Origin of the sequence: Pseudomonas putida (assembly GCF_026625125.1) — a bacterium.
Lineage (GTDB): Bacteria > Pseudomonadota > Gammaproteobacteria > Pseudomonadales > Pseudomonadaceae > Aquipseudomonas > Aquipseudomonas putida_X.
On record NZ_CP113097.1, the window covers coordinates 2,284,493 to 2,339,268 of the forward strand.

At 62.9% G+C, this 54,776-nt stretch carries 53 protein-coding genes and 2 pseudogenes (2 of these 55 running past the window's edge); 19 read left to right on the top strand and 36 right to left on the bottom strand.

Annotated features, from left to right (window positions below):
- From OSW16_RS10500 to OSW16_RS10520, 5 genes are all read left to right on the top strand, one after another.
- A protein-coding gene (locus tag OSW16_RS10500; protein WP_267822846.1) for an alpha/beta fold hydrolase crosses the window boundary here: on the top strand, positions 1 to 93 show its end. Its footprint begins 747 nt before the window's first position; only the last 93 of its 840 coding nucleotides appear in the window; its start codon lies beyond the left edge, outside the window; its stop codon occupies positions 91 to 93.
- Positions 94 to 156: 63 nt separating this feature from the next.
- Positions 157 to 1,158 (top strand): NADP-dependent oxidoreductase, encoded by a 1,002-nt coding sequence (locus OSW16_RS10505; protein ID WP_267822849.1) that lies wholly within the window; start codon positions 157 to 159, stop codon positions 1,156 to 1,158.
- Positions 1,159 to 1,295: 137 nt separating this feature from the next.
- The gene (locus OSW16_RS10510) at positions 1,296 to 1,709 is read left to right on the top strand and encodes a thiol-disulfide oxidoreductase DCC family protein (RefSeq protein WP_267823935.1); all 414 of its coding nucleotides are present in this window, start codon (positions 1,296 to 1,298) and stop codon (positions 1,707 to 1,709) included.
- A complete protein-coding gene (gene folE, locus OSW16_RS10515; RefSeq protein WP_267822851.1) occupies positions 1,694 to 2,254 on the top strand; it encodes a GTP cyclohydrolase I FolE in 561 nt (186 codons plus the stop codon). The genes OSW16_RS10510 and folE overlap by 16 nt, the downstream gene beginning before the upstream one ends.
- Before the next feature lie 35 nt (positions 2,255 to 2,289).
- Positions 2,290 to 2,748: a DUF3429 domain-containing protein gene (locus tag OSW16_RS10520; RefSeq protein WP_267822852.1), complete on the top strand. Its 459-nt coding sequence runs from the start codon at positions 2,290 to 2,292 to the stop codon at positions 2,746 to 2,748.
- 36 nt (positions 2,749 to 2,784) lie between these two features.
- Here OSW16_RS10520 and OSW16_RS10525 read toward each other — a convergent pair whose 3' ends face one another.
- From OSW16_RS10525 to galB, 5 genes are all read right to left on the bottom strand, one after another.
- Positions 2,785 to 3,171: a cupin domain-containing protein gene (locus OSW16_RS10525; RefSeq protein WP_267822853.1), complete on the bottom strand. Its 387-nt coding sequence runs from the start codon at positions 3,169 to 3,171 to the stop codon at positions 2,785 to 2,787.
- 71 nt (positions 3,172 to 3,242) lie between these two features.
- Positions 3,243 to 4,067, bottom strand: a complete 825-nt coding sequence (locus OSW16_RS10530; protein ID WP_267822855.1) for an AraC family transcriptional regulator — start codon at positions 4,065 to 4,067, stop codon at positions 3,243 to 3,245.
- 413 nt (positions 4,068 to 4,480) lie between these two features.
- Positions 4,481 to 5,563: a 4-oxalomesaconate tautomerase gene (locus tag OSW16_RS10535; RefSeq protein WP_267822857.1), complete on the bottom strand. Its 1,083-nt coding sequence runs from the start codon at positions 5,561 to 5,563 to the stop codon at positions 4,481 to 4,483.
- A gap of 2 nt (positions 5,564 to 5,565) precedes the next feature.
- Entirely contained in the window at positions 5,566 to 6,282 is a 717-nt protein-coding gene (locus tag OSW16_RS10540; RefSeq protein ID WP_267822859.1) for a 4-carboxy-4-hydroxy-2-oxoadipate aldolase/oxaloacetate decarboxylase, read from the bottom strand.
- Positions 6,279 to 7,055 carry a 4-oxalmesaconate hydratase gene (gene galB, locus OSW16_RS10545; protein WP_267822861.1) on the bottom strand — a complete coding sequence of 259 codons (777 nt, stop codon included), beginning with the start codon at positions 7,053 to 7,055 and terminating at the stop codon, positions 6,279 to 6,281. Before galB ends, OSW16_RS10540 begins: the two co-directional genes overlap by 4 nt.
- Positions 7,056 to 7,173: 118 nt before the next feature.
- Here galB and OSW16_RS10550 point away from each other — a divergent pair, with 118 nt between their 5' ends.
- Positions 7,174 to 8,367 carry a LysR family transcriptional regulator gene (locus OSW16_RS10550; protein ID WP_267822863.1) on the top strand — a complete coding sequence of 398 codons (1,194 nt, stop codon included), beginning with the start codon at positions 7,174 to 7,176 and terminating at the stop codon, positions 8,365 to 8,367.
- 15 nt (positions 8,368 to 8,382) lie between these two features.
- Here OSW16_RS10550 and OSW16_RS10555 read toward each other — a convergent pair whose 3' ends face one another.
- The 5 genes and pseudogenes from OSW16_RS10555 to OSW16_RS10575 all read right to left on the bottom strand — a co-directional run.
- Positions 8,383 to 9,630, bottom strand: a complete 1,248-nt coding sequence (locus OSW16_RS10555; RefSeq protein WP_267822864.1) for an OprD family porin — start codon at positions 9,628 to 9,630, stop codon at positions 8,383 to 8,385.
- A gap of 127 nt (positions 9,631 to 9,757) precedes the next feature.
- Positions 9,758 to 11,020 (bottom strand): gallate dioxygenase, encoded by a 1,263-nt coding sequence (locus OSW16_RS10560; protein WP_267822866.1) that lies wholly within the window; start codon positions 11,018 to 11,020, stop codon positions 9,758 to 9,760.
- A 21-nt stretch (positions 11,021 to 11,041) separates the two neighbouring features.
- A complete protein-coding gene (locus OSW16_RS10565) occupies positions 11,042 to 12,391 on the bottom strand; it encodes an MFS transporter (RefSeq protein ID WP_267822868.1) in 1,350 nt (449 codons plus the stop codon).
- Positions 12,392 to 12,618: 227 nt separating this feature from the next.
- Positions 12,619 to 12,774, bottom strand: a pseudogene (locus OSW16_RS10570) (ankyrin repeat domain-containing protein); the annotation flags it as partial.
- Positions 12,770 to 12,880: pseudogene (locus OSW16_RS10575) on the bottom strand (catalase); the annotation flags it as partial. The pseudogenes OSW16_RS10575 and OSW16_RS10570, both read right to left, overlap by 5 nt.
- Positions 12,881 to 13,361: 481 nt before the next feature.
- Between OSW16_RS10575 and OSW16_RS10580 the strand changes: the two are divergent.
- Positions 13,362 to 14,435 carry an aldo/keto reductase gene (locus OSW16_RS10580; protein ID WP_267822870.1) on the top strand — a complete coding sequence of 358 codons (1,074 nt, stop codon included), beginning with the start codon at positions 13,362 to 13,364 and terminating at the stop codon, positions 14,433 to 14,435.
- Positions 14,436 to 14,442: 7 nt separating this feature from the next.
- Here the strand turns inward: OSW16_RS10580 and OSW16_RS10585 are convergent, their stop codons facing one another.
- The 8 genes from OSW16_RS10585 to OSW16_RS10620 all read right to left on the bottom strand — a co-directional run bounded on the left by OSW16_RS10585 (position 14,443) and on the right by OSW16_RS10620 (position 23,822).
- The gene (locus OSW16_RS10585) at positions 14,443 to 15,408 is read right to left on the bottom strand and encodes a carbohydrate kinase family protein (protein ID WP_267822872.1); all 966 of its coding nucleotides are present in this window, start codon (positions 15,406 to 15,408) and stop codon (positions 14,443 to 14,445) included.
- A gap of 41 nt (positions 15,409 to 15,449) precedes the next feature.
- On the bottom strand, positions 15,450 to 16,940 hold the full coding sequence (gene xylB, locus OSW16_RS10590) for a xylulokinase (RefSeq protein ID WP_267822874.1): 1,491 nt from the start codon (positions 16,938 to 16,940) through the stop codon (positions 15,450 to 15,452).
- Between the two features lie 13 nt (positions 16,941 to 16,953).
- Positions 16,954 to 18,429: a mannitol dehydrogenase family protein gene (locus tag OSW16_RS10595; RefSeq protein ID WP_241806460.1), complete on the bottom strand. Its 1,476-nt coding sequence runs from the start codon at positions 18,427 to 18,429 to the stop codon at positions 16,954 to 16,956.
- Positions 18,430 to 18,440: 11 nt separating this feature from the next.
- Positions 18,441 to 19,553, bottom strand: a complete 1,113-nt coding sequence (locus OSW16_RS10600) for an ABC transporter ATP-binding protein (RefSeq protein WP_267822876.1) — start codon at positions 19,551 to 19,553, stop codon at positions 18,441 to 18,443.
- 63 nt (positions 19,554 to 19,616) lie between these two features.
- Entirely contained in the window at positions 19,617 to 20,450 is an 834-nt protein-coding gene (locus OSW16_RS10605; RefSeq protein ID WP_267822878.1) for a carbohydrate ABC transporter permease, read from the bottom strand.
- 10 nt (positions 20,451 to 20,460) lie between these two features.
- Positions 20,461 to 21,384 (bottom strand): carbohydrate ABC transporter permease, encoded by a 924-nt coding sequence (locus OSW16_RS10610; protein WP_267822880.1) that lies wholly within the window; start codon positions 21,382 to 21,384, stop codon positions 20,461 to 20,463.
- An 80-nt stretch (positions 21,385 to 21,464) separates the two neighbouring features.
- Positions 21,465 to 22,775, bottom strand: coding sequence for an ABC transporter substrate-binding protein (locus tag OSW16_RS10615; protein ID WP_267822882.1), 1,311 nt, complete (start codon positions 22,773 to 22,775; stop codon positions 21,465 to 21,467).
- 141 nt (positions 22,776 to 22,916) lie between these two features.
- Complete coding sequence (locus tag OSW16_RS10620) at positions 22,917 to 23,822, bottom strand: AraC family transcriptional regulator (protein ID WP_267822884.1); 906 nt, start codon at positions 23,820 to 23,822, stop codon at positions 22,917 to 22,919.
- Positions 23,823 to 23,944: 122 nt separating this feature from the next.
- On the opposite strand from OSW16_RS10620, the gene OSW16_RS10625 reads away from it, so the two are divergent.
- Positions 23,945 to 24,658, top strand: a complete 714-nt coding sequence (locus tag OSW16_RS10625) for a GntR family transcriptional regulator (RefSeq protein ID WP_267822886.1) — start codon at positions 23,945 to 23,947, stop codon at positions 24,656 to 24,658.
- A 5-nt stretch (positions 24,659 to 24,663) separates the two neighbouring features.
- On the opposite strand, the gene OSW16_RS10630 is transcribed toward OSW16_RS10625, so the two are convergent.
- The 3 genes from OSW16_RS10630 to OSW16_RS10640 all read right to left on the bottom strand — a co-directional run bounded on the left by OSW16_RS10630 (position 24,664) and on the right by OSW16_RS10640 (position 27,301).
- The gene (locus OSW16_RS10630; protein ID WP_267822888.1) at positions 24,664 to 25,614 is read right to left on the bottom strand and encodes a PDR/VanB family oxidoreductase; all 951 of its coding nucleotides are present in this window, start codon (positions 25,612 to 25,614) and stop codon (positions 24,664 to 24,666) included.
- A 12-nt stretch (positions 25,615 to 25,626) separates the two neighbouring features.
- Positions 25,627 to 26,685, bottom strand: a complete 1,059-nt coding sequence (locus OSW16_RS10635; protein WP_267822890.1) for an aromatic ring-hydroxylating oxygenase subunit alpha — start codon at positions 26,683 to 26,685, stop codon at positions 25,627 to 25,629.
- A 145-nt stretch (positions 26,686 to 26,830) separates the two neighbouring features.
- Complete coding sequence (locus tag OSW16_RS10640; protein ID WP_241806451.1) at positions 26,831 to 27,301, bottom strand: MarR family winged helix-turn-helix transcriptional regulator; 471 nt, start codon at positions 27,299 to 27,301, stop codon at positions 26,831 to 26,833.
- A gap of 199 nt (positions 27,302 to 27,500) precedes the next feature.
- Here OSW16_RS10640 and OSW16_RS10645 point away from each other — a divergent pair, with 199 nt between their 5' ends.
- The 5 genes from OSW16_RS10645 (at position 27,501) to OSW16_RS10665 (ending at position 34,807) form a co-directional block, all read left to right on the top strand.
- Positions 27,501 to 28,331 (top strand): p-hydroxycinnamoyl CoA hydratase/lyase, encoded by an 831-nt coding sequence (locus OSW16_RS10645; RefSeq protein WP_241806450.1) that lies wholly within the window; start codon positions 27,501 to 27,503, stop codon positions 28,329 to 28,331.
- Positions 28,332 to 28,406: 75 nt separating this feature from the next.
- Positions 28,407 to 29,855 carry an aldehyde dehydrogenase gene (locus OSW16_RS10650; protein ID WP_267822894.1) on the top strand — a complete coding sequence of 483 codons (1,449 nt, stop codon included), beginning with the start codon at positions 28,407 to 28,409 and terminating at the stop codon, positions 29,853 to 29,855.
- A 76-nt stretch (positions 29,856 to 29,931) separates the two neighbouring features.
- The gene (locus OSW16_RS10655) at positions 29,932 to 31,815 is read left to right on the top strand and encodes a feruloyl-CoA synthase (RefSeq protein WP_267822896.1); all 1,884 of its coding nucleotides are present in this window, start codon (positions 29,932 to 29,934) and stop codon (positions 31,813 to 31,815) included.
- Positions 31,812 to 33,053, top strand: coding sequence for a thiolase family protein (locus OSW16_RS10660; protein WP_267822898.1), 1,242 nt, complete (start codon positions 31,812 to 31,814; stop codon positions 33,051 to 33,053). The genes OSW16_RS10655 and OSW16_RS10660 overlap by 4 nt, the downstream gene beginning before the upstream one ends.
- A 14-nt stretch (positions 33,054 to 33,067) precedes the next feature.
- A complete protein-coding gene (locus OSW16_RS10665; RefSeq protein ID WP_267822900.1) occupies positions 33,068 to 34,807 on the top strand; it encodes an acyl-CoA dehydrogenase family protein in 1,740 nt (579 codons plus the stop codon).
- Here OSW16_RS10665 and OSW16_RS10670 read toward each other — a convergent pair.
- Entirely contained in the window at positions 34,788 to 35,798 is a 1,011-nt protein-coding gene (locus OSW16_RS10670; protein WP_267822902.1) for a formylglycine-generating enzyme family protein, read from the bottom strand. The genes OSW16_RS10665 and OSW16_RS10670 overlap by 20 nt on opposite strands.
- The gene (locus tag OSW16_RS10675; RefSeq protein ID WP_267822904.1) at positions 35,795 to 37,465 is read right to left on the bottom strand and encodes an arylsulfatase; all 1,671 of its coding nucleotides are present in this window, start codon (positions 37,463 to 37,465) and stop codon (positions 35,795 to 35,797) included. The genes OSW16_RS10670 and OSW16_RS10675 overlap by 4 nt, the downstream gene beginning before the upstream one ends.
- Before the next feature lie 251 nt (positions 37,466 to 37,716).
- On the opposite strand from OSW16_RS10675, the gene OSW16_RS10680 reads away from it, so the two are divergent.
- Both OSW16_RS10680 and mhpT read left to right on the top strand, forming a co-directional pair.
- Positions 37,717 to 39,108, top strand: coding sequence for an alginate export family protein (locus OSW16_RS10680; protein ID WP_267822907.1), 1,392 nt, complete (start codon positions 37,717 to 37,719; stop codon positions 39,106 to 39,108).
- 36 nt (positions 39,109 to 39,144) lie between these two features.
- Entirely contained in the window at positions 39,145 to 40,350 is a 1,206-nt protein-coding gene (gene mhpT, locus OSW16_RS10685; protein ID WP_267822908.1) for a 3-(3-hydroxy-phenyl)propionate transporter MhpT, read from the top strand.
- Between the two features lie 80 nt (positions 40,351 to 40,430).
- Here the strand turns inward: mhpT and OSW16_RS10690 are convergent, their stop codons facing one another.
- Both OSW16_RS10690 and OSW16_RS10695 read right to left on the bottom strand, forming a co-directional pair.
- A complete protein-coding gene (locus tag OSW16_RS10690; RefSeq protein WP_241806441.1) occupies positions 40,431 to 40,940 on the bottom strand; it encodes a nucleoside deaminase in 510 nt (169 codons plus the stop codon).
- Between the two features lie 33 nt (positions 40,941 to 40,973).
- Complete coding sequence (locus tag OSW16_RS10695; RefSeq protein WP_241806440.1) at positions 40,974 to 42,308, bottom strand: nucleobase:cation symporter-2 family protein; 1,335 nt, start codon at positions 42,306 to 42,308, stop codon at positions 40,974 to 40,976.
- A gap of 185 nt (positions 42,309 to 42,493) precedes the next feature.
- Here OSW16_RS10695 and OSW16_RS10700 point away from each other — a divergent pair, with 185 nt between their 5' ends.
- Together OSW16_RS10700 and OSW16_RS10705 are read left to right on the top strand one after the other, a co-directional pair.
- On the top strand, positions 42,494 to 43,408 hold the full coding sequence (locus OSW16_RS10700; protein ID WP_267822911.1) for a LysR family transcriptional regulator: 915 nt from the start codon (positions 42,494 to 42,496) through the stop codon (positions 43,406 to 43,408).
- Between the two features lie 98 nt (positions 43,409 to 43,506).
- The gene (locus OSW16_RS10705; protein WP_267822912.1) at positions 43,507 to 43,662 is read left to right on the top strand and encodes a hypothetical protein; all 156 of its coding nucleotides are present in this window, start codon (positions 43,507 to 43,509) and stop codon (positions 43,660 to 43,662) included.
- A gap of 46 nt (positions 43,663 to 43,708) precedes the next feature.
- Here OSW16_RS10705 and OSW16_RS10710 read toward each other — a convergent pair whose 3' ends face one another.
- The 4 genes from OSW16_RS10710 to OSW16_RS10725 form a co-directional block, all read right to left on the bottom strand.
- A complete protein-coding gene (locus OSW16_RS10710; protein WP_267822914.1) occupies positions 43,709 to 44,713 on the bottom strand; it encodes a hypothetical protein in 1,005 nt (334 codons plus the stop codon).
- Positions 44,714 to 44,715: 2 nt separating this feature from the next.
- Positions 44,716 to 44,982, bottom strand: coding sequence for a YkgJ family cysteine cluster protein (locus tag OSW16_RS10715; protein ID WP_267822916.1), 267 nt, complete (start codon positions 44,980 to 44,982; stop codon positions 44,716 to 44,718).
- Between the two features lie 6 nt (positions 44,983 to 44,988).
- A complete protein-coding gene (locus OSW16_RS10720; RefSeq protein ID WP_267822918.1) occupies positions 44,989 to 46,653 on the bottom strand; it encodes a hypothetical protein in 1,665 nt (554 codons plus the stop codon).
- A 211-nt stretch (positions 46,654 to 46,864) separates the two neighbouring features.
- A complete protein-coding gene (locus OSW16_RS10725) occupies positions 46,865 to 47,737 on the bottom strand; it encodes a helix-turn-helix transcriptional regulator (RefSeq protein WP_267822920.1) in 873 nt (290 codons plus the stop codon).
- A gap of 119 nt (positions 47,738 to 47,856) precedes the next feature.
- Here OSW16_RS10725 and OSW16_RS10730 point away from each other — a divergent pair, with 119 nt between their 5' ends.
- Positions 47,857 to 48,114 carry a hypothetical protein gene (locus OSW16_RS10730; protein ID WP_267822922.1) on the top strand — a complete coding sequence of 86 codons (258 nt, stop codon included), beginning with the start codon at positions 47,857 to 47,859 and terminating at the stop codon, positions 48,112 to 48,114.
- A gap of 9 nt (positions 48,115 to 48,123) precedes the next feature.
- On the opposite strand, the gene OSW16_RS10735 is transcribed toward OSW16_RS10730, so the two are convergent.
- The 4 genes from OSW16_RS10735 to OSW16_RS10750 form a co-directional block, all read right to left on the bottom strand.
- Positions 48,124 to 49,113: a 5'-nucleotidase gene (locus OSW16_RS10735; RefSeq protein ID WP_267822925.1), complete on the bottom strand. Its 990-nt coding sequence runs from the start codon at positions 49,111 to 49,113 to the stop codon at positions 48,124 to 48,126.
- A gap of 77 nt (positions 49,114 to 49,190) precedes the next feature.
- The gene (locus OSW16_RS10740; RefSeq protein ID WP_267822927.1) at positions 49,191 to 49,844 is read right to left on the bottom strand and encodes a hypothetical protein; all 654 of its coding nucleotides are present in this window, start codon (positions 49,842 to 49,844) and stop codon (positions 49,191 to 49,193) included.
- A complete protein-coding gene (locus OSW16_RS10745) occupies positions 49,841 to 50,542 on the bottom strand; it encodes a hypothetical protein (protein WP_267822929.1) in 702 nt (233 codons plus the stop codon). Before OSW16_RS10745 ends, OSW16_RS10740 begins: the two co-directional genes overlap by 4 nt.
- 117 nt (positions 50,543 to 50,659) lie before the next feature.
- Positions 50,660 to 51,820 carry a GIY-YIG nuclease family protein gene (locus OSW16_RS10750; protein WP_267822930.1) on the bottom strand — a complete coding sequence of 387 codons (1,161 nt, stop codon included), beginning with the start codon at positions 51,818 to 51,820 and terminating at the stop codon, positions 50,660 to 50,662.
- 129 nt (positions 51,821 to 51,949) lie between these two features.
- On the opposite strand from OSW16_RS10750, the gene adhP reads away from it, so the two are divergent.
- Positions 51,950 to 52,960 carry an alcohol dehydrogenase AdhP gene (adhP, locus tag OSW16_RS10755; protein WP_241806437.1) on the top strand — a complete coding sequence of 337 codons (1,011 nt, stop codon included), beginning with the start codon at positions 51,950 to 51,952 and terminating at the stop codon, positions 52,958 to 52,960.
- Positions 52,961 to 53,056: 96 nt separating this feature from the next.
- On the opposite strand, the gene OSW16_RS10760 is transcribed toward adhP, so the two are convergent.
- The 3 genes from OSW16_RS10760 to OSW16_RS10770 all read right to left on the bottom strand — a co-directional run.
- A complete protein-coding gene (locus OSW16_RS10760; protein WP_267822934.1) occupies positions 53,057 to 53,803 on the bottom strand; it encodes an SDR family NAD(P)-dependent oxidoreductase in 747 nt (248 codons plus the stop codon).
- Between the two features lie 12 nt (positions 53,804 to 53,815).
- On the bottom strand, positions 53,816 to 54,502 hold the full coding sequence (locus OSW16_RS10765) for a type 1 glutamine amidotransferase domain-containing protein (RefSeq protein ID WP_267822935.1): 687 nt from the start codon (positions 54,500 to 54,502) through the stop codon (positions 53,816 to 53,818).
- A gap of 107 nt (positions 54,503 to 54,609) precedes the next feature.
- On the bottom strand, positions 54,610 to 54,776 hold the 3' portion of the coding sequence (locus OSW16_RS10770; protein WP_267822937.1) for a DUF1737 domain-containing protein. Its footprint extends 46 nt past the window's final position; 167 of the gene's 213 nt are visible here — the last part of the coding sequence; its start codon lies off the right edge, out of view — the gene reads right to left on this strand; the stop codon is at positions 54,610 to 54,612.

Below are 54,776 nucleotides of genomic sequence, written 5' to 3' on the forward strand. Positions count from 1 at the left end.
CAGTTGCTGATCTACCCCGACTCCGGTCACGCAGCTCACTTCCAGTTCCCTGAGCGCTTCCTGAAACACGCCCTCCAATTTTTGCAAGAGTAAGGCCGCGCCTTGCCCGATCACCCAGCCCACCGTGCACGTCTACATTTTGGACAATTCAAGAATATGAAAGCCTTTCTGATCGATCGCTACGGCAAAGACGTCGTTGGCGATATCACTGAAGTTCCAGAGCCCCAGGTGGATGATTTCGATGTTCTGATCGAGGTTCATGCTGCAAGCGTGAACGTCCTGGATATCAAGATCAGGAAGGGCGAGTTCAAGCAGGTCTTACCGTTCAGGATGCCGCTGATCCTGGGTAACGATGTTGCGGGTACTGTGAAGCGTGTCGGTGGGAACGTCAGTCGTTTCCGGGTCGGCGATGAAGTCTATGCACGGCTGGACCAGCCGCGTATGGGCGGCTTCGCTGAGTTCGTGGCAGTCAGCGAATCTGCTGTTTCCCTCAAGCCAGCCAACCTGAACATGGAGGAGGCGGCCTCGCTGCCGTTGGTGGCCCTCACGGCCTGGCAGGCTTTGGCGGAAATGGCCAAGGTTCAACCGGGCCAGAAGGTTCTGATCCATGCCGGCTCCGGTGGCGTCGGTAGTATCGCCATTCAGGTCGCCAAGCACCTGGGGGCGTTCGTCGCCACAACCACGAGTAGCGGCAACGTGGCGTGGGTCAATGCACTGGGCGCTGACCTGGTGATCGATTACAAGACGCAGCAATTCGAGTCGCAACTGAGTGATTACGATGTCGTGCTCAGCGGGCAGGGCAGTGACGTTCTCGAAAAGTCGCTTCAGGTGTTGAAGCCGGGCGGTCAGTTGATTTCCATATCAGGCCCACCCACTCCGGAGGTCGCCGAGCAGCTTCGCCTTTCCTGGCTGTTGCGGCAGGTCGTTCGATTGATCAGCCGAGGGATCAGGAAAAAGGCGCAGCACATGGGCGTGAACTACAAATTTCTGTTCATGAGGGAGAGTGGTGCGCAACTGGCTGAGCTGGCCGGGCTGGTTGAAACCGGGATCATCAAGCCCGTGGTGGATCGCGTCTTCGCGCTGGGCTCGACGGGTGATGCCCTGGCATACGTGGCCCAAGGGAGAGCCAAAGGTAAGGTCATTGTGAAGCTGAAGTGATCAGCTGAGTAAAAAGCTCGATCTCAGGGCCGCCTGCCTAAGCCGGCTGGTCGGTAACCGGCGCTCACATGCCCATTGCGAATTTCCTGGTTTCCGCTAACTTATACAAAAACCTGTACAAATATTTGAGGTTGTACATGTATTGTCAGTGGCCCCTAACGCTGTACTTCGATGGCGCCTGCCCCCTGTGCGCTAGAGAAATAGCCTTTCTGCGCCGGAAATCGACCCAGGCGAAGCTCATTCTGGTTGATATCAGTGATGATGATTTCGATGCAGAGGCATTGAGCGTGACGGTTGAGCAACTGAGGTCATGCCTGCATGGACGGTTCGCGAACGGGCAATGGCTCAAGGGCTTGGACGCTACCTTGTGGGCCTGGCGTGCTGCCGATGCGGGTATGTGGGTCGCGCCACTGTCCTGGCGCCCGCTACGCCCCCTGTTTTCGGTCTTTTACCGGTTGTTCTGTCGTTTACGGCCACACTTGGCCTGGCTACCACATCCCGATGTCGGGCACCGCTGTAGCGGTGAGGAGTCCAAATGTCACATTCGTTAGCCGAGCACTACCATCAGATCCTTGTTGGCGTTGGTGAAAACCCGCAGCGCGAAGGGCTGGTGGACACGCCCCAGCGTGCGGCCAAAGCGATGCAGTACTTGTGCAACGGATATGCTCAGAGTCTTGACGAGGTCGTGAACGGTGCTCTGTTCGAAAGTCAGAACGACGAGATGATTGTCGTGCGTGACATTGAGCTCTACTCATTGTGCGAACACCACATGTTGCCGTTCATTGGCAAGGCGCATGTCGCGTACTTGCCAACAGGGCGGGTATTGGGGCTTTCCAAGGTCGCGCGCGTGGTGGACATGTATGCCCGTCGCTTACAGATACAGGAAAACCTGACGCGGCAGATTGCGCATGCAATTGGGCAAGTCACGGATGCCGCAGGGGTTGCGGTCGTGATTGAAGCGAAGCATATGTGCATGATGATGCGCGGAGTCGAGAAGCAGAACTCCGTGATGATTTCCTCCGTGATGTTAGGGGAGTTTCGCGACTCCGCTTCGACTCGGCACGAATTCCTTAACCTCATTGGGCGGCACAATTGACAGGCGATGCTGAACCGTCGCGAAGGGGCGTCCAAATGAGTGCAGTCACTGCTGCTTTACCTGCAAGCCGCTACACGATGCTGGGTTACGGTGGCTTGCTGCCCTTCGTTGGTTTGACCCTGCTCATCGTCTTTTTCGCTGAGTATCGAGCTTTCACCTCGTTCATGTTGGTCAGCTACGGCGCTGTGATACTGAGCTTCGTCGGCGCCCTGCACTGGGGCTTCGCCATGACGTTACAGGGTTTGCTCGCGGAGCAGCGTCGCGAGCGGCTCGTGTGGAGCGTTATCCCGGCCCTGATCGGTTGGGTTGGCACGTTGCTACCTGTACCAGTGGGTTGTCTGGTGCTGACCTGTGGTTTTATCGGCCACCTTTGGCAGGATCGCAAACTGGTGCAAGCTGTGCCGGGGTGGTATCTGCCGATGCGGGTCCATTTAACAGCTGTGGCAAGCCTCTGTTTGCTGCTCAGTGCACTTGCGGTAGCAATGGATTTTTGAAACCACAACCCATCCGCTATGAGTGATGTTTACCCCTCATATCCACACGTCGTTCATGGCAGTGCGCGCTCCACCTTCATGGCCGGTATTCAACACGCCTCTGGGCTCGATCATCATCAGTTTCGCTTCGCCCTGCGCCGCTGTCCTGTGCTCCACCCCACGTGGTACCACATACAACTCGCCTGGGTTCACATGAACGCAGCCCTGCGGTAAATCGATGCGCAAGGTGCCTTCGAGCACAAGAAACGCTTCGTCGGTTTCCGGGTGCGAATGCCAGATGAATTCACCTTCTATTCGCACAACCTTGAACTGGTAGTCGTTCATCTCGGCGACCACTCTCGGGCTCCACTGCTGTTCGATCAGTGCAGCTTTCTGGGCCAGGTTTACGGGTGATGCCGGGCATTGCGGACTGGGGTTGGACATGACGGATCCTCATGGGTTGAAGTCGCCAGCCTATCGAACCGCCACAAGGCGTTCTTGTACGATCCTGCACGTCAGCGCGCAGGTCGCAAGCGCTCCAGCCAGCGCAGCGGTGGCACCCCATAGCTGCGTGTGAAGTGCCGTGTCATGTGGCTTTGATCGTGAAAGCCTGCCGCCAGGGCCGCATCGACCAAGGTGAAACCATCGAGCATCAGCCTGCGCACAGTATCCAGGCGGCGCAGGGTCACGAAGCGGTAGGGGCTGGTGCCGTAGAGGGCGCGAAAGTCGCGGGACAGGCTCCATTGTTCGCGGCCGCTGGCCTGTTCCAGCATCTCCAGGGTGATGCCCAGGTGAAGGTGCTCCAGGATGAACGCCCTGGCGCGCTCGGCCGCCCGGTGATCCAGGCGTTTGCGGCCGCGTGGCTTACCGCCCACCGCACGCAACGCCATCGCCAGGTCATACACGGCGTCCTGTTCCTCCAGCGTTTCCAGCGGGTGCTCCAGTGCCTGCACGAAGGCTTCACTGGCGCGGTACAGGCGCGGGTCGCTGGACAGCCCACCCGCGATGAAGGGCAAAGGTTCACCGCCGAGCGCATTCTGGATCAGTGCTGGGTCGATATAGGCCATGCGGTAGCGAAAGCCCGCTTCAGTCCCAGCCATGCCGTCGTGCACTTCGTCAGGGTGCAGGACCAACGTGTTACCCGGTAGGCCGTGGCACAGCGCCCCTTTGTAGTGAAAGCTCTGCACCCCGGCGAGGGTGCGGCCGATCGAGTAGGTGTCGTGACGGTGAGGATCGTAGCCATGGCTACCGAACCACGCTTCTATCCGCTCTACGCTGCCAGGGTGAGCGCTGCGGATCACCCAGTCGGGGCTGGCTGCGTGGCGTGCTTTTCGTGCCATGAATAAACGCTCTTCGACTCAACGCTATGCATCCGACTGTCGCTCTGCTGCCTGTTGCGCTTGAGTCTCTGAGCGCTGGCCGGCAAGCACCTGTTGCGCCGTCAACTCGATAGAGTCGAACACCGCCTTGGGGACCCTGTACAGGTACTGCTAACGGCGATTGTTCGCGGGCCCGGAGTATCTCCCGCTGCCCGCATGTACCTTTTCCTTCAGTTTGGGCGTGAGCGCTGTGTTTTTTTAATTCAGCTCACACAATCTTCAGATTTCGCGATTATGCCGTTTTTTTGTTCACTTTCCACAGGGCGTGTGGATGCCAAAATCTTCAGTTCTGCCACCAGGGCAGCTTGTTTCATGAGTTTTGATGCGCCGCGCGGGGGGGCTCGACCTCAACGGCGAAGAGGCTTTGGCAAGCACTACTGCCGCCCATCCCATACATTCCGAGCAACACACACAACCCCATCAAACAACAACCGCGCCGTCCTCACCAACCCGCACCCCGTGATCACCCCATGGTCCAAGCTGATTTCCACGGTAAATTCCCCACTCGGATGCTCCACCGCCAAACGCTGACGATCACCGCCGCACGTGCTGGCAAGGCCCTGTGCAACCGACCCTTCAATCAAGCAGGCCGTAGCAACACTCACCGCGCCAAACACCCCAATGGATGCATGACAACGGTGCGGAATGAACGAGCGCGTATTGACCGTGCCGCCGTTGCGCGGTGCCGACAGCAGGCACATCTTCGGCACATTGCGCTGGCTGACATCACCCAGGTTCATGCGGGGGCCCAGTTGCAGGCGGATGGCTTCCAGGCGCGTTTTCAGGGAGCTGTCGGCCTCCAGCGCTTCGCACGTCTCATAACCGGTCACGCCAAAATCCTCGGCACGCAGCAGTACCACCGGCATACCGTTGTCGATGCAGGTGACGTCCACGCCATCGACCCGGTCGCGGCTGTTGCCGGTGGGCAGCAGGGCTCCACAGCTGGCGCCGGCCACGTCGGCAAACGTGACCACCAGCCCCGCCGCACGGCCCGGCACCCCATCGATACGGGTATCGCCGGCGTACTCCACCTGGCCATCGGTGGTCGGGACCTGGGCGATGGCGATCTGCCCGGTGTTTTCCATGAAGATGCGTACCGGCGTGCTCGCGCCGCTGGCGGCTACCAGGCCGCGCTCGAGGGCGAACGGCCCTACGCCGGCCAGAATGTTGCCGCAGTTCTGGCCATAGTCCACCCGCGCCTCGTCCACCACCACCTGAGCGAACAGGTAGTCGACGTCGGCGTCCTCGCGCTGCGAGGCGCGGATGATGGCGACTTTGCTGGTGAGCGAGTCGGCGCCGCCGATGCCGTCAATCTGCCGCGCATCGGGTGAGCCCATCACCGCCAACAGCACCTGGTCACGCAGCGGGCCGGGGGCGGGCAGGTCGTCATGCAGAAAATAGGCGCCCTTGGAGGTACCGCCGCGCATCAGCAGGCAGGGTATGCGGGTCTGCCCCATGTTCAGCCTTCCAGGTCGGTGAGGTGGTCGACATAACGCAGGCCCTTGGCCGCCAGGCGCGGGCGCATCTCGTAGATGTCCAGGCCAAGCTCGCCGGCGGCCAGGCGCAGGCGTTTGCGTTCTTCCAGGTCGGCGCGCTGGGTGGCGGCTTCGAGTACTGCCTGGGCTTCGCCATGGCGGACCACCACGATGCCGTCGTCATCGGCCACTACGATGTCACCGGCATTGATCAACTGCCCGGCACACAGCAGCGGCAGGTTCACTGAACCCAGCACTTCCTTCACCGTGCCTTGGGCGTTGATGGCGCGGGACCACACGGCAAAGCCCATGTCGCGCAGTGTCTGGCTGTCGCGCACGCCCGCGTCGATCACCAGGCCGCGCACACCGCGGGCCTGCAGCGAGGTCGCCAGCAGGTCGCCGAAGTAGCCATCGCTGCACGGCGAGCTGGGCGCCACCACCAGTACGTCGCCTGGGCGGCACTGCTCAACGGCCACATGGAACATCCAGTTGTCGCCTGGGGCCACCAGCACGGTTACCGCGCTGCCGGCCACGGCCACACCCTGCTGGATGGGGCGCACGGCAGTATTGAGCAGCCCCTTGCGGCCTTGCGCCTCATGCACCGTGGCTACACCCAGCCGGCCCAGGGCATCAATCATGTGCGGCTCAGCGCGCGGGATATTACGAACCACGATACCGGTCTTGCCGATCAGCCCACTCATGCCAGGTTCTCCGTCACGCGTGGGAACACACTCTGCAGCCCTTCGGCGTAGACGATGTTGCGTGCGCTGGTGATGCCGACGTTACGCTTGGCCTGCACACCGCGCTGCAGGGCTACGCGGGTGTAGTACTCCCAGAGGTGTTCCTGGCCGGCCATGCACTGGATGGCCGCATACTTTTTGTCCCACACCGGGGTGATGTCCAGGAAGGTATCCGGGCGCCATTCGCACTGTTCGGGCTGGTGCGGCTCAAAGGCGTACACCGGCGGTGCGCCAACGATCTTCTCGCCTGGTTTGTAGCCTTCGGCCTGGGCGATGATGCGGGCCTCCTGGGCCAGGTGCATGGCCAGCGGGTGGTCGTAGTTGTAGGGGTCTTTCAACGAATGGCTGAGCACGAACTCCGGTTGCACCCGGCGATACACATCGGCCAGGCGCAGCAGGGTGTCCTTGTCGGCGCGCATCGGGTAGTCGCCGATGTCGAAGAATTCCACACTGGCACCCAGGATTTCGGCCGCTGCCATGGCTTCCTCACGGCGTGCGTCCTTGACCTTGGCTTCGGTCATTTCACCCTTGCGCCACAGTTTCGCAGACTCACCGCGCTCACCGAACGACAGGCAAACCACGTGCATGGCATAGCCTTGCTCTGCGTGCAGCGCAATGGCGCCACCGGCCCGCCAGACGAAGTCGGCGGAATGTGCGCTGACCACCAAGGCGGCTTTTTGTGGGGTATTCATTATGTGATGGCTCCTGCAGTGGGGGTTGACGCAGGATGTCATCGGCCTGTGCGAGGCACTAATGCGTTCACTTGCAACGGCTATGCGTTTTATTTATTGCCTGACAAGCGGGGTAGAGGCATAGTCGCCCCAGTCACGTGCCCAGCGCAGGGGGAGCCTTATGATCAACGTCGAACTGCCCAACCTGATGCAAGTACGCGCGTTCATCCGGGTAGCCGAGTTGGGCAGCGTTTCGCGGGCGACGGAGGTGTTGTTCCGTGCTCAGTCGGTGGTCACCCGCGCCATCGCCGAGCTGGAGGCGCGGTTCGCTGTCCCGTTGTTCGAGCGCCATGCCAATGGCATGCGCCTGACCGACTATGGCGAGTGCCTGCTGCCGCGTGCCCAGCGCGTACTGGCGGAGCTGGACAGCGTGCCGGGGTTGCTGGGCACCGCCCAGGGCGAGCCCCTTTACCTGTTCCAGGCGCGGCGCCTGCAGGTGTTCGTGAAACTCTGTGAGACCCGGCACATGCAGACCGTGGCGCGGCACTTCGGCCTTAGCCAACCGGCCGTCAGTGCTGCTTTGAAAGTACTCGAAGGCGGATGCGGGCAGCCCTTGTTCGTGCGTACCTCGCGAGGCCTGCAGCCCACCGTGGCCAGCCGGGATATCCTCTTCCCCGTCCGCCGGGCGCTGAACGAGTTGCGCCACCTGGACAGCGACCTGAGCGCGATGCAAGGCACCCTGCGCGGGGTGGTGCATGTCGGCGCGTTGCCGCTGGGCCGCTCGCGCATTCTGCCGGATGCCATTTTACGCTTCACGGCCGAGCATCCACAGGTCCGGGTGGTGACCAACGAAAGCCCGTTCGACCTGCTGGCAACCGAGCTGCGGGTAGGGGATGTGGACTTCGTGCTGGGCGCCTTGCGGCCTCACGACTACGCCAGCGACCTGGTGGGCGAGCCGCTCATCAACGAGGAAATGGTGCTGCTGGCCCGCCGTGGGCACCCGCTTTTGCACACACACCTCACGCTCGAGGGCGTGCACCAGGCGCGCTGGGTGTTGCCGCGCGCCGGTTCGCCAGCGCGCGGGCTGCTCGACAACTGCTTTGCCGCCGCCGGCCTGGCAGCGCCGTGGCCAGTGGTGGAAAGCGCTGATCTGGCGGTTATCCGAGGCCTGCTGGTGCGTTCGGACATGCTGGCGGCAGTATCGGCGCACCAGTTGGCTTACGAGATTGCCAGCGGCGAACTGCAACGCCTGCCGCTGGCACTGCCCGGTACTGCTCGCGCCATTGGTCTCATGCAGCGCAGTGGCTGCCTGCAGTCACCGGCGGCAGTCGCGCTGATGGCCTGTATCCGCCAGGTCATCACTGAGCAGGCATGAGCCCGGCAGGGTGCCTTAAAGCAGGCTCAGCGGGTAGCTCACGATCAGCCTGTTCTCATCGAAACTGTTGGTGCTGCCCCAATCCCGGCGCTGGCTGGAGTTGCGCCATTTGAGGTTCAGGGCCTTGAACGGCCCGGACTGGATCACATAGGCCAGCTCGCTTTCGCGGCCCCACTCGGTGCCGTCCTGGGTGCTGGCGTTGTGCACGTTATCGCCGTGGATATAGCGGTTCATCAAAGTCAGGCCGGGTATGCCGAGCACCACGAAGTTGAAGTCGTGGCGCACCTGCCAGGAGCGTTCCTGGGCGCTTTCGTAGCTTGAGCCGAAGGCATCGTTGGCCAGCGTGCCGCCGCTGGCACCGTTGAGCCGGAACCATTCATCATCGCCCATGACCTTCTGCAAGCCGACGTAGAACGTGTTGCCACCCAGCTTCGCCGAGAACAGGCCCGATGCGGTGCGGTTGTCCAGTTCGCCTGCCTTGGCGCCGCCGTCGTCCTTGCCCCAGAAGTAGCCCAGGTTGGCGCCCAGCACCCAGTTGCCGACCGGCTGTTGATGCTGCACCTGCAAGTAGCGCTGCTGGTAGATGTCCTGCAGCTGGGCGTACCAGGCGCCGACCAAGGTGCGCTCCTGGTTGAAGCGGTAGTCGCCGCCGGCGAAGTTGAAGCGGTCCGAGGTGAACGCTGTACGCGTGAACAGGCTCATGTCCTGCATGCTGGCGTCGTTGCGCGGGCTGTTCTGGCGGAACTGGCCGCCATACAGGGTCAGGCCGGCCAGCTCGTTGGAGGTGACCTGGGCGCCCTGTAAGGTTTGCGGCAGCGAGCGGCCGTCGTCGGCGCGCAGGATGGGTAGGGTGGGCGACCACTCACCGACCTTGAGTTCGGTCTTGGAGACCCGCATCTTGGCCGCCAGCGCCGTGCGGCCAAAGTCGTCCGCCGGGCGCCCGTCGTCGTGAACAGGCAGCAATTGGGTTCCGGCGGTGCCCTTGCCGCCATCGAGTTTGATGCTGTAAAGGCCCAGCACGTCAACGCCAAACCCGACCACGCCGGGGGTGAAGCCGGACTTGAAGTCGAGGATGAAACTTTGCGTCCATTCCTCGGCTTTGCCTTGGCTTGCCGTGCCTGTGTAATCGCGGTTCATGTAGAAGTTACGCAGCGTCAGGGTTGCCTTGGCGTCGTCGACGAAGCCTTCGGCCACAGCTTGCAGTGGCAGGCTGGCTGCCAGGGCGAATGTGGGGACGAGCGGGTACAGGGTGCGGCATTTCATTATTTTTATTCTCCAGGGATGGGCACAGCGCTGCCCGCCAGCGTCGTTTCGGCGCTGGGCAGGTTGAATCAGGGAGCGGTGTGGCAGCGCGGCTCGCGCCGCCACAGGATCAAGCGGGCTGCACCGCTTAGCTGGACGTTTTGCCAGCCACTGAGTAGCGAACCTGCTGGTTGCGGGTCTTCATGAAGTCTTCGATGCTCTGCCCGCGCATGGCGGCGTAAATATCCAGGTTGGACACACCCAGCACGGCGCCCAGCTTCTCCAGCACGAAGAAGATCACCCCGTAGTGGATCAGGCCACGCCAGTCGCGGCGGCGCAGCAAGTCGCTTTCCTCTTCGTTCAGGCCCGCTTCGCGGTACAGCGTTTCGGGTTCGCTGAGGAAGCGCTGGCGCCACTGCGGCTCGATCATGCGGTGCAAGAACTTGTTCAGACGGTAGCCTTTGGCACTGCGCTCCAGGGTGTAGGGGTAGGTGCCCTCAAGCTGCTCAGCCCCTGCCAGCTGATGCTGCATGTGCTGGCGGTAACGTTCGTTGACCGGCGCCGGCAGTGCCTGGTCGCGGTTTTCCAGCAGCAGGGTGGCGATGCCGGTCATCGACGGCAGGTAGTAGCTTTGGTGCTTGCGCTCAACGTTGGCAGACAACGCGCCACGCATGATCAGCCAGGTGATCACCTCGGCACCTTCCATGCCGCCGAGCGTGGCGTACTCGGCCAGTGTCATCTCGGTCAGGCGCTGCGGGTCGTTCACCAGCAGGTCAAGGAACTGCGCGTCCCACTCCGGATTGTTGAAACCGCAACGCTCGCCATGCACCTGGTGCGACACCCCGCCGGTAGCGACGATCGCGACCTTGAGGTCTTCGGGGTAGCTCTCGATGGCGCGGCGCAGCGCCTGGCCCAGTTTGTAGCAGCGCCGCGCCGTGGGGATCGGCAGCTGCAGTACGCCGACCTGCAGCGGCACGATCTGTACGGGCCAGCTTTCATCGCAGGGCAGCAGGGCCGACATGGGCGAGAAGAAGCCGTGGTCCAGCGGCTTGTCGCGGAAGAAACTCATGTCGAACTCATCGGCCATCAGGCTCTGGCCGATGTGCCGCGACAGCGCGGCGTGGCCGCCTACTGGCGGTAGGTCCCGTGGGTTGCCGCCTTCATCGGCCACGCCGTATTGCTCGTCCACGCCCAGGGTGAAGGCACTGTAATGGTCGAAGAAGAACGAGGTGACGTGGTCGTTGAAGATGTAGAACAGCACGTCCGGCTGGCGCTGCTGCAGCCAGGTGCGGATCGGCTCGAAGCTTTCGAAGATCGGCGCCCAGGCGGCTTCTTCCTGTTTGTCGTGGTCGACTGCGAAGCCGATAGTTGGGGTGTGGGAGACGGCCAGGCCACCAATGATACGAGCCATGCGAAAGTCCTCTGTTACAAGTTACGGCGCGGTTACTGCGGGGGTCGTGCGCAGCCGGGCGTGGCCGTTGGCCAGGATCGCCAGGGCAGCGACGAATGCCGGCAGGCCGAGGAGGGTGAACAGCAGCGGCAGGCCCAGCCCCAGGCTGAGCACGGCACCACCGATGAGGGAGCCGAAAATGGCCCCGAAGCGCCCGATACCGAGCATCCAGCTTACACCTGTGGCGCGGAACTCGGTCGGGTAGTAGCCAGGGGCGAAGGCGTTCAGGCCGGTCTGCGCACCGCTCATGCAGAACCCGGCAGCCGCCACGCCCACCACCAGCAGGCTCGACTCCAGGCTCAGGGCGCCCAGTGAGACGATGCACAGGCCGCCGAGGGCGTAGGCGATGGCGATGACCCGGTTGGGGTTGCGTCGGTCCATGATCCAGCCGACCACGATTGCGCCCACTGCGCCGCCGATCTGGAACAGGCCGGTGATGGTGGCGGCGCGCTCGATGGACAGCCCGCCGTCACGCAGCAGGGTCGGCAACCAGCCCATGGTCAGGTAGATCACCAGCAGGCCCATGAAATAGGTCAGCCACAGGGCCAGGGTGCCGAACCGGTAGCGCTCGCTGAACAGCTGCCGGGCCGGTGCCTTGTGCTGGGTGGTCGGCTCATTGACGATGAAACGGGTGCCGGCAGCGAAGCGGCCGCCGAGCTTGGCCAAGGCTGCCGCAATCTGGCTGGCCGGTGCCTGGCGGGCTGCGAGGAAGCGAGCTGACTCTGGCAGCAGCCACAACAACAGTGGCAGCAATGCCAGTGGCAGAAGCCCCCCGGCAAGCAGTACCGATTTCCAGCCGTGATGAGGGATCAGCCAGGCGGACAGAAAGCCGCCCAGGCCCGAGCCCATGTTGAAGCCGGTGAACATGATGGTGATCATCAGCGAGCGGTTGCGTGTGGGCAGGTATTCGGCGAGCAGTGTGGTGCAGTTGGGCATGGCCGCGCCCAAGGCGATGCCGGTCAGCAGCCGTAGCACGGCCAGCTCATAGGGGGTGCGAGCGAAGGCGCAGGCCAGGCTCAGCAGGCTGAAACCGCTGACCGCGATCAGCAGCACTTTCTTGCGCCCCAGCCTGTCGGCATACGGGCCCGCGGTAAGTGCACCGATGGCCAGGCCCACCATGCCGGCACTCATCACCGGGCCAAAGGCGGTACGCGACAGCCCCCAGTCCTGCATCAGCGAAGGGGCGATGAAACCCATGACGGCAACATCGAAGCCGTCGAACAGCACGATCAGGAAACACAGTGACAGGATCAGCCACTGGTAGGCAGCGATGGGGCGGTTATCGATCCAGTCTTTGACATCGACAGGGGCATCGACAGAAGGCTTGAGCATGGGTGGTCACCTTTGTTCTTGTATTGGTATGAGTTCCGTCTGGTTCCAGTAAGGCTTCGAAAGCGCTACGGCCCAGCAGAAATCACCCCGCCGGACTACGGCGTGACGGCGACTGTAATCCCACGGTTCAGGCAGCGCCTGCGGGATTATCTTAACGAGATATCCAATTTTCTTATCGCAGCCCTCCGGCCGTGTGCTGGCAAGTGGCAATGCACACTGCACAGCCCTCAGCGGTGCGCCGATACGCCGTTGAGCGCACCCTGTTCGAGGCTTTGCACGCTGTTGCCCAATGCATCTGTTGCTTCGATATCGGCGCCCCGGGCGGTCAGCGCGTCGAGCAATGCTTTGCGCTGAAACATCGCCGCATACATGGCGGCCGTCTCGGATGAAGAAGGTCGGGAAGTTGTTGCCTACCAGGTCCCAGTTGCCGTCTGCGGTGTAGAACTTGGTGGCGAAGCCGCGTGGGTCACGCAGGGTCTCGGGCGAGTGTTGATGGGTATGTTGGTAAATCCCACTTGAACTGCCTCGTCAGGAGGAAGCCCAACGAACATCACCCTGAGGGCAAGCACCATGACTGAGCACAACGAAGACCCGAAACAAAGCCAGGTTCCGGCTCATTCCACGGAAGAGGAAAAGGCCAGGCTCAAGGACAAGAACAAGGACGGTATCCCGCCTGGCGCTGAGTGAGGCCTTCAAGTTGGGGCCGCTATGCGGCCCATCGCCGGCAAGCCCGGCTCCCACATGTCCAGCGCGCAGCTCAAGAACTGCGCTGTCCATGCAAGAGCCGGCAAGCCGGCTGACACAGGTCGAGCGCGCAGCTCAAGAACCGCGCCGTCCGGGTGGGAGCCGGCTTGCCGGCGATGGGCTGCGCAGCAGCCCCAAAGCGCTTAGGCATAACCAATCAGATTGAACGTTTCAGCAATTCACCCCGTCGGTACTTCCAAGTCGTTCGCATTTGGAGGCACTACCCATGAAGTACCGCACACTCGGCAACACTGGCCTGCTGGTCTCTGAACTGGTAGTCGGCACGGTCCCGTTCGGTGGGCGTGGCGCATTCGAGAAAACCGGCAGCGTGGACGTGGCACTGGCCCGGCGCATGTTCGACATGGCCTTCGACGCCGGGGTCAACCTGGTCGACACGGCAGACCTTTACTCCCACGGCCTGGCCGAAGAAATCGTCGGCCAGGCGCTGGGTGAACGGCGTCAGTCGATCATCCTCGCCACCAAGGCGCGCAGCCCGATGGGCGACAACCCCAACGACAGCGGCGCCTCGCGCTATCACCTGATCCGTGCCTGCGAAGCCAGCCTCAAGCGCTTGGGCACCGACCATATCGACCTCTACCAGATCCACAACTGGGACGGCATCACCCCTGTAGAAGAGACCCTGGCCGCGCTGGAGCATCTGGTGCAAAGCGGCAAGGTGCGTTACTTCGGCACGTCCAACTACACCGCCTGGCAGATGATGAAAACCCTCGGCAGTGCCCGGCTCAACGGCTGGCAGCAGCCGGTTTCCCAGCAGATCTACTACACCCCCGAAGCCCGTGAAGCGGAGTACGAGCTGCTGCCGATGGCGCTCGACCAGGGCCTTGCCACGCTGGTATGGGGGCCGCTGGGGGAGGGCTTGTTGACCGGCAAGGTGCGCCGCGGGCAACAGACCCCCGCCGGCACGCGCCAGGGCAATGATTGGCCGGAACCCTACGTGCATGACAAGGAGCGGGCCTACGACATCATCGAGGCGCTGATCGAGGTGGGGCGGCGCCATGGCTGCTCCCCGGCACGGGTGTGCCTGGCCTGGCTCAAGGACCGGCCAGGGATCACCAGTGTCATCACCGCGGGGCGCACGGCCGAGCAGTTGCACGACAACCTGCAGGCGGTGGAACTGGTGCTGACAAGCCAAGACCTGGAGCAGATCGAGCGGGTGACGCAGATCGCGCCGCAGTATCCGTACTGGCACCGCATCGCGGCGAAAATGGACCGCATCGACCCGGCGGAGGCACCGTTCATTGCCCTGCATCGGCAAACGATGAAGCAGCACAACGCCTGATCGGTAATCAGCCCGAGGTATCGACAGCCTGAGGCATGCGGGAAACCTCACGTTCAAACGGCAGGTCCGGCCCGACCCTGGAACAGGTCACCGCCGCCGCCGCAATGGCGTAGGTCAGTATCGCATCGACCGTCTCGCGCTCCAGCATCGCCACACCCCTCGGGCTGTCCACACCCAGTCGAGACAGGCAGGCCAGCACGGCTGCCTGGAACGTGTCCCCAGCCCCCACGGTATCGCGAACCGGCAGTGAGCTGTCCGCGGGCCTGTGCCATGACCCGTGCGCACAATGCACGCTGGCCCCCTCAGCCCCGTGGGTCACGAACACCAGCCGGCAGCGCTCGTTCAACCAGCCACGGGCTACCTCGCCAACGTCGCGCCCCGGGTACAGCACCTGCAGGTCTTCCTCGCTGGCCTTGATCAAATGTGCGTGCGCGGCAAATGCTTCAACGCGTGTGCGCCACAGCGCCACATCCGGCTGTGGGTTCAGGCGCACGTTCGGGTCCAGGCTGATCAGCCGCTGGTCGCGTTCGCGTTCCACCAATGCCAGCAGCGAGTCGGCCACGGGTGTCACCACCAGTGTGTACGACCCCACGTGCAGCCCGTGCACGTGCTCATCCAGTATCGGCAGATGCTCAAGCCGCACCTGCCGGTCGGCGCAGCCTTCGCCGCGGAACTGGTACTGCGCCGAGCCGTTGGCATCCAGGCCGACCATGGCCAGGGTGGTGGGGGCATCGCTGGTGACCAGGTGCTGGCAATCTACGCCTTCTTCCTCCAGTACCCGGCGCAGGCGCGCGCCGAGGTGGTCGCTGGACAATCCGCCGAACAACCCAGCAGCAACGCCAAGCCTGCGCAGGCCGACGGCGACGTTGAACGGCGAGCCGCCAGCGATTGCGGTAAAGCCCAGTTCTGCGCTGCGCGGGCTGTTTTCCACGCTGAAGACATCGAACAACGCCTCGCCACATACCAGATACATGAAGTTCTCCCAAACAGAAAAAAGTAAGGACAGTACCGCGATCAGCGCACAGGCAGGTGATCCAGGTAGCGTCTGTAGGCCACGCCGTAGGCGGCCTGTTGCGCCAGGTTGGGCAGCGTGCGGGTGCTTTCGTCCAGCTCGACGCAGCGCTCGCACAGGGCCTGGAGGCTGTCGCCGTCGCCCAGTTGGCGGCCAAGGCTCCAGGCGGCCTGGATGGCCGCGCCCAGTGCGGCGGCTTCGGTCTGGCGCGGGCACACCACTGGCAGGCCCAGTAGATTGGCCAGGACCTGGCGCCACAACTCGCTTTTTGCCGCCCCACCTACCAGGCGGATTTCGCTGCCCTGCAGGCCATTGGCGCGCAGCAGATCCAGGCCATAGCGCAGGCTGAAGCAGGTGCCTTCGAGCACGGCCCGGCACAGGTTGGCACGGGTCAGGTTGGCGCTGGTCATGCCATGCAGGCTGGCGCTGGCAGTGGGCAGCGCGGGTACGCGTTCGCCATCGAAAAACGGCAGCATCAACAGGCCGTCGGCGCCAACCGGCGCGTGTGCGGCGAGGGCCGTGAAGCGGGTGAGGTCAAGCTCCAGCAGGTCACGCACCAGCGCACAAGCGCTGGTCAGGTTCATCGTGCAGATCAAGGGCAGCCAGCCACCGCTGGAGGCGCAGAAGTTCGCCACCTCGCCCTTGGGGTTGAGCTGGGCATGCTCGGTGTAAGCTGCCAGGGTACCCGAGGTGCCCAGGCTGAGGGTGATCATGCCGGGGCTGATATTGCCGGTACCGATGGCGCTGAGCATGTTGTCGCCGCCGCCGGTGGCCACCCAGGCGTGAGGGTTCAGCCCCAGGCCAGCAGCAGCCTGCTCGCGTAGCGGGCCGACGCAGGCGCCAGGGGCGAGCAGCTCGGGCAGTGCCGCCAACAGGCGCTCGCCCGGCTCTATGAGTTGCAGCACATCGTTTGCCCAGCTGTTGCGGTGCACGTTGTAGTAACCGGTACCCGACGCATCGCCCGGCTCGCTGCAGGCGCGGCCTGTCAGCCAGTAATTGAGGTAGTCGTGGGGCAGCAGCACATGGGCCAGGCGGGCGAACAGGTCGGGGAAGTGCCGTTTGCTCCACAGCAGCTTAGACAGGGTATAGCCCGGGGCGATCACCAGCCCCAGCCGGTCGAGCGAGCCCTGCGGACCGCCGAGCGCGTTCAGCAGGGCCTGGTTTTCTGCCGTGGTTTCGGTGTCGCACCAGAGCTTGGCCGGGCGCAGCACGTGGCCTTGGGCGTCCAGCATCACCAGGCCATGCTGCTGGCCAGATACCGCCAGCGCACGGATGGCCTGGCCGTCGACGCCGGCCTCATGCAGTGCGCCAGCGACTGCCGTGTGCAGGGCGGCCAGCCAGTCGGCCGGGTCCTGCTCGCGGCGCCCGTTTAGGCCCCGGGCAGGCGCGTGCGCGGCACTACCAAGGCCCAGCACCTGGCCGCTGCCGGCGTCCAACACCAGCGCCTTGGTGCCCTGGGTACCGCAATCGATGCCGAGAAACAGTCCGTCCATCGCGCGCTCCGGGTCAGTCGCCAAGCACGTGGCGCAGCGTTTCGCTCACGCCAACCTCACACAGGCTGTCATACAGGCGCTCGAAAGCGCTGACGAAGGCACCGGAGGCGGGGATGACCGTGCCAAATATGGTCTCGTCGCCCAGCACCCGGGCAGCCAGCCCGTCACGCTGCACCACCCGTGCCTGGCACTGGGCCGCGCGCGGGTCGGGGATGGCATAGGTGCTGCCCTGTTCGTCTACCCCGCCCAGGTACAAGGCCCAGGCCGCCACCACCAGGGCCACGCGGTCCAGCGGCTGGCCCTGGGCAATCAGCTGGTTGGCGGTGGGGACGATGTACTTGGGAAACTTCGATGAGCCGTCCGAGCACACCCGCTCCAGTTGATCGGCGATGGCGCGGTTGGCAAAGCGCTCGGTGAGGCTGTCCTTGTAGCGTTCCAGGTCGATGCCGGGCGCCGGGGCAAGCTGCGGGGTCACGTCCAGGTCCATGAACGTGCGCATGTAGCGGCGCAGCAGTGGGTCGGCAAGGGTTTCGTGGACCAGGCGATAGCCCTGCAGGAAGCCCAGGTAGGTCAGTGCCAGGTGGCTGCCGTTGAGCAGCTTGATCTTCATTTCTTCATAGGGGGTGACGTCGTCGGTGAACTGCACGCCGACCTTTTCCCAGGCCGGGCGCCCGGCGACGAATGTGTCTTCCACCACCCACTGCAGGAACGGCTCGCACACCACCGGCCAGGCATCCTCGACGCCGTGGCGCTCGAACAGTTGTTGGCGGTGGTCGCTGCTGGTCATTGGCGTGATGCGGTCGACCATGGCATTGGGGAAGCTCACGTTCTCGCCTATCCAGCGGGCCAGGTCCGGGTCGAGCAACTGGGCAAAGGCCAGCAGCGCCTTGCGCGCCACCGCGCCATTGTGTGGAAGGTTGTCGCAGGACATCACCGTGAACGGCCCCACGCCGGCCTCGCGGCGCCGCCGCAAGGCTTCGCAGAGGAAGCCGAAGACGCCTTGCGGCGCCTGCGGGTTGGCCAGGTCGTGCTGGACCTGCGCCAGCTCGGCGCGAAACTCGCCGGTGCTGTCGTCGATGCAGTAGCCGCCTTCGGTGATGGTCAGCGAGACGATGCGGATGCCGGGCTCGGCCAGTTTGGCCAGCAGCGCCTGGGCGTCGTCCTCGGCCAGAAGCATATCATTGAGGGCACCGATCACCCGCACTTCGGTGTCAGGTTGGTCGTCCAGCACGAACAGGGTGTACAGGTAGCCCTGCGCCGCCAGAGCGTCGCGCATGGCGCGGTCTTCGCTGCGCAGGCCGGCGCCGCAGATGGCCCAGTCCAGCCCTTCGCCGCGGTTCATCAGGGCGTCGGTGTAGGCCGCCTGGTGGGCGCGGTGGAACCCACCTACGCCAATGTGCACGATGCCCTGGCGCAGTTGCGAGGGCGCGTAGGAAGGGCGGGCGACCGTAGGCGCCAGCAGGTCGAGGTGGTGCGGGTCGAGTTTCATCGCGTGTGTCCTCAGGCCGCGTGCTGCAGGCGTTTGTCCAGGGCTTGGCCGTTGCTGTCGAACAGGTGGCAGTGGCCCGGGTCGAAGGTCAGGTCCAGGGGCGCGCCGTAGGCCGGCGCAAAGTCGCCGCGCACCCGTACGGTGAGCATTTCCCCGGAGCCGGCACGTACATGGCAGTAGCTGTCGCTGCCCAGGCGTTCACTGACGTCGGCGGTCACCTGCAGTGAGCCGGGTGTGCCGTGCCCAGTGCTGGCGATGTTCAGGTGCTCCGGGCGGATGCCCAGCGTCACGGGGCTGCCAGCGGGCAGGGCGTCTGCGCTCAGTGCCAGGCTGACACGGGCGCCGCACTCAAGGGTGACCTCGCTCTGTGTGCCCTGGCTGTGGCTCAGGTGGCCGCGCAGAAAGCCCATTTTCGGGGTGCCGAGAAAACCTGCGACGAACAGGTTGGCCGGGTGGTGGTACAGCTCCAGCGGCGAGCCGACCTGCTCGATGCGCCCGCCGTTGAGCACCACCACCTTGTCGGCCAGGGTCATAGCCTCGACCTGGTCGTGGGTCACGTAGATCATGGTCGCGGCCAGCTCCTGGTGCAGGCGCGCAAGCTCCAGCCGCATCTGCACGCGCAGGGCGGCGTCGAGGTTCGACAGCGGCTCATCGAACAGGAAAATCTTCGGGTTGCGCACGATCGCCCGGCCGATCGCCACCCGCTGGCGCTGGCCACCCGACAGTTGCCGCGGCTTGCGTTCGAGCAACGGTTGCAGTTCGAGGATGCGTGCGGCGTTGTCGACTTTGGCCTGCACGTCACGCTTGTCCACGCCGGCCAGGTCCAAGGCGAACGACAGGTTCTTGCGAACGGTCATGTGCGGGTAAAGCGCGTAGGTTTGGAACACCATGGCCAGGTCACGTTTGGCCGGGGCGGTGTCAGTGATGTCGACGCCGTCCAGGGTGATATGGCCGCCGCTGACCTCCTCAAGCCCGGCGATCAGCCGCAGCAGGGTCGACTTGCCACACCCGGACGGGCCGACGAAGACCACGAACTCACGGTCGCGCACCTCCAGGTCGATGCCCTTGATGATGGCGTGGCCATCGAAGCCTTTGTGCAGGTTGCGGATCTTCAGGTCAGCCATGGCGAATGTCCTCTGCGGCGGCCGGCAATGGGGTTGATCGAGCAGGTGTCGCGGGGAGCTGGGTCATTTGACGGCCCCGAACGAGAGGCCACGCACCAGCTGCTTTTGGCTGATCCAGCCGAAAATCAGGATGGGCGCGCAGGCCAGGGTCGAGACGGCCGAAAGCTTGGCCCAGAACAGCCCCTCGGGGCTTGAGTAGGAGGCCACCAGCGCGGTCAGTGGCGCGGCCGCTGAAGAGGTCAGGTTGAGCGACCAGAACGCCTCGTTCCAGCACAGGATCAACGACAGCAGCACGGTCGAGGCAAGCCCGCCGCGGGCGATCGGCAGCAGCACGCGGACGATTTCCTGCCAGGTGCCGGCACCGTCCAGGCGCGCGGCTTCAAGGATGTCCACCGGGATGTCCTTGAAGTAGGTGTACACCATCCACACCACGATCGGCAGGTTGATTAGGGTGTAGACGATGATCAGCGCCAGGCGCGAGTCGAGCAGGCCGAACTGCTTGGCCAACAGGTAGATGGGCATCAGCACGCCCACCGGCGGCAGCATCTTGGTCGACAGCATCCACAGCAGCGTGCGCTTGGTGTGGCGGGTTTCGAAAAAGGCCATGGAGTAAGCCGCCGGCACTGCGATAAGCATGCACAGCGCGGTGGCCGAGAAAGCGATCAGCACCGAATTCCAGGCGTAGGCGAAATAGTCGCTGCGGTCGTTGATGTGCAGGTAGTTTTCCAGCGTTGGCGCGAAGATGAACTGCGGCGGGGTGGCGAAGGCATCGAGCTCAGTCTTGAAGCTGGTCAGCAGCATCCAGAAGATCGGGAAGAAGATCGTCAGGGCGATGCCCCAGCACAGCAGGCCAATCAATGCGTCGCGCAGGCGGCGGGTTTGCTTGAGTGACAGCATGGCGGGCTCCTCAGCGGCGCTCGGTCAGGTTCTTGCCGATCATCCGTACCAGCACGATGGCGGCGATGTTGGCGATCAACACGGCGATCAGCCCGCCCGCCGAGGCCATGCCCACGTCGAACTGCAGCAGCGCCTGGTTGTAGATCAGGTAGGCGAGGTTGGTCGACTCATAGCCCGGGCCGCCGCTGGTGGTGGTGAAGATTTCGGCGAACACCGACAGCAGGAAGATGGTCTCGATCATCACCACCACGGCAATCGGGCGGGCCAGATGCGGCAGGGTCAGGTGCCAGAAGATCGCCAGCGGCCCGGCGCCGTCCAGGCGTGCGGCTTCTTTCTGTTCCTGGTCCTGCGACTGCATGGCGGTCATCAGGATCAAGATGGCGAACGGCAGCCACTGCCAGGAGACGATCAGGATGATCGACAGCAGCGGGTAGTGCGCCAGCCAGTCCACCGGCTGTGCGCCGAACAGCCGCCACACGGCGGCGAGGATGCCCGACACCGGGTGGAATATCAGGTTCTTCCACAGCAGCGCGCTGACGGTGGGCATGATGAAGAACGGTGAAATCAGCAGCACCCGCACCACGCCGCGGCCCCAGAACTCGCCGGCCTCCAGCAGCGCCGCGATGAGCACGCCAAACACCACGCTGATCGCCAGCACACTGCCGACCAGGGTCAGGGTGTTGAGGGCGCCGGGCATGAAGCCTGGGTCGGTGACGAAGTACGCGAAGTTCTCCAGGCCGACGTACGCATTTTCGCCCGGGTACAGCAGGTTGTAGCGGATCAGGGAAAAATACAGGGTCATGCCCAAGGGCATGACCATCCACAACAGCAGCAGCGCCACTGAAGGGCTGACCAGGAACCAGCCCGGCCCGACGCGGCGTTTGCCGGGGCGTGGGGTGGCGAGGGTCGGGGTATCGAGGGCCGAAGTGTCCATGGCGACTCCGTGTGCAGCGACAAGGGCGGACGGCAGCCATCCGCGCGCCAGGCGTTGGCGCGCAGATGGCCACGGCTGGGCTACTTGGGATAACCGGCGCGCTTCATCTCGCGTTCGGTGGACTGCTGTGCGGCGGCAAGCACTTGGTCGACCTTCATCTGCCCGGTCAGGGCGGCGGAGAACAGCTTGCCGACCTGCGTACCAATGGCCTGGAACTCAGGGATGGTCACCAATTGAATACCCACGTACGGCACGGGCTTGAGCGTGGGGTGGTTGGGGTCGACGCGCTTGAGCGACTCCAGCGTCACCTTGGCGAACGGCGCAGCGGCCAGGTAGGCGTCGCTGTAGGTCGAGGCGCGGGTGCCTGGTGGCACGTTGGCCACGCCTTCCTTGTCGGCCACCAGCTTGCCGTAGGCTTCGGACGTGGCCCAGGTGCTGAAGGCCTTCGCCGCGTCCTTGGCCTTGGAGCTGCTTGGGATGGCCAGCGCCCAGGCATACAGCCACGAGGCGCCCTTGTCGGTGACCTCCTTTGGCGCAAAGGTGAAGCCGACCTGGTCGGCGACCTTGCTCTGGGTCTTGTCGGTGACGAACGAGCCGGCAACGCTGGCATCGACCCACATCGCGCACTTGCCGCTGTTGAACAGCGCCAGGTTTTCGTTGAAACCGTTGCTCGACGCGCCAGGCGGGCCGTACTGCTTCAAGGTATCGACGTAGAAGTTCAGCGCGTTCTTCCACGCGCTGCCGGTGAATTCCGGCTGCCACTGTTCGTTGAACCAACGTGCGCCAAAGGCATTGGCCACGGTGCCGATCAGCGCCATGTTCTCGCCCCAGCCGGCCTTGCCGCGCAGGCAGATGCCGTACTGGCCCTGGTCGGGGTGGTGGAGTTTGGCGGCGAACTCACCCAGCTGGGTCCAGGTTGGTTGCTCGGGCATGCTCAGCCCTGCGTTCTGGAACAGGTCCTTGCGGTAGTAGGTGATCGAGGCTTCGGCGTAGAAGGGCAGGGCATACAGCGTACCGTTGGCCGACAAGCCATTGCGCACGGACGGGAACACGTCGTCGAGGTTGTAATCGGCCGGCAGGTCCTTCATTGGCTCCAGCCAGCCTTTGGCGCCCCACAGCGCCGCTTCATACATGCCGATGGTCAGTACGTCGAACTGCCCGCCCTGGGTGGCGATGTCGGTAGTCAGGCGCTGGCGCAGCACGTTTTCTTCAAGCACGACCCACTTGAGCCTGATGTCCGGGTGCTGTTCTTCGAACACCTTGGCCAGGCGCTGCATGCGGATCATATCGTTGTTGTTGACCGTGGCGATGGTCAGTGTTTCGGCGCCCTGGGCCAATAGCGGCAGGCTGAGGCAGGCAGCGGCCAGGCAGGCCTTGATCGCGTCGTTCATCTATGAACTCCCTTACCGGGCCGGCTGACGGCACGGAAGACATTATTATTTTTGTGTCGCTGGCGCTGATTACACCCCCGTACGGCGTTGGCGACAAAGCGTGGACTGCACGCCGGCTGATACTTTTTTGCAGTGGTTCGCTCAGTGACGGTTCTGCTCGGTCAGCCGCTGGGTCACCAGGCTGCGGTAGTCGGAGGGGGTCATGCCTTTGAGCTGTTGAAAGCGCCGGTTGAAATTGGACAGGTTGCTGAAGCCTGATTCGAAGCACACCTCGGTCACCGGCAGGTCGCTTTTGGCCAGCAATTCGCAGGCCTTGCTGACCCGCAGGCGGTTGACGAACTCAACAAAACCGCGCCCGGCCGCCTGTTTGAAAAAGCGTGAGAAGTAGGTGGGGGTCATGCCCAGATGCTCGGCCACTTCGTTCTGGGTCAAGTCCTGGGCGTAGTGCTGGAAGATGTAGTCCACCGCCCGGTTGATGCGCTCGACGTTGTGCTCGTCAGCCAGGTGCGAGGAGGTGACCGTGGACAATAACTGGTAGTCCTCGCAGCCGGCGAGCTGTTCCATGAGGATAAAAAAGTATCCAAGGCGGGTCATGCCCCGGCTGTCCGCGATGCGTTGCAACAGCTTGCGGCTCTCGGCGATCAGCGCCGGGTCACGGAACTCGATGCCGTAGTGCGCGCGGGCCAGCAACGGGCTGAGTTGGTGCAGTTCAGAAAACACCCGGCTGCCGCTGTGCAGCACCTCGTCGGTGAAATTGACCAGCATGTCGCGCTGGCTGAACACCTCGTCGGGGCCGGCCTGGCTGATCCAGTTGTGCGGCAGGTTGGGGCCTGTGAGGAACAGCGTGTTCGGCCCGAAGCTGCCGATGTAGTCGCCGATGAACACTTTGCCGGCGCTGGCCACGATCAGGTGCAGTTCGTATTCCTTGTGGAAATGCCAGCGCACCAGCGGGCTGGGGAAGCCATGCTGGCGGTAGATCAGTGAGTCGCCCTCGTGGTCGTCCATCAACTCGTAGGACGGGTCGGTGACTTTGCTCGTTCTGGGCATGGCGCTGATGGGCTCCGGAGGACGAAGGGGCATCGTAGCCTGAACAGGGCAGGTGTTACAGGCCGCCAAGCGCGCCCGCGCTTGCGGTAAGATGCGCGCTTCTGTCTCTGGAACCTCCCTGGATGAGCAAGCCCGGTCAAATGGTGCTGATCGCGTTGCGCAAGATGATCGCTTCGGGCGAACTGGCGGCTGGCGCGCGGCTGATGGAAGTGCCCACCGCCGAACGGTTCGGCGTCTCACGCATGCCCGTACGCATGGCATTCCGAACCCTGGAGCAGGAGGGCCTGCTGGTGCGTTGCGGCGGCCGGGGCTTCCAGGTGCGTTCGGTCAGCGCCGAGGACATCGCCGGTGCCGTGGAGGTGCGCGGTGTACTCGAAGGCCTGGCGGCCCGCCAGGCGGCTGAGCGTGGCCTGCTGCCAGCGGCGCGCGAGGCGTTGCAGCGCTGCCTGGTCGAAGGCGACCTGTTGTTCGGCAAGGGGTATGTAAGCGAAGAGGACTTGCACGCCTATCACGACCTGAACATGCGCTTTCACCAGGTGATCGTCGAGGCCAGCCACAACCCGGCCATCGCCGATGCCCTGGCGCGCAACGATCACCTGCCGTTCGCTTCGGTCACCGCGCTGGCGGTGGACCGTCACGACCTTGCCCGTGAATACCGGCGCTTCAACTTCGCGCACATGCAGCACCATGCGGTGTTCGACGCGCTCATCCACGGCCAGGGTGCCCGCGCCGAGGCGATCATGCGCGAGCATGCCAATGCCACGCTGCGCTATGCCGAAACCTTTGGCGGGGCCACGAAGGACGAGGGCATGAAAGTGATCCTGCCCTCGTCCTGAGCCGTTTACAGGTCCAGTACCAGCAGGGGCGTCTTCGCCCGCGAACAGCACGGTGTGAACTGATCGTTCAGCGCCTGTTCCTGTTCCGTGAGGAACAGGTCGCGGTGCTCTGGCGTGCCCTGCAGCACACGGGTCAGGCAGGTGCCGCAAATGCCTTGTTCACAGGAAACGGCGATCTCGATGCCGTGGCGTTCCAGCACCTGCACCACGCTCTGGTCGGCCGGCACCTCGAACACCTGGCCGGTGCTGCCTAGCTGCACCGAGAAGCTGCCGTCGTCGCTGTTTTCAACCGGTGCTGCGGCGAAGTATTCGCGGTGCAGGTTGGCCTGCTGCCAGCCCAGCTGCCGGGCGGTGTCCAGCACGTGCTGCATGAAGCCGCCCGGGCCGCACACGTAAAGGTGCACATCATCCTGCGCGGTGCCCAGCACCTGGGCGATGTCCAGGGCGGTCTCCGGCTGCTCGTCAAAATGCACGAACAGGCGGTCAGCGAACGGTGCGGCGCGCAGGCGCTCGACGAAGGCCGCGCGTTCGCTGGAGCGGGCGCAGTAGTGCAGCTCGAAATCGTCGCCGTTGCAGGCCAGCTGTTCAGCCATGCACAGCAGCGGCGTGATGCCGATGCCGCCGGCGAACAGCACGCTGCGCCGGGCGCCCTGGGCCAGCGGGAACAGGTTGCGCGGGGCGCTGATGCGCAGGCGGTGGCCGGCCTGCACCTGCTCGTGAAGGCTGCGCGAACCGCCGCGTGAGGCCGGGTCGTTGAGCACACCGATCAGGTAGCGGTGGCGTTCGGCGGGGTGGTTGCACAGGGAATACTGGCGCACCAGCCCATCCGGCAGGTGCACATCGATGTGCGCGCCGGCGCTGAAGGGCGGCAATGGGCTGCCATCGGCGGCTGCCAGCTCGAAGCTGCAGATGCCTTGGGCTTCGATGTTGCGGGATACCACTACGGCATCGATCATGGCGCGGGCTCCTCAGGCGTGGGTGGCGATCACGTGCGGTTGGGGCGCGTGCTCTTTGGCGATCAGCCGCTCCAGCACCTTGCGTGCCTGTACGCCGCCGGCGTCGATGTTGAGTTTGAGCAGGTTGCGCTCGGGGTAGGCGAGCAGGTTCTGCTGCTGGCGTTCGAGCATGTCCAGGTCTTCGCTGAATATCTTGCCCTGGCCTTCTCGGATGCTCTCGGTCAGGGCCTGATCGTGGGCGGCAAAATTGCGCGCCATGCCCCAGAAGTACCAGATCGACGTGTCGCTCTCGGGGGTGATGAAATCGACCACGATGCTCGAGGCCTTGTGCTCGACCGGGGCGTGGTAGCCGCCGTGGCCGGCATGCGCCACACCCACTTCGATCAGTACATGGCTGGGCGGTGTGAAGCGGCAGATCTGCCAGCGGTCCACCGGCACGTCATCGGCCAGGCCATTGCCGCGCAGGGCCATGCGCCAGAAGGGCGGGGGCATGATGTTTTCCATGTGCCGGGCGGTGACCACTTCGTCGCCGCTCACCGTGGTGACGGGGTGCGCCTCGTCGATTTCTTTCTGGCCGATGCTGGAGGCGTGCACATAGGTTTCGTGGGTGAGGTCCATCAGGTTGTCGATCATCAGGCGGTAATCGCAGCCGATGTGGAACAACCCGCCGCCATAGGCCCACTCATCGCTGGCCGCCCAGGGCAGCTGCGGGATCAGGGCGGGGTCAGCCTGGGCCTGGTCACCCGGCCAGACCCAGATGAAGCCATGGCGCTCGACCACGGCAAGAGCCTTGTTGCAGGGGAAGCCACGCACCCGTTGGCCCGGCATGTCGACGGTTTTGCCATCACAGCCCATCACCAGCCCGTGATAGCCGCACACCAGGTTGCCGTTTTCGACAAAACCCAGCGACAACGGCGCGCCGCGGTGGGGGCAAAAGTCTTCGACGGCCGCCACGCGGTTTTCGCTGGGGCGGTAGAACACGATCTTTTCCCCGCAAATCTGCCGGCCCAAGGGCTTCTCGGCGATTTCGTCAGGGGTGCAGGCGACATACCAGGCGTTTTTCGGGTACATGAAGGACCTCCGATTGTTGTTATTTAATGGATCCATTAATACCCGAGCTGAAAAGCTGGTCAATGGTAAATCCCAACAAAAATTGGAGGTTGTGCGATTATCGTACGTTTAATGGATCCATTATGCCGTTTGCGGATGAACCAACCTAGTCCTTGTAGATTTTCGTCAGCAGCCGCAGCAGTTGTGCGCGCTCATCCTCGTCAAGGCTGGCAGTAGCCTCCCGGTCGCTGTCGCTGGCGATCTGCTTGAGCTGCTTGAGCATCGCTTCACCCGACTTGCTCAAGAAGATGCCGTAGGAACGCTTGTCTGGCTTGCAGCGTACTCGCACGGCCAGCGCGCGCTCTTCCAGTTTGTTCAGCAGCGGCACCACTTGCGGCGGCTCGATCGCCAAGGCACGCGCCAGGTCCGCCTGCATCAAGCCTGGGTTCTGCTCGATAATCGCCAGCGCAGAGAACTGCGCCGGGCGCAGGTCGTAGGCCGACAACCGGCCGATCAGGTGCTGGAACAGCTTCAGTTGGGCGCGGCGCAATGCATAGCCGAGCAGGTCTTCGAGGACCGTATCGTCAGGCGGCGTGGGCAGGGAAGCGGTGTCGTCGGTTCGGGCAGACCTTGCCATCGGGTTGCATGCTCCTGGTTCATGAGTAAGAAAGTTACCCAGTTTGCCTGCGCCGGCACGATCCGGCTAGGGGAGCTCAGGCCAAAAAGCCTCTCAACCGGCTGGAAGGCAAAGATAATTTTCATAATAGTTAATTGACATAACTAATTTGCCAGATTAGCTTGATGGTCACCACCCCGAACAACAAGAGTGCAGAACCATGAGCAAATACGAAGGCCGCTGGACCACCGTGAAGGTCGAACTGGAGTCGGGCATCGCCTGGGTAACCCTCAACCGCCCGGAAAAGCGCAATGCCATGAGCCCCACCCTGAACCGGGAAATGGTCGACGTGCTGGAAACCTTGGAGCAGGACGCCGAGGCCGGCGTGCTGGTGCTGACCGGGGCAGGTGAGTCGTGGACGGCGGGCATGGACCTCAAGGAATACTTCCGCGAAGTCGACGCCGGCCCTGAAATCCTTCAGGAAAAAATCCGCCGTGAAGCCTCGCAATGGCAGTGGAAGCTGCTGCGCATGTACGCCAAGCCGACCATCGCCATGGTCAACGGCTGGTGCTTCGGTGGCGGTTTCAGCCCACTGGTGGCGTGCGATCTGGCGATCTGCGCCAACGAGGCCACCTTCGGCTTGTCGGAAATCAACTGGGGCATCCCACCTGGCAACCTGGTGAGCAAGGCGATGGCCGATACCGTTGGCCATCGTCAGTCGCTGTACTACATCATGACCGGCAAGACCTTCGGCGGTGCCAAAGCCGCCGAGATGGGCCTGGTCAACGAGAGCGTGCCGTTGGCCCAGCTGCGCGAGACGACCCGCGAGCTGGCGCTGAACCTGCTGGAGAAAAACCCGGTGGTGCTGCGTGCCGCCAAGAACGGCTTCAAGCGCTGCCGCGAACTGACCTGGGAGCAGAACGAAGACTACCTCTACGCCAAGCTCGACCAGTCCCGGCTGCTGGACACCGAGGGCGGTCGCGAGCAGGGCATGAAGCAGTTCCTCGATGACAAGTCCATCAAGCCGGGCCTGCAGGCTTACAAACGCTGAGGGCCAGCGCGGGCTGTGCCGCCCCTGGCCACAGCCTGCGGATATTTCTCTATAACCACAACAAGAGGAATGAGCATGTTGCAGGTGCCTTTGCTGATTGGCGGGCAGTCGCGCCCCGCCAGTGATGGACGAACCTTCCAGCGCTGCAACCCGGTCACCGGTGAGGTGGTGTCGCAAGCCGCTGCCGCCACCCTGGCCGATGCCGATGCGGCGGTGGCCGCGGCCAGCGCAGCGTTCCCGGCCTGGGCCGCGCTGGCGCCCGGTGAACGGCGCAGCCGCTTGCTGGCCGGCGCCGACCTGTTGCAGGCGCGGGCTGCCGAGTTCATCGCCGCCGCCGGCGAAACCGGGGCCATGGCCAACTGGTATGGCTTCAACGTGAAGCTGGCCGCCAACATGCTGCGCGAAGCCGCGGCCATGACCACACAGGTTACCGGTGAGGTCATCCCTTCGGACGTGCCTGGCAGCTTCGCCATGGCCTTGCGCGCACCGTGCGGTGTGGTGCTGGGCATCGCGCCGTGGAATGCCCCGGTGATCCTCGCCACGCGGGCCATCGCCATGCCGCTTGCCTGTGGCAACACCGTGGTGCTGAAGGCCTCCGAGGTCAGCCCGGCGGTGCACCGGTTGATCGGCCAGGTGCTCCACGATGCCGGCTTGGGCGAGGGTGTGGTCAATGTGATCAGCAATGACCCGGCCGATGCGCCTGCCATCGTCGAGCGGCTGATCGCCAACCCAGCGGTGCGCCGCGTCAATTTCACCGGGTCCACCCAGGTGGGGCGTATCGTCGGCGAGCTGGCTGCCCGGCACCTGAAACCTGCTTTGCTCGAACTGGGCGGCAAGGCGCCGCTGCTGGTGCTCGACGACGCCGACCTGGACGCCGCCGTAGCCGCCGCAGCGTTCGGGGCGTACTTCAACCAGGGCCAGATCTGCATGTCCACCGAGCGCCTGGTGGTCGACGACCGCATCGCCGACAGGTTCGTCGACAAGCTGGCGGCCAAGGTCGCCGGGCTGCGCGCTGGCGACCCGCAGGCCAGCACCTCGGTGCTCGGTTCGCTGGTCAGCGGTGCGGCCGGCGAGCGCATCAGGGCGCTGATCGACGATGCCGTGGCCAAGGGCGCACGCCTGGTATGCGGCGGCCAGCTGGACGGCAGCATCCTGCAACCCACCTTGTTGGACAACGTCGACGCAAGCATGCGCCTGTATCACGAAGAGTCCTTCGGGCCGGTCGCGGTGGTGCTGCGCGCGCAGGGCGATGAAGCCTTGTTGACGCTGGCCAACGACTCGGAATTCGGCCTGTCGTCAGCCATCTTCAGCCGCGACACCAGCCGTGCGTTGGCCTTGGCCCAGCGTGTGGAGTCGGGTATCTGCCATATCAACGGCCCGACCGTGCATGACGAAGCGCAGATGCCCTTCGGTGGGGTCAAGGCCAGCGGCTACGGTAGCTTCGGCAGCCGCACCGCCATCGATCAATTCACCCAGCTGCGCTGGGTCACCCTCCAGCACGGACCCAGGCATTACCCCATCTAGGCAACGCGCATCATTGGCCGTCGTCCGTACTGTCGGGCGGCGGCAGGCTGTACAACAATAACAAGGAGCAACCTGCGTGAATAACCAAGCCCGCACAGGGTCGCGCGACCCTGGCCAAAGCCCGCGCTACCGGCAGGTGTCCATCGGGCATCCCCAGGTGCAGTTCAGCGAGGCCGAAGGCATATTGCGCATGCAAGCCGTCGAGCCCCTGGCGCCGCTGCCGGCGCGCCTGCTCGACCGGCTGCTGCACTGGGCCGTACAGCGCCCGGACACTACCTTCATTGCCGCGCGGCAGCCCGATGGGGCCTGGCGCGCGATCACCTACGCGCAAATGCTCGTGCAGGTCCGTACCATCGCCGCCAACCTGCTGGGCTTTGGCCTGAGCGCCGAGCGGCCGCTGGCGCTTTTTTCCGGCAACGATATCGAGCACCTGCAGATCGCCTTGGGCGCCATGTATGCCGGCATCCCGTATTGCCCGGTGTCGCCGGCCTACGCACTGTTGTCCCAGGACTTCGCCAAGCTGCGCCATGTGTGTGAGGTACTGACCCCAGGGCTGGTGTTCACCACCGACACCCAACCGTTCCAGCGGGCCTTCGATGCCGTCCTGGATGCCTCGGTGGCGGTGGTGAGCGTGCATGGCCAGGCCCCGGGCCGTCGGCACCTGGGCTTCGACAGCCTGCTGCAGCCGTGCGACCTTGCGCCCGCCGACGCCGCGTTTGCCGCCACCGGGCCCGACACTATCGCCAAGTTCCTCTTCACCTCTGGCTCCACCAAGCTGCCCAAGGCGGTGGTCACCACACAACGCATGCTGTGCGCCAACCAGCAGATGCTGTTGCAGACCTTCCCGGTGTTCGCCGAAGAGCCGCCGGTGCTGGTGGACTGGCTGCCGTGGAACCACACCTTCGGCGGCAGCCACAACCTGGGCATCGTGCTGTACAACGGCGGCAGCTTCTACCTGGATGCCGGCAAGCCCACCCCGCAAGGCTTCGGCGAAACCTTGCGCAACCTGCGCGAAATTTCCCCCACCGCCTACCTGACCGTGCCCAAGGGCTGGGAAGAGCTGGTCAAGGCGCTGGAGCAGGACGCGCAGTTGCGCGAGGTGTTCTTTGCCCGCATGAAGCTGTTTTTCTTCGCTGCCGCCGGGCTTTCGCAAAGCGTGTGGGACCGCCTGGACCGCATCGCCGAGCAGCACTGTGGCGAGCGCATCCGCATGATGGCTGGCCTGGGCATGACCGAGGCGGCGCCGTCCTGCACCTTCACTACCGGGCCTTTGTCCCTGGCCGGCTACGTGGGCTTGCCTGCCCCAGGTTGCGAAGTGAAGCTGGTGCCGCTGGATGGCAAGCTGGAGGCGCGCTTTCGCGGCCCGCACATCATGCCCGGCTATTGGCGCTCGCCGCAGCAAACGGCCGAGGCGTTCGATGATGAAGGCTTTTACTGCTCGGGCGATGCCTTGAAGCTCGCCGATGCGCAGCAGCCCGAGCAGGGCCTGATGTTCGATGGGCGCATTGCCGAAGACTTCAAGTTGTCGTCCGGCGTGTTCGTCAGCGTCGGCCCGCTGCGTAACCGTGCGGTGCTCGAAGGCTCGCCCTATGTGCAAGACATCGTGGTGGCCGCGCCGGACCGCGAATGCCTGGGCATCCTGGTGTTCCCGCGTTTGCCCGAATGCCGCCAACTGGCCGGGCTATCGGCCGAAGCCAGCGATGCCGACGTGCTCGGCAGCGACGCGGTGCGCAGCTGGTTCGCCGCTTGGCTGCAGCGCCTGAACCGTGACGCCCAGGGCAACGCCAGCCGCATCGAATGGTTGTCACTGCTGGTGGAGCCGCCGTCGATCGACGCCGGGGAGATCACTGACAAAGGTTCGATCAACCAGCGCGCGGTGTTGCAGCGCCGGGCTGACAAGGTAGCGGCGCTGTACCGTGGCGAAGACCCGACCGTGCTGCCCGCGCAGGTGCGCCCGTGAGCAGTGGCGGGCTGTGCACGGCGTTCGACGATGTGGCCATCGTGGAGATGGTACGGACGCCCTGGGTCGACCTTGGCGGTGCGCTCGCCGCGGTTTCACCGATCGACCTGGGCATCAAGGCCGGGCGGGCGGTGCTGGCACGGGCCGGTATCGCCCCACAGGCGGTGGACAGCGTGCTGGCCGGCAGCATGGCCCAGGCCAGTTTCGATGCGTACCTGCTGCCGCGCCATATCGGGCTGTACTGCGGGGTGCCGCAAGCCGTACCCGCACTGGCAGTGCAGCGTATCTGCGGCACCGGCCTGGAGCTGTTGCGCCAGGCCGGGGAACAGTTGCGCAGTGGCGTGCAGCAGGTACTGTGCGTGGGCGCCGAGTCGATGTCGCGCAACCCGATCGCGGCTTATGAGCACCGTGGCGGCTTTCGCCTCGGCGCGCCGGTAGGGTTCAAGGACTTTCTTTGGGAGGCGCTGTACGACCCGGCTGCCGGAGTGGACATGATCGGTACCGCAGAAAACCTGGCACGCGCGCATGGCCTTGGCCGCGAGGCGGTGGATGCCTGGGCGCTGCGCAGCCATCAGCGTGCGCTGCAGGCTCAGCAGCAGGGCTGGTTCGATGAGGAAATCGTCGAGGTCACGGCAGAGGCTTTCAGCGCTGACGGCTGCCTGCCGCGCGGCATCGAACTGCCACGCGGGGTGGCCCATGTCAGCCACGACAGCCACCCGCGGCCTACCGATGCCCCAGCGCTGGCCCGCTTGCGTGCGGTGCACGCCGGTGGCGTGCAAACCGCGGGCAACAGTTGTGCGGTGGTCGATGGCGCGGCGGCAGCGTTGGTGAGGCGTTTTTCCACGTGCTCCCAGCCACCGTTGGCCCGCCTGCTGATGGCCACCGCCGTGGGTGTGCCCCCCAGCACCATGGGCATCGGGCCGGCCCCGGCGATTGCCCTGCTGCTCGAACGCAGTGGCCTGCGCCTAGAGCAGGTCGACCGCTTCGAAATCAACGAAGCGCAAGCCGCCCAGGTGCTGGCGGTGGCCCAGGCCCTGCAACTGGATGAGGCAAAACTCAACGTCCATGGCGGGGCCATCGCCCTGGGCCACCCCTTGGCCGCCACCGGCTTGCGCCTGGTGCATACCCTGGCCCGCCAACTGCGCCAGGGCAACCTGCGTTATGGCATCGCTGCGGCCTGCATCGGCGGCGGCCAGGGCATGGCGGTGCTGATCGAAAACCCCCACTTCGCGGCTTGAAACCGAGGACGCCCATGGCCTGGAAGGCTCCCCTGCAAGACATGCAATTCGTGCTTGAGCATTGGCTCAGAGCCGACCAAGCCTGGCAGCACCTGCCGGCCTACGCCGACGTCGATCTGGAACTGGCCCTGCAGGTGCTGCAGGAGGCCGCCCGTTTCAGCGAACAGGTTCTGGCGCCGCTGAATGCTTCCGGCGACCGCCAGGGCTGTCGCCTGGAGCAGGGCAGGGTGCGCACGCCGGACGGCTTTGCCGCAGCCTATCGGGCCTACGTGGACGGCGGCTGGCCGGCGCTGGCCTGCGAGCCCCGGTTCGGCGGCCAGGGCTTGCCATTGGTACTGGATGCGGCCGTTCAGGAAATGCTCTTTGCCAGCAACCATGGCTGGACCATGTACACCGGCATCGCCCATGGCGCCTACCTGTGCCTGAAGGCCCATGGCAGCGCCCAATTGCAGGCGCGTTACCTGCCCGGCATCGTCAGCGGCGCTAGCCTGCCGACCATGTGCCTGACCGAGCCACAGGCCGGCAGTGACCTTGCCTTGCTGCGCTGCCGTGCCGAACCGCTGGGCGATGGCAGCTACGCCGTTACCGGCAACAAGCTGTTCATTTCCGGCGGCGACCACGACCTGACCCGCGACATCCTGCACCTGGTGCTGGCGCGTTTGCCCGATGCCCCGGCAGGCAGCCGCGGGCTGTCATTGCTGCTGGTACCCAACGGCCTGGAAGGTGATGTGGGCAATGGGGTGCAGTGCGATGGCCTGGAGCACAAGCTGGGCATTCGCGCTAGCGCCACCTGTGCGCTGCGCTTCGAGGGGGCCAGAGGCTGGCTGGTCGGGCAGGCCCACGGTGGGCTGGCGGCCATGTTCGTGATGATGAATTCGGCCAGGCTGCATGTTGGCCTGCAAGGGTTGGGGCACGCCGAAGCGGCCTGGCAACTGGCCCGTGACTACGCATGGGAGCGTCGCCAGATGCGCGCCCCCGGGCATTGGCCGGGGGCTGCTGCCGACCCCATTCACCTGCACCCTGCCATGCGCCTTGCGCTGCTGGAGTTGCGGGTGCGTAGCGAAGGCATGCGCGCCTTGGGCTACTGGACGGCGCACTGGCTGGATGTGGCCGACGCCTCTGCCGACCCTGCGCTGCGCGCCAAAGCGGCGACGCTGGCGGCGTTGCTGACGCCCATCGTCAAGGCAGCGTTCACTGACTACGGTTTCAGCCTGTCGAGCAAAGCGCTGCAGGTGTTTGGCGGTTACGGCTACACCTGCGAGTTCGCCATCGAGCAGGTGCTGCGCGACAGCCGGATTGCGATGATCTACGAAGGCACCAACGAAATTCAGGCCAACGATCTGTTGTTGCGCAAAGTGCTGGGCGATGGCGGTGAAGGTTTCGCGCTGCTGCTGGGCGAGCTGCGCGCGGAGGCTGTTGCTGCCCCGGGCGCAGCGGCCGAGGCACTCGGCGTGATCTGCGACCGGTTGCAAGGGCTGGTTGCCACGCTTGAGCGCAGTGCGGCGCACAGCGTGGAATACCCCTATCGCGCGGCGGGGGCCTTCCTGCAGGTGTGCGCCACGGCGCTGCAGGCCTTTGCCTGGGCCCGCACCGTTCGCTGCCTCGACGCGTTGCCGGCCGAGGCGCCGCTACGGCGTGAGAAACATGAAAGCGCCACCTTCTTTTGCAGCTACCTGCTGCCTGACTTCGACCGGCAAGTGGCCGCTGTCGAGGCGGCCGCCTGCCCATTGCCTTTCATTGCCGAACCGTTCTGAACCCCACGTGCGAAGTCGCGATAAAGACCGGCTGGGGCTGGCGCGCCGAGGGCCGGTAACGCATGCACAGGTCCGCTGAGCACAGGTGCGATCCGCCTTTGATCACCACCACCGGTACGCCGGGTTCTGTCGGGTCGTAGCTTTCGCTCAAGGCGGGGCCGGGCGGGTCGAGGGCCGCGTCGCGTCGCGCATCGTGGCCCGGGCGGTAACCGGTGCGGGTCAGCTCCCAGACATTGCCCCCTGCATCGAACACACCAAACCGGTTGGCCGGGAAGCAGCCCACCGGTGAAGTACCGCTGAAGCCGTCGGCGGCCGTGTTGTTGTAGGGGAACTGGCCCTGCCAGGTGTTGGCCATCAGCTTGCCCTTGGGCAGTTCAGTCTTGCCCCAACTGAAGTCGGCATCGTCCAGCCCGCCACGCATGGCGTATTCCAGTTGCGCTTCGCTGGGCAGTGCACGGCCCGCCCAGCGCGCGTAGGCCTGGGCATCTTCCAGTGTCACTTGCACCACCGGGTGGTTTTCCAGCCCTGCCAGGTCACTGCCAGGGCCTTGCGGGTGTCGCCAGCTAGCCCCCGGCACGAACTGCCAGCCGGGAGCGAGCACCTTCGGCCCTTGCTGGAACACCATAGCGCCCGGCACGCGCAGCGTGTCGGGCAGGGTGGGGTCCGCCTCGGCGCTGATGCCCCGTTCGGCCTGGGTACGGTAGCCGGTAACGGCCACGAACCGGGCGAACTGGGCGTTGGTGACCGGGTGCCTGTCGACCCAGAAGCCCGACACCTTTGCCGCATGTGGCGGGCCTTCTTCATCGTAGAAACGGTCGGAGCCGAAGGTGAAGGCGCCCCCCGGCAAGTGCACCATGCCATCTTGCCTGCCGGGTAAGCCGCTGTAGCCCTCGCACAGCAGTACCGGCGCCGGGGCGTGTGGCCAGGCGCCGTAGGCCACGGCGAGCAAGCCAGCGGCGAGCAGCGCGCAGCCGGCTACCCGGGCCATCATGGTTTGCTGGCCAGGGGCATGGCGGGGCTTGCGGGGCGCCCGTCAGCGTCGATGGCGATGTTGCTGCGCTGGGCATAGGCCTTCCAGTCGCGCAGCAGGTCGCCCACCTGCTGGGGGTGTGCAGCTGCGATGTCATGGTGTTCGCCGGGGTCTTTGCTCAGGTCGTACAGGTGCCAGGCCGGGGTGCTGTCGGTGGCGTCCCACAGCAGTTTCATCGGCCCCTTGCGCAGCGAGGCGCTGCCGTTGATTTCCCAGCCCAGCGCTTCGTCATGGGCGTGGATCCGCGTGTCCTTGCCTTGCAGGTAGTCCAGCGCCGAGGTGCCCTGTGGCGGCACGATGGCGCGGTCGCGGTAGCTGATGCCGGGCATCGGCGCGCCGGCCAGTTGCAGCAGGGTCGGCATGATGTCCCTGACACTGGCCATCTCATCGCTGCGTCCGGCCTTGATGCTGGCCGGGTGGTAAACGAAGGCAGGCACGCGGATGCCGCCCTGGTAGGTGGTCATCTTGTAGCGGCGGCTGGGCAGGGCGCTGACTTGCGCCCAGGCCGAGCCGATCATCAGGAACGAATCACGCCGGCCGTAGTTGGCCAGGCGGTTATCGAAGTGTTCCTTGATCCAGTTGGGGTCGACGCGGGTGGCATTTTCCGGCCCGTTGTCGGACATGAACAGTACCAGTGTGTTGTCCAGCTCGCCGGTTTGGCGCAGGTGATCGACCAGGCGTCCGACCTCGGCATCCAGGGCCGACACCATGGCCGCGTACACCTCCATGGTGCGCGCCGATTGCCGTTGTTGCTGTTCGCTCAGCGTGGCCCAGCCCGGTACACCTTCCAGTTGCGGCTCGAGGGGGAAGTCTGCTGGCACCAGCCCGGCCTTGCGTTGGCGCGCCAGGCGCTCGCGGGCAATCACCTCATAGCCCTGGTCGTAGCGGCCGCGGTATTGCGCCAGGTATTTATCCGGTGCCTGCAAGGGCCAGTGCGGCGCAGTGTAGGCGGCAAAGGCAAAGAAGGGTTTGTTGCTGGCCTTGCCATCGTCGATGGCGGCGATGAGGCGGTCGGTGAACCAGGTGGTGGAGTAGAAGTCGTCAGGCAGTTCGATGGGGTCGCCATTGTGGCGGAAGGTCGAACTGTAGTTGGGCTGCAGCGCCATGTTGGCCTGCTTGAAATGCGCGGCGCCGCCTTCGAGCAGCACGTAGGCCTGGTCGAAGCCGCGGTTCTGGGGCTGCTGCGCAGGCTGCATGCCCAAGTGCCATTTGCCGGAGATGTAGGTGCGGTAGCCAGCATCGTGCAGCAGTTCTGCCAGGGTCGCGACGTTGCTGCCCAGTACCCCTTCGTAACCGGCGCGCACCGCAACGCCGGCCGGCAAGCGCTTGCGTGCTTCGGCCATCATGCCCAGCCCTGCCAGGTGCGGGTCGTTGCCAGACATCAGCATGGCGCGGGTAGGGGAGCAGCTTGGCGCCGCGTGGAAGTCCAGCATCAGGCGGCCGTCGGTCAGCAACTTGTCCAGGTTGGGCGTCTGGATTTCGCTGCCCAGGGCCGACAGGTCAGAGAAGCCGAGGTCATCGGCAACAATCAGCAGAATGTTTGGTTGTTTAACGGTTGGCGTGGCCATGGCCTGGCTGGTGCCAAGCATGAGCAGGCCGAGAGCGGCAAGGGATTTGAGGCAGTTCATCAGAGTGCTCTTTTTGTTTTTTGTTGGGGGTCGTGGCGGCGTGCCCGCAAGGTAGAGAGCCCGCAGCACTCATGTTAACGGCCATAACGGCGACTGCGCAGGCGCCCTGGGAAAAAGCGTTCGATAAACGAACGGTGGATTTGGGCCAATGTCAGGTAGTTTGCATCCCCCTATTGACGGCAAGATGGTTAACAAAAATAATCGTTAACAGAGTTATCCAATTTCATAAAAACAAGTAAAGGGAAATTCTGATGACCAGGCCGTTGAACCGGTGGTGGGTGCCCGTTGTACTGCTTTCCATAGGCCAATGCGTGCAGGCGGCCAGTCCGCTTGAACAGAGCCGGCCAGGCCGGCCCGGTGCGCCTCGCTGGGTCGAGGACTATCGCTTCCTGGATGCCCCGGCCAAGGCCAGCGACCCATTCGATGGGGTGCGCTACCATCGCTTGTCCGAGTCGGCCTGGCTGCAGCTGGGGGCCGAAGCCCGTTACCGGGCCGATGTATTCAACAAGCCATTTTTCGGCTTGCGCGGGTTGAACGACGACTCCTATCTGATGCAGCGCTTGCAGGCGCACGCCGACCTGCATCTGTTCGATGATGCTGTGCGCACGTTCGTCCAGGTGGAGAACACCCGGGCTTTCGGCAAGGACCTGTACTCCCCCAACGATGAAAGCCGCAATGAAGTGCGCCAGGCCTTCGTCGACTTCAATCATGACGTTGCCCAAGGGCGCTACACCACCCGCATAGGCCGCCAGGAGATGGGGCTTGGCGACCAGGCGTGGGTCACCTACCGGGACTCACCCAACATCCGCCTGAGCTTCGATGGCGTGCGCGCCAGCCTCAACCTCAAGGACGGCCGCAAGCTCGATGCCTTCGCGTTTCGGCCGCTCAAGACCGGCGAGGACAGCTGGGACGACGGCAGCAACAATGCGGTGAAGTTCTATGGCCTGTACGGTACCTTGCCGCTTACGGCAGCCTGGAACATCGACCTGTTCGCCTTCGGCCTGGAAACCGATGACCGCAGCCTGGCGGGTGAAGCAGGCGATGAACAACGCTATACCTTCGGCACGCGGTTGTTCGGCCGCCAGCAGGCCCTGGACTGGAGCTGGAACCTGGCCGGGCAGACCGGCCACCTGGGCAATGCCTCGATCCGTGCCTGGGCACTGTCCAGCGACACCGGCTACACCTTCGCCCACCCCTGGCAGCCGCGGTTGGGCATGCGCATCGACGCCGCCAGCGGTGACCGCGAACTGGGCGATGGCAAGGTCAACACCTTCGACCCGCTGTTCCCGCGCAATGGCGTTTATGGCGAGGCCAGCCTGACCACCTTGAGCAACCTCATCGTGGTCGGGCCGACGTTGGGCTTTTCACCCTGGCGTACCTTGCGCTTCGAGCCGGGCGTCTTCGAGGTGTGGAAGCAGCGTGCAGAAGACGGTGTGTACATGCCTGGCATGAGCATGCTGGCCAACACCCGGGGCACCGGGCGCCATGTGGGCACCATCTACCGCGCCAACACCCGTTGGTTGGCGACACCCAATCTGACCCTGGACGTCGACCTGAAGTACTACGACGTCAGTTCCGCCATCAAGGACGCCGGTGGGGAAGATTCTTCGTTCATCTCGTTACGTGCCACGTTCAGGCTTTGATCCCAACCCAACGCATAACAACAAAAGGGCCTACCCATGCGTGATTCATCCTCGTCCTCAAGCAAGCCGGTGCTTACCATCGGCCTGTGTTTTCTCGTAGCACTGCTCGAAGGCCTCGACCTTCAGGCGACCGGCATCGCCGCACCACACATGGCCAAGGCGTTCGCGCTGACCCCGGCGATGCTTGGCTGGGTGTTCAGCGCAGGGCTGCTGGGGTTGTTGCCCGGCGCCTTCATCGGGGGTTGGCTCGCCGACCGGCTGGGCCGCAAGAACATCCTGATCGTGGCGGTGCTGCTCTTCGGTGGCTTTTCGCTCGGTACTGCCTTGGCCGACAGCTACGCCTCACTGCTGGTCGCACGGCTGATGACGGGGCTGGGGCTGGGGGCGGCGTTGCCCATCCTCATTGCCCTGGCCAGTGAGGCGGCGCCCGAGCAATTGCGCAGCACCGCGGTGAGCATCACGTATTGTGGCGTACCCCTGGGCGGCGCCATTGCTTCGATCATCGGCATGGCGCCGTTGGGCGAAGACTGGCGGGTAGTGTTCTATGTGGGCGGTATCGCGCCGATCGTCATCGCCCTGGTGCTGGTGGTATGGCTGAAAGAGTCCCAGGCGTTTCGGGCGCAAACCGGTGAAAAGATTGCCGGCCAAGGCATGCTGGCCCAGCTGTTCGGGCCTGGGCATGCAAGCCGCACCTTGCTGCTGTGGGTGGCGTGCTTCTTTACCCTTACCGTGTTGTACATGCTGCTCAACTGGTTGCCGTCGTTGCTGATCGGGCAAGGTTTCAGCCGCCCGCAGGCTGGCATGGTACAGATCCTGTTCAACCTCGGCGGTGCGGCGGGCTCGTTCCTCACCGGGCGGATGATGGACAAGGGGCATGCTCGGCGCGCAGTGTTCATCGCCTACATCGGCATGCTGGCAGCGCTGGCGGGGCTTGGCCTGTCGACGAGCTTTGCGTTCATGCTGGTGGCCGGTTTCGTTGCCGGCTATTGCGCCATCGGCGGCCAACTGGTGCTGTACGCACTGGCGCCGACCCTGTATTCGACGCAGGTTCGGGCCACGGGGGTGGGGGCTTCGGTAGCCATCGGGCGCTTGGGTTCGATGGCCGGGCCGTTGGCGGCGGGGCAGATTCTGGCCGCCGGGACGGGGGTGGGTGGGCTGCTGCTGGCAGCCTCACCGGGGCTGGTGGTGGCTGCTGTGGCGGCACGCGCATTGCTGGCCAGGCGTAACCGCCAACCGCAGTGAGCCGGGCCGCGGCCGGTTCAAGCTGCCAGGCAGCTCGGTGAGCCTGCCTGGCGCTTCTTGGGCTCAGTCAGTGCCCATGCTCATTTCCAGAACCCTTTGTGCGCCGCAGCGGCTTCGTCCTCCAACAGCGGGCCGTGCACGACGATCTCACGCTGGCCGCGGGCGAACACCTCGCGGCATGGCAAGGAAAACGTCGGGTTTTCCGGGTGGTCCCCGGTCAGTTCGAGCAGCGTATGTTCCGACAGCGCATACACCACCCGGCCGATGCCGGTCCAGTACACGGCACCGGCGCACATGCAGCAGGGTTCAGCGCTGGTGTAGAGCGTGCAGTTGGCCAGTGCTTCGGCTGGCAGGGCTTTGGCAGCCAGGGCTGCGGCGACCAGTTCGGCGTGTTGGGTGGGGTCGCCTTCGGGCGGCATGGAGTTGTTGCCAGCGCTGGCGATCACCCGGCCTTGGGCATCGGCGACAATGGCCGCAAAGGGGTGACGACCGCGTGCTTTGGCCTGCTCTGCCAGGCGCATCGACTGGCGTAGCAGGTCCAGGTCCAGGGCGGACAGGTCGGCGGCGGCAGGTGTGTGGAGAGTGGTCATGGTTGCTCCTGGGATCGGCAGGGGAAAAAGGGCTCACTTGGCCACGCTGGCATCGGCGCGGTCCGGGTCAGTGGTCTTGGTGTTGTTGAGCAGCAGATTGAGCGTGATCGCCGTGATCGCGCCGAGGAAAATACCGCTCTCCAGCACCAGCTTGAGCGGGCCGCTCAGGTGCTGGAACAGCCCGGGGAAGGACATTGGCAATACGCCGATGCTGATCGAAACGGCAACGATGATGCCGTTGCGGGTGCCTTCGAACGGTACGCGGGAGAGCGCCTGGATCCCGGCCACCGTGGTCATGCCGAACATGACGATGGCGCAGCCGCCCAGCACCGGCGTGGGCACGGCAGCGATCAGCGCGCCCAGTTTCGGAAACAGCCCCATCAGCACCATGATTGCGCCGGCGGCGGCCACCACAAAGCGGCTCTTGACGTTGGAAAGCGCGATCAACCCGGTGTTCTGGGTGAAGGCGTTGTACGGGAAACTGTTGAACAGCCCGCCGAGCATCGTCGATAGCCCGTCTGCGCGGAAAGCGTCGCCCAGTGTGGTGGCGTCTGTGGGCTTGCCGACCAGTTTGCCGATGGCCAGGCAGTTGCCGGTGGTTTCGGCCATGATCACCAGCATGGCCAGCACCATGATGAGGATTGGCGTGGTAGAGAACTGTGGCGCACCGAAGGCCATGGGCGGGCTCAGCTCGAACCAGGCGGCTTGGCTGACTTTGCCGAAGTGCGTCATGCCGAAGGCTGCGGCCAACAGGCTGCCGCCCAACAGGCCGAGCAGCACGCTGAGGTTGCCGATAAAGCCTGAAAAGCGTGCATGAATCAGCAGCGTGATGGCCACCGTCGCGATGCCCAGCAACAGGTTGGCGGGGGCGCCGAAGTCCGCCGCGCCCGGGTCGCCGCCCCCCAGCCAGATGGCCGCTGCAGGCATCAGCGAAATACCGATGATGGTGATCAGGCTGCCGATCACCACCGGCGGGAAGAAACGCAGCAGCCGGCTGAACAGCGGCGCGAGGGCGATGGTGATAGCGCCGGCAGCAATCACCGCACCGAACACCTCCTGCAGGCCGAACTGCTTGCCGATCATGATCATCGGTGCCAGCGCGATGAACGAGCAGCCCTGGATCAACGGCAGGCGCGCCCCGAAGCGCCAGAAACCGAGGGTCTGGATGAGGGTGGCGATACCCGAGGTGAACAGGTTGGCGTTGATCAGCGTCACTACCTGCGCCTGGGTCAGGCCCAGTGCGCTGCCGAGGATGAGCGGCACGGCGACCGCGCCGGCATACATCACCAGTACGTGCTGCAGGCCAAAGGTGAACAGTTGGCGCAGCGGTAATACTTCGTCTACAGCGTGGACCTTGCATGGGCTCATGGCGTGAATCTCCTGAAGGTGCGGCTCTTTTCGTTGTTATCGGCGCCTGGAGTGACACGCAGCGCAGGGTTTGAACAGGGCAGCTGCAAGCGTGGTCGAGGCCGATGATCCGGCGAAACAAACGATGGAACAAATGAGTAACCATCGTTAGCATCGATGGATCACGGGGTAGGCAGGGGGTAGGGATGCGTTTTTCGCTGGAGCAATTGCAGGTGTTCGTTGCCGCGGTACAAGCGGGCTCGTTTTCGGCAGCGGCGCGGCGCCTGGGGCGTACGCAGTCCACCGTCAGCGCTGCAATCGCCAACCTGGAAACCGACCTGGGCGTGGCGCTGTTCGACCGTAGCAGCCGCATACCGGCACTGACCGCCGCCGGGCATAAACTGCAGCTGCGAGCCGAGGGCATCCTTGAGCGTTGCTACGCCCTGGAGGGCAGCGCCGACAACCTGGCCCAGCAGGCCGAGCCTGCGCTCACGCTCGCCATCGAGGTGCCGTATGGTTCACTGATCCCGGTGTTCAAAGCGTTCGACCAGGCCTTTCCCTTCGTCGACTTGCTGATTCGTCACCCGGTGCACGGCGATGTCAGCGAGATGGTGCATAAAGGTGAGGCAGACCTGGGCATCGCCTTTTCCCAGCCGGGCTACCCGCCCGTATTGGCCTTCCAGCAGCTGGGCAAATTGATCATGGCGCATGTCTGCCACGCTACCCACCCGCTGGCGCAACTGCAAACCTGCACCTTCGCCGACCTGCACGCCCACCGCCGGCTGGCCTTCTTCGCCCACGCCCAAAAGCTGCCCAGCAGCGAATACCTGCGTACCGCCCAGCTCTGGCAGGCCGAGAGCTACCTGGCGTTGGTGGAGATGGTGCGCGGAGGCCTGGGGTGGGCGACCCTGCCACGGCAGCTGGTGCAGCGGGAGCTGGACGCCGGGGAGTTGATCGAGCTGCAACTGCAGGCCTATCCGCACACCGACTGGCTGGTCGGCGTGGACCTGCTGTGGCATCAGCAGCACCGGCCGGGCAAGGCTGCCCTGTGGTTGCGCGATTGCCTGCAGCGTACCAAGGTGTTCGAGCTGGACCGGCGCGGCATGCCTACCACTTTGTAGGCGGCATGTGCTGGGCCTGCCAGGTGCGCTGGCCTGCTGCCAATGATTGCGATGTCGTCTAGATTACAACCAATCTCTCCACCGCAAGGAGTGCCCTCATGGCCAAGTTGAAAGCGTTGATTGCCGCTGTAACGTCTGTGGCAGTGCTAGCGTCGTCGGGCGCTGCGCTCGCCGACCCGGGTAACGGCAAAGGCAACGGTAATGGCAGCTTCGAGCACCGGGCTGGCGGCAAGGACGTCGATTTCAAAGGCTGACCAGGCGCGGATACGCCGCCTGATCAATGCCCGCATCTGTGGGAGATCAAGCGGCAAGCTTGCCGCGAACCTCCTGAGCATGCTCCAGCTCTTTGTGGACGCTGTCCTGCAGGACCACGTCCTTACCGTTCTTCTTGCCGGCCAGGGCGCTCTGTACCAGCTGGGTCAGCAGTTTTACTAGCATGATGTTGTTGGACAGCAGATCTTTTTCATCCTGGCTGAATGCGTTGTAATCAGTGGTGCGCTGAACCAACTGCTCCAGGCTGGTAACGTGTTTCACGTACAGGCTGAATGTGATGGTCAGTTCACCAATGACTTTGTCGCTGATGAGCTTGAGCTTTTTCAGGTAAACAGTCGATTCCTTGATCAGGTCGACAGTCTTGTTCACTTCCTGGCGGATCTCTTCGGCCTTTTCGAGGCTTGAGTTGCCCTTGGCATTGAGCAGCAAACCACCTACGGCAATCACCGGGCCCGCCACTGCACCGCCCAGTACCATCGAGCCCAGTGCCATGCCGCCGCCACCTGCAGAAAGCGCGCCGCCGCCCAGGGCCGCGAGCGTGGCGTTGTAGGCAGCAACGCCAGACAGCGAGCTGATTGCCGTGCCGGTCGACGCCACCCCCAGAGCCATGGTGCCACCGTAGGCGGCAAAGCCTGCAAGTGCGCCAGCGCTTGCAGTCAGTGCCGAGCTGCCGAGAAGGTCGATTGCGGAAATGGAGATTTCCTTGATCTGATCCAGATCGTGCTTGTCGAAGCGGATGTCCTCGCCGTGAAACTCTTTGAATTGGGGCTTGTTCTTGATTTTCTCGTAGGCGGATGCAAAACGTCCGAAGCTACGGCTGATATCGAGCTTGAGTGCACCCAGCGCCTCAAGCGATTGCTCAGTGTTCTTCTGGTCACCGTCAAGTTGTTCGCGGGCGCGGTCATAGCGCTCCTGCGCGTCGGCGACGATGCCTTTGGCTTCGGAAATTTTCTTGGCGCCTTTCACGCCGCCGGCGATCCCGGCTCCACCCGCGACTACAGCTGCACCGATCAACAGAAACGGTAATGGCATCTCTAACGTGTCCTTTTGCTTTTGAGAGTTTCACAGGCAGCCTGATTGAGCACATGGAACTGCGCTCGGCTCATGTGGCTTGCGTAAATGTGGTCGTAGCTGTCGTCGATCCGGCACTTGAGCGGTCGTTGCTCATAAATGCCGCAGCGGCTGCTGCCCTTGTCGTAGTGGCGGCAAACCCCTGTGCCGTCGTCCAGGTCGCTGTACAGCGGCTGCCCTGCCAGGTTCTGGCAGCACAGCCCACAGGCATCGCAGTTGAACCGCGACATTGGCGCTCAAAACACCAGCACAGCGTCTTTGTCGTTCATGAAGTCGTCCAAGCCTTTGCGATCTTGGTAAGGCATGTCGATTTCGCAAGTCGCCATGGCACTGAACAGTGCGTCATTCAGGTCGGCATGGGTTTGTGCCAGCACCAGGCTGGCATTGACCTTCTGCAACGTGGCCAGCTGGTCTTGCAACTGCTGGAAGTCAATGCCCGCGAGTTCGGCGGTATAGGCTTCCAGGCGCTGATTGACCAGCTTGTAGTAGTCCAGCGTGTGATCCAGTGTCGACTTGAGGCCGTTGGCGAACTCGACAATCCGGTTCACCAGCGGCGAGTGGTCGATGAAGTACAGCAAGGAGATGTTCAGCAAGCCGCTGGCCAGCGCGCCGACGAAGGTGGAAAGTATTTCTCCCAGCACTGGAACCTGCATGCCAGGCACTTTGGCGATGGCTTCTTGCACCAGCACTCCGGTACACACCGACACGCCGGTTGCTACGATCTTCGAGACTGCGCGCAGCAACTCACCGAATGGCAGCCGCTGGGGGTTGAATACCAGCGTGCGCACCGCTTCAAGGATGGTTGCCCAGGATTCACGCAGGATCTTGGCGACGTTCTTGGCCGTGGTGAAGAAGATATTGATCAAGGTGGTCATCACTGACGACAGCACGCCAGCGAGCAGCCCGTCCTTGAAACGTGTCAGCAGTTCACCGCGCCGGGCCTGTACGCCTTCAAACGCTGCCTTGCAGGCATTACCCAAGTGCTGCAGGAAGAGGCCGAGGTCAAAGTTGCCTTTCATGCTCTGCAGAATGTGCGGCAGTTCCTGGCGTAGCGCATTCCACGCTTCGATCAGCACCAGGCCGAGCGTTTCCCGGGCGCCCATGCGGACCCCTTGGTTGAGGCTGGCACTGGCAGTGTCGGCCAGGAATGCAGTGCTGGTGTAATAACTGTTGGCCAGTTCGCGCTCATAGGCTTCACGGGCGATCCGGTCTCTTTCACGCAGTTTGCCCGGGTCGACGGCGTCGAGTTTCTCAAGCTTGTTCAACGTTTTGCGTTCTTTATCGGTCAGGCCCACACTGCGCTGCTTCGATTGAAGATCGCTGATTTCAGCCTTGCGTTGCGCTTCGTTCTGGTCGAGGTAGCGAATGAACTCGTCAGCGCTCTTGTCCTTTTTCGATGTATTGACAGACCCATCGGTGGCGTTGAGGTTACTGCGCTGATTGGCCAGTTCTACACCATCACGGTTTGCCAGAACCCGCGCACGGTCGTCGTGGATCTCTTTCGCCGAGATAGTGTGGTCGCGATGTACATCGGCGTTCGGCGCGAACGTCTTGCCCGTATAGGCATCCTGCAGCGTGCCGGATTGCTTGCCAGCTTTGTACTCTCGGCCTACCTGTATGTAAGTGTCGGTGGAGTGGTAAGCCGCGCTGTCATAATCGCCGCGCGCCGCATAAGCCGCCTCGTTCGCTGCGGATGCATAGCCAACGGTCTCGTCGCGCACGGTATGCAGGGTATCTACATGGCCACCACGTCGATCGTTGGCCAACAGGAAGTCCAGGCCGAATGAAGTGAGCAGGCTTTTGATGACGACTTGCTCGTACTGGTGCACAAGCGTTGCGCCTACATCGGGGGTGGCCTGGTGGACGGCTTGGGCCAAGGGATCCACGGCGAGTTGGGTCATCAAACATGCTCCTTGCACGAATAGGGCGTCTTGCGGCGATTGGCAGATGTACCTGAATCGGAACGGAATATAGCGAAGTGCCATCTTTGGTTCAAGGCGCGGAGCAACTACTACGATATCGTGGTTGAAGTCACGTGACCTCAGGCGGTGGCTACCCCGCTGGCACCGCCGTGGCCAGTTCAGAAGAATGGCTAACTAACCCGTTGCTCATTCACAGGTACAGCCAAGGCCTCAACGCCTCCAGGTTTTTCACCACGATCTGCTGCGCCGATGCCTTGGGCTCAAGCTTTTTCGGGTCGATCTGATAGCGCTGCAGTACATAGCCCACCAGTGCGCAGCGGGTCGGGATCACCAGCTCACCGGCCTGCATACCCAGGTCAATTTCGATAATGGCCTTCTGTTCGGGGTTGAGACGGGAGTCTGGCTCGATGATCACATCGATCATGGTGTTCCATTCCTCATCGTCATCGATCAGGTGCTCGCTCATGCGCTCGAACTCTGGTACGCCCCTGAACCTGCTCAGCACAAAATCCCGGTACTTGCGATTCTTCTCGCAATACGCGCGTACGTGCCAGCGCATGCCGGTGTAGACCAGGGTGTGGGGCGAAATCAGGCGTATTTCCGGTACCGGGTTGGCCAGCGACACGTATTCGATAGAGAGCACTTCATTGTTACGGCAGGCCTTGAGCAGAGGGCGCAGCACGTCCGGGCGAATCGTCCTGTCGGGTACTTCCAGCACCTTGGTGTGGGCATACGCCAACGCCAATCCCTCCACATGCGGCGCCCGCGAGTGGGTCTGATTGAGTAATTGCAGATAGGCATTGGCACTGTCATCGATGAACAGCGGCTTGAACTGCCTGCCGGGTACATAACCCTTCAGTTGCTTGTCATATGTAAGGTTTTTAGGCGCATGCTCACTGATGTAGGTATTGATGTCCTTGGAGGCCTGTTGGCGGCTTATGCCGAAGCTCTGCATCAAGTGCCCCGTGGTCAGCCGGCCCTCCCACCAGGCTACGGTTTCGATCAGGCGATAGCGAAGTGCCAGGTCCCAGCGGACCTGGTTTATTTGCTGAGTGCGTTTCATGGCCCATCCATGTGTGCGAATTGTTTACCTGTATAAGTCTACAATCTATACGTGTAAGAAATCACTACATATCCTTTGGCTGTCTTCGAAACAAACTGACTTGGTAAAAGGATTGAACAATGGCTACGACGGATATGATTTGGGCAGCGGCGCTTTTGATGATGCTGGTGATTTCGGTGCTGCTGTTGGCCCAATACCTGAAACTGCAGGAAGTGTGGGAAACCCTCGTCAATTGCCGTACCACCCTGCGTTGGGCGCGGATTCAGCAATCGGAAAACAAGGAGCTGCGTTCTGCACTGCGCGCGCACCAGGCGCATGTCGACCAATTGCAGCGCAAGGTGACCCTGCTGCAAGCGCTGGTTCCTGAAGGCAAGTAGATCTGGCCTTTACTCTGCGGTGCTGTCGAGTTCGGCAAGGTTCACTGGGTGCTCGGCAACCTCGACACCCACCGCCCTGTTCGCCACTCCGAATGGCACATGCACCATCGGCAAATCCCCTGCGGCCGACATCAGGTGGCTGCGCTGATCATCGAAGAACATGTGTGGCTTGAGAATCGACAGCACCCGGTCTTTCTCCATGCCTCCGAGAAAGAACGATTCATCCGGCGAAACGCCCCAGTTTTTCAAGGTCGTCACCCCACGTTCATGCGATGGGGCATTGCGCGCAGTGACGATGGCGATGCGCAGGATGCGCTTGTACGCCGGGTCGAGCGCCAGTTTCTGGTCTTCAAGCGTACGAATCAGCGAAAGTTTGCGGTACAGATCCGCCAGGGGCCCCGGTTGGTGCGGTATGGCCTTGTGCGCATGCTCGTGGGCCTGAAACTCAGTCAGGTCCTGGCGCTGCTTGTACACGCTTTCGGCTTCGTCATCGGCGATCACGCCGTCGAAGTCGAAAGCCACCCGTAATTCGGTATCGATCTCGTCATCGTAGATCTTGCTCGGCAACACCAGGCCGGCGGGATAGTCGGCGTCGATGGCGCGCTGCACGTCCCCTTCGTGGGCGCTTAGAAACAGCGAGGCGTTGAAGGCCGGGATGTATTCGTAGGGCGAGCGGCCGGACATGAACGCGGCGCGGGTGATGTCCAGGCCGTAATGGGCGATGGAGCGGAACACCCGCAGGCCGGTTTCGGGTGAGTTGCGCGAGAGCAGCACCACTTCTACGGGCAACTGCTCGGGGAACGCTTTGTTGATGCTCAGGAAGCGGCGGATGAAGGGAAACGCCACACCTTTGGGAAAGGGTACGTCAAGGTTGGCCTCCTGGTGCAGGCGGTAGGCTTCCACGCCATCTGCCTGATAGATATCGTCCGAGACGGTCAGGTCGAACAGTGCACTGGAAGCGACGCCGACGACGAGTTTCTGTTCGATGGGGTAGGGCATGGGGAACCTTCGGCTGCATGAGAGTAAGGATGCCGGGGGTTAGACAAGGCTATTCCGCCCAAAGAGTTGACGCCCAGCTATTCTGCTCGGTAATGATCTTCGTGATTAATCAGTGGCGAGTATTGCACCACCTTTTGCAAGGTCTTCAAAAGCTCTTCGCCTTTGTCAACGTCTGCAAGCAGTCGTGTAACCGGCGTGGTTATCAGGCTGCGCACGTCCTCTAAAGTGTTGAGCCCAGCAACACGCAAACTGTAAGTCCACCAGTCTGGTTGGCCTGTGTTTGCTGGCCAGCGGAAGAGGCGGGCACAGCCATTAGCCAATTGGTTCATTGTTGAAGGGATCATTTCATAACATGGGAAACCCATGTACTCCATCGTATTTGGATCCGTTACACTGTCCCAGAAACTGATATGCAGGAGTGGCTCATCAATTGAGCCAGCTTCAGGGCTATCGCAGAAGATGCTGAGCTGTAAACTCAGGAAGGCAGTGGCGTCGTCCTTGTTGGCAGGGGCGAGTGGCACAAACCAGACCATATCGGAATACACCCAACCGGCCCCGATGGTTTTGTATCGACTGCTCCATTTTCCGGGTGCCAAACCCAGTGCACGGGCGGCTGACGGCAACTGCTCGCTGATCTCTTGCCGGATCAATTGAGCAAGGGCTTCGCATTCTTCGCCCACTTTAGATACGTAGTTGAATGCCTCTGCGATTGTTTGGCCGACCGTTTTCATAAGTGCGCCTTGAAGTTGGAAACCGATGAAAAGAAAAGTGGCCCAACGGGCACTGATAGCGATGGTTGCTCAATTGAAGAGAAACCGCGGAATGTGGGTACTCTAACCAGCGAAAAAAACGCCATCACCTGATGACGCCACAATGTGAAGCCGTCGTTGGCTGACGGAGCGCTGCGGTTGAGTATGGTCATCACATCGAACCAGTTGCGTGCTAGCAGCTTTCCTTGCCATACGTCCTGTCGGGCACATGCGTTGTGCGCTTCGGCGGAATCCAGGCCGATGAAAAGGTGATACGCGCTCATTTGCTCTTCTGGTGTAAGAAAACGCTGCCATTGGTTATGTAGTTGTGCTTCACCGCTCAGCGGTGCACGCCATTTGAACTCTACCAACAGGATTCTTGTTTCCTCACCCCACCAAAGCTTCACATAAAGGTCTGGCTCAATATTACAGCGCTTTGGCCAGAACTCCATTTGTGCTCGCGTGGGGGCTGTTGAAGGAAATGAGATTTCAGGGTTGTAAAGCTTGATCAATGCCTCCCAAAACGAGACGATTGTGGTTGCGTCAAGGAATGCGAGTGGCCCCATGATGAGTGAAGTAATTTCATCTTCAGCACTGATTCGGCGCTCTTCAGGATCGTCTCTGATGCCAAGATAGCGCTGGAAAAGGAGTGATTTTTTCTGATTGAAGGCATGTAGCACTACGACCTCCAGAGTAAGTCGATTCTAGGGGCACCGGTTTGGTCGATAGTGGGCCGATCGACAACACCTGGCAGCAATGATTTCACCACAACTTCAGCTGCATATGCAATGAGTCGATCAGTCGAATTCCAGTTTGAGCTGTTGAGCCGTTAGGGTATTTGGCGTAACACTTTTAGGTAGAGGTATTGTTTTAAGTTCCGTATGCTTTTTGGTGAATGCTTTTTTATCCTTGCGCTTACTATTGTTGATATGCGAGCGGTTAAACAGCCCACTCCAAAGGGCACGGCCAAGTTCAGCTGTTTCCTCTTCAGTAAGGTCATCGATGAAAGATCGTCCTACATGAGATTGATACGCCGGGGGTAGAGGGTATCTTTCTGCGTGCTCGTCAAGCATAGCACGGTAAATTGCGCTTTTACCCTTGGATTCCCAGCTTTGCTCGAGACCCTCCATGTCTTTACGGATCGAAAAGCAAGCTTTTTTAAATAGAGAGCAACTCTGCGTAGATGTGCATAGATTTGCACCGGCCCAAATTTTTCTATTGTCAGCGGTCAGTCGAGAGATTTGGAGAATTGAGTCAATGAATGAGGCGGGGGTGTCCGGGCTAAAGAAGATTTCATAGTGGTTGCTGTGATCGCTGGTCTGTAATCTGACGACCCCAATGAGGTGGCGCGTCATTTCTTTAATGATTGCTCTGAAGCTTCGGGCGTTATGTGTGTTGCTGCAAAGTGCTCTGATTTGATTGCTCAGTCCTTCGAGGAAGCTTTGGAAGGCCTGTTGTCTTATGACGCCATTCTCAGTGATCGGCTTAATAAGCTTATGGTCGATGGCTTGTAGGCTGTAACCATCTCCCATCTTTACACAGGCTAATGTTTTAAGGGATTCCACCATGCCGTCGTAGCATTCTTCTGCGAACCACTCCGTTTCCCCCTTGGCGAATTTTTTCTCCGGGAGTGGCGTATTGTAATCCGCGTACAGTGTTTTTAACATGGTCTCCAAATCAGTCGCATCTTTGCGGTTGTCAGTGCGGAGAGTAAAAGAACGCTTTAAGCAAAAGGGGCCGCACTCTCGGTTGAGGTCGTTGACACGACGTTTGAAGTCGCTGGAAATTCCCATTTTGTAAGAAATGCCATTTGTTCTAACGAGAATATACAAAAAGTGCTTGCCTAACATTGGTTTGTCCATAAATAGCGAGGCGGCATTGTGTATTGAGTCTGGCTGCAGCGCAAATGCGAGGTTGGCGTATATGCATTTCAGCGCTAAGCAGGCATAACCACCCATTAAAGCCCAGCTCAATCTGCTTCGCTGTCCTATCGTGCAAGATTCTGACCTGCAGCAAGTCCTCCGGCCAAACCACCACTATGCTGAACGCTCCAACTCAAGCTCACTCAGGTAACCAAGGAGGCATTCATGAAAGCTGCAGTTGTGGCCAAAGGGCAACGCGTGGACGTGGTGGAAAAAACCCTGCGCCCGCTTGCCCACGGTGAAGCGTTGCTGAAGATGCAGTGCTGTGGCGTGTGCCACACCGACCTGCACGTCAAGAATGGCGATTTCGGTGACAAGACGGGTGTGACCCTCGGCCACGAAGGGATTGGCGTGGTGGTGGAGGTAGGCCCGGGCGTCACGTCGCTCAAGCCGGGCGACCGCGCCAGCGTGGCGTGGTTCTTCCAAGGGTGTGGGCACTGCGAGTACTGCAACAGCGGTAACGAAACGCTGTGCCGTGAGGTGAAGAACTCGGGCTATACCGTCGACGGCGGCATGGCCGAGGCGTGCATCGTGGTGGCCGACTACGCGGTGAAGGTGCCTGACGGGCTCGACTCGGCTGCCGCCAGCAGCATCACCTGCGCCGGTGTGACCACGTACAAGGCGGTGAAATCGTCCAACATCCGCCCCGGGCAGTGGCTTGCGGTCTATGGCCTCGGCGGGCTGGGCAATCTGGCCCTGCAGTATGCGAAGAATGTCTTCAACGCCCGGGTCATCGCGATTGACGTGAACGATGAGCAGCTGGCATTCGCCCGTGAGATGGGCGCCGACCTGGTGGTCAATGCGCGCAGTGAGGATGTAGCCAAGGTCATCCAGGCGAAAACCGGCGGCGCGCAGGCGGCCGTGGTGACGGCGGTGTCGAAAAGCGCGTTCAATTCTGCAGTCGATGCGCTGCGTGCCGGGGGGCGGCTGGTGGCGGTCGGGCTGCCGCCAGAGGCCATGAGCCTGGACATTCCGCGCTTGGTGCTCGATGGCATCGAAGTGGTCGGCTCATTGGTGGGTACCCGCCAGGACCTGGCTGAAGCCTTCGAGTTTGCCGCGCAAGGCAAGGTGGTGCCGAAGGTGACGTTGCGGCCGATCGAAGACATCAACGCTATTTTCGAAGAGATGCTGGAAGGCAAGATCAAGGGCCGCATGGTGATCAACTTCGCGGATTGAGCAGTGCGCTGTCAGGGGCATGGGGCGGGTCTTCGGCACTGCTTGGACCGAGTGACGGAGCACTTGCGCCACGCACCCGGCTTCACCTTGGCAACGTCACCAGGTGATCGGCTGACCATCCCACGCCCAGAAGCTGCCACTGTCCGCCGGCCCAAGCCGGCCAATCTGCTTCAGGATGCACTGTGCAGCGAACGTGGGTGCAAACAATTGCTCGGCGGGCACATTCGCCTGGAACGGTTGGGAAAGCTGGGTATCGGTGGTGCCGGGGTGCAGCACTAGCACCGTAGAGGCCGGGTTGAGCCGTTTGAGTTCGATGCTGGCCGTATGCAGCAGCTGGTTCAACGCGGCCTTGCTGGCGCGGTAGCTGTACCAGCCGCCCAGGCGGTTGTCGCCGATGGAACCGACCCTGGCCGAAAGCGCGGCAAAGGTGCAGGGCTGCTTGCGCAGCAGCGGCAGCAGGTGTTTGAGCAGCAGCACCGGCGCGAACGCATTGGTAGCGAAGCTGGCCTGCAGGCCAGCCAGGTCGAGTTGGGCCAGGGCCTTTTCCGCTTTGGCCCCGTCGCGCTGCAGAATGCCCAAGGTGCTTATGACCAGATCGAGGTGTGTGCAGATGCGGCTGACCTCGCTGGCCAATGCTTCAAGGGCCTGTTCATTGCGGGCGTCGCAATCGATACGCACCAGGCGCTCGCCATGTGCAGCGGCGAGCGCGGCCAGGGCTTGGCTGCCCCTGGCCTGGCGTGACACCGCCCACACTCGCGCCACGTCGTCGCGTGCCAGCAGCTGTTCGCACAGCGCCAGGCCGATGCCCTGGCTGGCGCCGCAGATGAGTGCGTTCAGCGTCATGGCGCAGCGGGCCTACTCGGCTGCCAGGCGCTTGAGCAGCGCCTTGGCCACCGCTTCCGACGATGCCGGGTTCTGCCCAGTGATCAGATGCCCGTCCTCGACCACATGGCTTGCCCAGTCCGGGCCTTTGGAGTACTCGCCGCCGTTGTGCTTGAGCATGTCCTCGACCAGAAAGGGCACCACATCAGTCAGCCCGACCGCATCTTCCTCGCTGTTGGCGAACCCGGTCACTTTCTTGCCCTTGACCACAGGGTGGCCGTCTGGCGCTTTGACGTTCTTGAACACACCCGGTGCATGGCACACGGCGGCAATCGGCTTGTTGGATGCATAGAAGGCTTCGAGAAGCGTCTTGGAGTCGGTGTCCTCGGCCAGGTCCCACAGCGGCCCATGGCCACCGGGGTAGAATACGGCGTCGAAGTCATAAGGGTCGATTTCGCTCAGCGGTACTGTGTCGGCCAGTGCCATCTGCCCCTCGGTATCACTGCGAAAACGCCGGGTCGCGTCGGTTTGCGCATCGTCCTCGTCACTTTTGGGGTCCAGCGGTGGCTGCCCGCCTTTGGGCGAGGCAAGGGTGACGTCGGCGTTGGCGTCGATGAACACGTAGTAAGGTGCGGCAAACTCCTCCAGCCAGAAGCCGGTTTTCTTGCCGGTGTCGCCCAACTGATCGTGGGATGTCAGCACCATCAGGATCTTTTTCATCTGAGCCAGTTCTCCAAGCATGAATGGGCAGCGCGCCGTTCGCCCTGCATTACTGTGGGAGGGCATAGCGGGGCAGACGTTCCCTGCCCGGCATCAGCCTGGTGTAGTCAGCCCTGGTGAGGCTGGCCCTTGGCGCTCGGCCATACCACCGCCTGGCCTGCGATGACGCACTGTTGCTGGGGGTCATAGGTGAGGCTTGGCGAACCATGCAGCTCATACCCCAAGGCAAGTATGTCCGATATTCTGCGACAGAACGCAGCATCGTCCTTGCCGG

What these genes read in the sequence shown, in the direction of transcription:
- OSW16_RS10505 (WP_267822849.1), top strand. Translation starts at nt 157, where the DNA reads ATGAAAGCCTTTCTGATCGATCGCTACGGCAAAGACGTCGTTGGCGAT.
- OSW16_RS10510 (WP_267823935.1), top strand. Translation starts at nt 1,296, where the DNA reads ATGTATTGTCAGTGGCCCCTAACGCTGTACTTCGATGGCGCCTGCCCC.
- folE (WP_267822851.1), top strand. Translation starts at nt 1,694, where the DNA reads ATGTCACATTCGTTAGCCGAGCACTACCATCAGATCCTTGTTGGCGTT.
- OSW16_RS10520 (WP_267822852.1), top strand. Translation starts at nt 2,290, where the DNA reads ATGAGTGCAGTCACTGCTGCTTTACCTGCAAGCCGCTACACGATGCTG.
- OSW16_RS10525 (WP_267822853.1), bottom strand. Translation starts at nt 3,171, where the DNA reads ATGTCCAACCCCAGTCCGCAATGCCCGGCATCACCCGTAAACCTGGCC.
- OSW16_RS10530 (WP_267822855.1), bottom strand. Translation starts at nt 4,067, where the DNA reads ATGGCACGAAAAGCACGCCACGCAGCCAGCCCCGACTGGGTGATCCGC.
- OSW16_RS10535 (WP_267822857.1), bottom strand. Translation starts at nt 5,563, where the DNA reads ATGGGGCAGACCCGCATACCCTGCCTGCTGATGCGCGGCGGTACCTCC.
- OSW16_RS10540 (WP_267822859.1), bottom strand. Translation starts at nt 6,282, where the DNA reads ATGAGTGGGCTGATCGGCAAGACCGGTATCGTGGTTCGTAATATCCCG.
- galB (WP_267822861.1), bottom strand. Translation starts at nt 7,055, where the DNA reads ATGACATCCTGCGTCAACCCCCACTGCAGGAGCCATCACATAATGAAT.
- OSW16_RS10550 (WP_267822863.1), top strand. Translation starts at nt 7,174, where the DNA reads ATGATCAACGTCGAACTGCCCAACCTGATGCAAGTACGCGCGTTCATC.
- OSW16_RS10555 (WP_267822864.1), bottom strand. Translation starts at nt 9,630, where the DNA reads ATGAAATGCCGCACCCTGTACCCGCTCGTCCCCACATTCGCCCTGGCA.
- OSW16_RS10560 (WP_267822866.1), bottom strand. Translation starts at nt 11,020, where the DNA reads ATGGCTCGTATCATTGGTGGCCTGGCCGTCTCCCACACCCCAACTATC.
- OSW16_RS10565 (WP_267822868.1), bottom strand. Translation starts at nt 12,391, where the DNA reads ATGCTCAAGCCTTCTGTCGATGCCCCTGTCGATGTCAAAGACTGGATC.
- OSW16_RS10580 (WP_267822870.1), top strand. Translation starts at nt 13,362, where the DNA reads ATGAAGTACCGCACACTCGGCAACACTGGCCTGCTGGTCTCTGAACTG.
- OSW16_RS10585 (WP_267822872.1), bottom strand. Translation starts at nt 15,408, where the DNA reads ATGTATCTGGTATGTGGCGAGGCGTTGTTCGATGTCTTCAGCGTGGAA.
- xylB (WP_267822874.1), bottom strand. Translation starts at nt 16,940, where the DNA reads ATGGACGGACTGTTTCTCGGCATCGATTGCGGTACCCAGGGCACCAAG.
- OSW16_RS10595 (WP_241806460.1), bottom strand. Translation starts at nt 18,429, where the DNA reads ATGAAACTCGACCCGCACCACCTCGACCTGCTGGCGCCTACGGTCGCC.
- OSW16_RS10600 (WP_267822876.1), bottom strand. Translation starts at nt 19,553, where the DNA reads ATGGCTGACCTGAAGATCCGCAACCTGCACAAAGGCTTCGATGGCCAC.
- OSW16_RS10605 (WP_267822878.1), bottom strand. Translation starts at nt 20,450, where the DNA reads ATGCTGTCACTCAAGCAAACCCGCCGCCTGCGCGACGCATTGATTGGC.
- OSW16_RS10610 (WP_267822880.1), bottom strand. Translation starts at nt 21,384, where the DNA reads ATGGACACTTCGGCCCTCGATACCCCGACCCTCGCCACCCCACGCCCC.
- OSW16_RS10615 (WP_267822882.1), bottom strand. Translation starts at nt 22,775, where the DNA reads ATGAACGACGCGATCAAGGCCTGCCTGGCCGCTGCCTGCCTCAGCCTG.
- OSW16_RS10620 (WP_267822884.1), bottom strand. Translation starts at nt 23,822, where the DNA reads ATGCCCAGAACGAGCAAAGTCACCGACCCGTCCTACGAGTTGATGGAC.
- OSW16_RS10625 (WP_267822886.1), top strand. Translation starts at nt 23,945, where the DNA reads ATGAGCAAGCCCGGTCAAATGGTGCTGATCGCGTTGCGCAAGATGATC.
- OSW16_RS10630 (WP_267822888.1), bottom strand. Translation starts at nt 25,614, where the DNA reads ATGATCGATGCCGTAGTGGTATCCCGCAACATCGAAGCCCAAGGCATC.
- OSW16_RS10635 (WP_267822890.1), bottom strand. Translation starts at nt 26,685, where the DNA reads ATGTACCCGAAAAACGCCTGGTATGTCGCCTGCACCCCTGACGAAATC.
- OSW16_RS10640 (WP_241806451.1), bottom strand. Translation starts at nt 27,301, where the DNA reads ATGGCAAGGTCTGCCCGAACCGACGACACCGCTTCCCTGCCCACGCCG.
- OSW16_RS10645 (WP_241806450.1), top strand. Translation starts at nt 27,501, where the DNA reads ATGAGCAAATACGAAGGCCGCTGGACCACCGTGAAGGTCGAACTGGAG.
- OSW16_RS10650 (WP_267822894.1), top strand. Translation starts at nt 28,407, where the DNA reads ATGTTGCAGGTGCCTTTGCTGATTGGCGGGCAGTCGCGCCCCGCCAGT.
- OSW16_RS10665 (WP_267822900.1), top strand. Translation starts at nt 33,068, where the DNA reads ATGGCCTGGAAGGCTCCCCTGCAAGACATGCAATTCGTGCTTGAGCAT.
- OSW16_RS10670 (WP_267822902.1), bottom strand. Translation starts at nt 35,798, where the DNA reads ATGATGGCCCGGGTAGCCGGCTGCGCGCTGCTCGCCGCTGGCTTGCTC.
- OSW16_RS10675 (WP_267822904.1), bottom strand. Translation starts at nt 37,465, where the DNA reads ATGAACTGCCTCAAATCCCTTGCCGCTCTCGGCCTGCTCATGCTTGGC.
- OSW16_RS10680 (WP_267822907.1), top strand. Translation starts at nt 37,717, where the DNA reads ATGACCAGGCCGTTGAACCGGTGGTGGGTGCCCGTTGTACTGCTTTCC.
- mhpT (WP_267822908.1), top strand. Translation starts at nt 39,145, where the DNA reads ATGCGTGATTCATCCTCGTCCTCAAGCAAGCCGGTGCTTACCATCGGC.
- OSW16_RS10690 (WP_241806441.1), bottom strand. Translation starts at nt 40,940, where the DNA reads ATGACCACTCTCCACACACCTGCCGCCGCCGACCTGTCCGCCCTGGAC.
- OSW16_RS10695 (WP_241806440.1), bottom strand. Translation starts at nt 42,308, where the DNA reads ATGAGCCCATGCAAGGTCCACGCTGTAGACGAAGTATTACCGCTGCGC.
- OSW16_RS10700 (WP_267822911.1), top strand. Translation starts at nt 42,494, where the DNA reads ATGCGTTTTTCGCTGGAGCAATTGCAGGTGTTCGTTGCCGCGGTACAA.
- OSW16_RS10705 (WP_267822912.1), top strand. Translation starts at nt 43,507, where the DNA reads ATGGCCAAGTTGAAAGCGTTGATTGCCGCTGTAACGTCTGTGGCAGTG.
- OSW16_RS10710 (WP_267822914.1), bottom strand. Translation starts at nt 44,713, where the DNA reads ATGCCATTACCGTTTCTGTTGATCGGTGCAGCTGTAGTCGCGGGTGGA.
- OSW16_RS10715 (WP_267822916.1), bottom strand. Translation starts at nt 44,982, where the DNA reads ATGTCGCGGTTCAACTGCGATGCCTGTGGGCTGTGCTGCCAGAACCTG.
- OSW16_RS10720 (WP_267822918.1), bottom strand. Translation starts at nt 46,653, where the DNA reads ATGACCCAACTCGCCGTGGATCCCTTGGCCCAAGCCGTCCACCAGGCC.
- OSW16_RS10725 (WP_267822920.1), bottom strand. Translation starts at nt 47,737, where the DNA reads ATGAAACGCACTCAGCAAATAAACCAGGTCCGCTGGGACCTGGCACTT.
- OSW16_RS10730 (WP_267822922.1), top strand. Translation starts at nt 47,857, where the DNA reads ATGGCTACGACGGATATGATTTGGGCAGCGGCGCTTTTGATGATGCTG.
- OSW16_RS10735 (WP_267822925.1), bottom strand. Translation starts at nt 49,113, where the DNA reads ATGCCCTACCCCATCGAACAGAAACTCGTCGTCGGCGTCGCTTCCAGT.
- OSW16_RS10740 (WP_267822927.1), bottom strand. Translation starts at nt 49,844, where the DNA reads ATGAAAACGGTCGGCCAAACAATCGCAGAGGCATTCAACTACGTATCT.
- OSW16_RS10750 (WP_267822930.1), bottom strand. Translation starts at nt 51,820, where the DNA reads ATGGGTGGTTATGCCTGCTTAGCGCTGAAATGCATATACGCCAACCTC.
- adhP (WP_241806437.1), top strand. Translation starts at nt 51,950, where the DNA reads ATGAAAGCTGCAGTTGTGGCCAAAGGGCAACGCGTGGACGTGGTGGAA.
- OSW16_RS10760 (WP_267822934.1), bottom strand. Translation starts at nt 53,803, where the DNA reads ATGACGCTGAACGCACTCATCTGCGGCGCCAGCCAGGGCATCGGCCTG.
- OSW16_RS10765 (WP_267822935.1), bottom strand. Translation starts at nt 54,502, where the DNA reads ATGAAAAAGATCCTGATGGTGCTGACATCCCACGATCAGTTGGGCGAC.